At 47.6% G+C, this 51349-nt stretch carries 54 protein-coding genes and 4 pseudogenes (1 of these 58 running past the window's edge); 17 read left to right on the forward strand and 41 right to left on the reverse strand.

What is annotated here, in order from left to right; genetic code table 11:
* The 6 genes from EXW96_RS00930 to EXW96_RS00955 all read right to left on the reverse strand — a co-directional run.
* A protein-coding gene (locus tag EXW96_RS00930) for an aldehyde dehydrogenase family protein (RefSeq protein WP_174349653.1) crosses the window boundary here: on the reverse strand, positions 1 to 1262 show its 5' portion. The gene continues 199 nt to the left of window position 1, outside the view; only the first 1262 of its 1461 coding nucleotides appear in the window; it begins with the start codon at positions 1260 to 1262; its stop codon lies beyond the left edge, outside the window.
* Positions 1263 to 1342: 80 nt separating this feature from the next.
* Positions 1343 to 2287 carry a ketopantoate reductase family protein gene (locus EXW96_RS00935; RefSeq protein WP_174349622.1) on the reverse strand — a complete coding sequence of 315 codons (945 nt, stop codon included), beginning with the start codon at positions 2285 to 2287 and terminating at the stop codon, positions 1343 to 1345.
* A 56-nt stretch (positions 2288 to 2343) separates the two neighbouring features.
* Positions 2344 to 3450, reverse strand: coding sequence for a TRAP transporter substrate-binding protein (locus EXW96_RS00940; RefSeq protein WP_174349623.1), 1107 nt, complete (start codon positions 3448 to 3450; stop codon positions 2344 to 2346).
* 47 nt (positions 3451 to 3497) lie between these two features.
* Positions 3498 to 4775, reverse strand: coding sequence for a TRAP transporter large permease (locus EXW96_RS00945; RefSeq protein ID WP_174349624.1), 1278 nt, complete (start codon positions 4773 to 4775; stop codon positions 3498 to 3500).
* On the reverse strand, positions 4772 to 5335 hold the full coding sequence (locus tag EXW96_RS00950) for a TRAP transporter small permease (RefSeq protein ID WP_137671127.1): 564 nt from the start codon (positions 5333 to 5335) through the stop codon (positions 4772 to 4774). The genes EXW96_RS00945 and EXW96_RS00950 overlap by 4 nt, the downstream gene beginning before the upstream one ends.
* Before the next feature lie 98 nt (positions 5336 to 5433).
* Positions 5434 to 7245 carry a thiamine pyrophosphate-requiring protein gene (locus EXW96_RS00955; RefSeq protein ID WP_082660956.1) on the reverse strand — a complete coding sequence of 604 codons (1812 nt, stop codon included), beginning with the start codon at positions 7243 to 7245 and terminating at the stop codon, positions 5434 to 5436.
* A 244-nt stretch (positions 7246 to 7489) separates the two neighbouring features.
* On the opposite strand from EXW96_RS00955, the gene EXW96_RS00960 reads away from it, so the two are divergent.
* Together EXW96_RS00960 and EXW96_RS00965 are read left to right on the forward strand one after the other, a co-directional pair.
* The gene (locus EXW96_RS00960) at positions 7490 to 7987 is read left to right on the forward strand and encodes an IclR family transcriptional regulator (protein WP_174349654.1); all 498 of its coding nucleotides are present in this window, start codon (positions 7490 to 7492) and stop codon (positions 7985 to 7987) included.
* 7 nt (positions 7988 to 7994) lie between these two features.
* On the forward strand, positions 7995 to 8336 hold the full coding sequence (locus EXW96_RS00965) for an IclR family transcriptional regulator (protein WP_174349625.1): 342 nt from the start codon (positions 7995 to 7997) through the stop codon (positions 8334 to 8336).
* A gap of 220 nt (positions 8337 to 8556) precedes the next feature.
* On the opposite strand, the gene EXW96_RS00970 is transcribed toward EXW96_RS00965, so the two are convergent.
* From EXW96_RS00970 to EXW96_RS01000, 7 genes are all read right to left on the reverse strand, one after another.
* Positions 8557 to 9597, reverse strand: a complete 1041-nt coding sequence (locus EXW96_RS00970; protein ID WP_062410758.1) for an amidohydrolase family protein — start codon at positions 9595 to 9597, stop codon at positions 8557 to 8559.
* A 219-nt stretch (positions 9598 to 9816) separates the two neighbouring features.
* Positions 9817 to 11148 carry a (Fe-S)-binding protein gene (locus EXW96_RS00975; protein ID WP_174349626.1) on the reverse strand — a complete coding sequence of 444 codons (1332 nt, stop codon included), beginning with the start codon at positions 11146 to 11148 and terminating at the stop codon, positions 9817 to 9819.
* Positions 11145 to 12557, reverse strand: a complete 1413-nt coding sequence (gene glcD / locus EXW96_RS00980; protein ID WP_174349627.1) for a glycolate oxidase subunit GlcD — start codon at positions 12555 to 12557, stop codon at positions 11145 to 11147. Before glcD ends, EXW96_RS00975 begins: the two co-directional genes overlap by 4 nt.
* 81 nt (positions 12558 to 12638) lie before the next feature.
* Positions 12639 to 13793, reverse strand: a complete 1155-nt coding sequence (locus EXW96_RS00985; RefSeq protein WP_235594223.1) for a CdaR family transcriptional regulator — start codon at positions 13791 to 13793, stop codon at positions 12639 to 12641.
* A 109-nt stretch (positions 13794 to 13902) separates the two neighbouring features.
* On the reverse strand, positions 13903 to 14475 hold the full coding sequence (locus EXW96_RS00990; protein WP_062411149.1) for a DJ-1/PfpI family protein: 573 nt from the start codon (positions 14473 to 14475) through the stop codon (positions 13903 to 13905).
* Between the two features lie 85 nt (positions 14476 to 14560).
* Entirely contained in the window at positions 14561 to 15277 is a 717-nt protein-coding gene (locus tag EXW96_RS00995; protein WP_249929673.1) for an iron-sulfur cluster assembly protein, read from the reverse strand.
* Positions 15278 to 15641: 364 nt separating this feature from the next.
* Entirely contained in the window at positions 15642 to 16646 is a 1005-nt protein-coding gene (locus tag EXW96_RS01000; RefSeq protein WP_174349628.1) for a zinc-binding dehydrogenase, read from the reverse strand.
* 466 nt (positions 16647 to 17112) lie between these two features.
* Between EXW96_RS01000 and EXW96_RS01005 the strand changes: the two genes are divergently transcribed.
* On the forward strand, positions 17113 to 18357 hold the full coding sequence (locus EXW96_RS01005) for an IS110 family RNA-guided transposase (protein ID WP_074730232.1): 1245 nt from the start codon (positions 17113 to 17115) through the stop codon (positions 18355 to 18357).
* 205 nt (positions 18358 to 18562) lie between these two features.
* Here the strand turns inward: EXW96_RS01005 and EXW96_RS01010 are convergent, their stop codons facing one another.
* On the reverse strand, positions 18563 to 19450 hold the full coding sequence (locus EXW96_RS01010; protein WP_174349629.1) for a LysR family transcriptional regulator: 888 nt from the start codon (positions 19448 to 19450) through the stop codon (positions 18563 to 18565).
* A gap of 120 nt (positions 19451 to 19570) precedes the next feature.
* Between EXW96_RS01010 and EXW96_RS01015 the strand changes: the two genes are divergently transcribed.
* Together EXW96_RS01015 and EXW96_RS01020 are read left to right on the forward strand one after the other, a co-directional pair.
* Complete coding sequence (locus tag EXW96_RS01015; protein WP_062410753.1) at positions 19571 to 19942, forward strand: CidA/LrgA family protein; 372 nt, start codon at positions 19571 to 19573, stop codon at positions 19940 to 19942.
* On the forward strand, positions 19939 to 20619 hold the full coding sequence (locus EXW96_RS01020) for an LrgB family protein (RefSeq protein WP_062410752.1): 681 nt from the start codon (positions 19939 to 19941) through the stop codon (positions 20617 to 20619). The genes EXW96_RS01015 and EXW96_RS01020 overlap by 4 nt, the downstream gene beginning before the upstream one ends.
* A 41-nt stretch (positions 20620 to 20660) precedes the next feature.
* On the opposite strand, the gene EXW96_RS01025 is transcribed toward EXW96_RS01020, so the two are convergent.
* The 5 genes from EXW96_RS01025 to EXW96_RS01045 all read right to left on the reverse strand — a co-directional run bounded on the left by EXW96_RS01025 (position 20661) and on the right by EXW96_RS01045 (position 23854).
* Positions 20661 to 21101: an NAD-binding protein gene (locus EXW96_RS01025; RefSeq protein WP_174349630.1), complete on the reverse strand. Its 441-nt coding sequence runs from the start codon at positions 21099 to 21101 to the stop codon at positions 20661 to 20663.
* Positions 21098 to 21349 carry a hypothetical protein gene (locus EXW96_RS28175; protein ID WP_174349631.1) on the reverse strand — a complete coding sequence of 84 codons (252 nt, stop codon included), beginning with the start codon at positions 21347 to 21349 and terminating at the stop codon, positions 21098 to 21100. Before EXW96_RS28175 ends, EXW96_RS01025 begins: the two co-directional genes overlap by 4 nt.
* Before the next feature lie 352 nt (positions 21350 to 21701).
* A complete protein-coding gene (locus EXW96_RS01035; RefSeq protein WP_174349632.1) occupies positions 21702 to 21968 on the reverse strand; it encodes a hypothetical protein in 267 nt (88 codons plus the stop codon).
* A gap of 184 nt (positions 21969 to 22152) precedes the next feature.
* Positions 22153 to 23157, reverse strand: coding sequence for an ABC transporter permease (locus EXW96_RS01040; protein WP_174349633.1), 1005 nt, complete (start codon positions 23155 to 23157; stop codon positions 22153 to 22155).
* Positions 23150 to 23854, reverse strand: a complete 705-nt coding sequence (locus EXW96_RS01045) for an ABC transporter permease (protein WP_174349655.1) — start codon at positions 23852 to 23854, stop codon at positions 23150 to 23152. The genes EXW96_RS01040 and EXW96_RS01045 overlap by 8 nt, the downstream gene beginning before the upstream one ends.
* Before the next feature lie 172 nt (positions 23855 to 24026).
* On the opposite strand from EXW96_RS01045, the gene EXW96_RS01050 reads away from it, so the two are divergent.
* The gene (locus EXW96_RS01050) at positions 24027 to 25391 is read left to right on the forward strand and encodes an ISNCY family transposase (RefSeq protein ID WP_074730239.1); all 1365 of its coding nucleotides are present in this window, start codon (positions 24027 to 24029) and stop codon (positions 25389 to 25391) included.
* 79 nt (positions 25392 to 25470) lie between these two features.
* Here EXW96_RS01050 and EXW96_RS01055 read toward each other — a convergent pair whose 3' ends face one another.
* From EXW96_RS01055 to EXW96_RS01110, 14 genes and pseudogenes are all read right to left on the reverse strand, one after another.
* Positions 25471 to 25788, reverse strand: a complete 318-nt coding sequence (locus EXW96_RS01055; protein ID WP_174349634.1) for a hypothetical protein — start codon at positions 25786 to 25788, stop codon at positions 25471 to 25473.
* Positions 25789 to 26835, reverse strand: a complete 1047-nt coding sequence (locus tag EXW96_RS01060; protein ID WP_174349635.1) for a sugar ABC transporter ATP-binding protein — start codon at positions 26833 to 26835, stop codon at positions 25789 to 25791. It lies immediately after the preceding gene.
* Complete coding sequence (locus EXW96_RS01065) at positions 26783 to 27145, reverse strand: hypothetical protein (protein ID WP_174349636.1); 363 nt, start codon at positions 27143 to 27145, stop codon at positions 26783 to 26785. The genes EXW96_RS01060 and EXW96_RS01065 overlap by 53 nt, the downstream gene beginning before the upstream one ends.
* A complete protein-coding gene (locus EXW96_RS01070) occupies positions 27145 to 27288 on the reverse strand; it encodes a hypothetical protein (RefSeq protein WP_174349637.1) in 144 nt (47 codons plus the stop codon). Before EXW96_RS01070 ends, EXW96_RS01065 begins: the two co-directional genes overlap by 1 nt.
* A gap of 78 nt (positions 27289 to 27366) precedes the next feature.
* Positions 27367 to 28473 carry a sugar ABC transporter substrate-binding protein gene (locus tag EXW96_RS01075; RefSeq protein WP_174349638.1) on the reverse strand — a complete coding sequence of 369 codons (1107 nt, stop codon included), beginning with the start codon at positions 28471 to 28473 and terminating at the stop codon, positions 27367 to 27369.
* Between the two features lie 11 nt (positions 28474 to 28484).
* Positions 28485 to 29570, reverse strand: coding sequence for a sugar ABC transporter substrate-binding protein (locus EXW96_RS01080; RefSeq protein ID WP_174349639.1), 1086 nt, complete (start codon positions 29568 to 29570; stop codon positions 28485 to 28487).
* Positions 29571 to 29842: 272 nt separating this feature from the next.
* Positions 29843 to 31348 carry a transposase gene (locus EXW96_RS27080; RefSeq protein ID WP_254611158.1) on the reverse strand — a complete coding sequence of 502 codons (1506 nt, stop codon included), beginning with the start codon at positions 31346 to 31348 and terminating at the stop codon, positions 29843 to 29845.
* 510 nt (positions 31349 to 31858) lie between these two features.
* On the reverse strand, positions 31859 to 32110 hold the full coding sequence (locus tag EXW96_RS28370) for a DUF6508 domain-containing protein (protein WP_375256424.1): 252 nt from the start codon (positions 32108 to 32110) through the stop codon (positions 31859 to 31861).
* Positions 32107 to 32637, reverse strand: coding sequence for an effector binding domain-containing protein (locus tag EXW96_RS01090; RefSeq protein ID WP_212741264.1), 531 nt, complete (start codon positions 32635 to 32637; stop codon positions 32107 to 32109). The genes EXW96_RS28370 and EXW96_RS01090 overlap by 4 nt, the downstream gene beginning before the upstream one ends.
* 93 nt (positions 32638 to 32730) lie before the next feature.
* Positions 32731 to 32808 (reverse strand): annotated as a pseudogene (locus EXW96_RS28375) (hypothetical protein); the annotation flags it as partial.
* Positions 32809 to 33211: 403 nt separating this feature from the next.
* Positions 33212 to 33784, reverse strand: a complete 573-nt coding sequence (locus EXW96_RS01095; RefSeq protein WP_174349640.1) for a hypothetical protein — start codon at positions 33782 to 33784, stop codon at positions 33212 to 33214.
* 427 nt (positions 33785 to 34211) lie between these two features.
* On the reverse strand, positions 34212 to 34931 hold the full coding sequence (locus tag EXW96_RS01100; protein ID WP_256832093.1) for a CPBP family intramembrane glutamic endopeptidase: 720 nt from the start codon (positions 34929 to 34931) through the stop codon (positions 34212 to 34214).
* Between the two features lie 15 nt (positions 34932 to 34946).
* Positions 34947 to 35555 carry an alpha/beta hydrolase gene (locus tag EXW96_RS01105; RefSeq protein ID WP_174349641.1) on the reverse strand — a complete coding sequence of 203 codons (609 nt, stop codon included), beginning with the start codon at positions 35553 to 35555 and terminating at the stop codon, positions 34947 to 34949.
* A 51-nt stretch (positions 35556 to 35606) separates the two neighbouring features.
* Positions 35607 to 36024, reverse strand: a pseudogene (locus EXW96_RS01110) (ATP-binding protein); the annotation flags it as partial.
* A 78-nt stretch (positions 36025 to 36102) separates the two neighbouring features.
* Here EXW96_RS01110 and EXW96_RS01115 point away from each other — a divergent pair.
* Both EXW96_RS01115 and EXW96_RS01120 read left to right on the forward strand, forming a co-directional pair.
* Positions 36103 to 36429 carry a transposase gene (locus tag EXW96_RS01115; RefSeq protein WP_141336823.1) on the forward strand — a complete coding sequence of 109 codons (327 nt, stop codon included), beginning with the start codon at positions 36103 to 36105 and terminating at the stop codon, positions 36427 to 36429.
* 17 nt (positions 36430 to 36446) lie between these two features.
* Positions 36447 to 37352, forward strand: coding sequence for an IS3 family transposase (locus tag EXW96_RS01120; protein ID WP_258313571.1), 906 nt, complete (start codon positions 36447 to 36449; stop codon positions 37350 to 37352).
* 331 nt (positions 37353 to 37683) lie between these two features.
* Here the strand turns inward: EXW96_RS01120 and EXW96_RS27085 are convergent, their stop codons facing one another.
* Positions 37684 to 38115, reverse strand: a complete 432-nt coding sequence (locus tag EXW96_RS27085; protein WP_254611159.1) for a tyrosine-type recombinase/integrase — start codon at positions 38113 to 38115, stop codon at positions 37684 to 37686.
* 142 nt (positions 38116 to 38257) lie between these two features.
* The gene (locus EXW96_RS27090; protein ID WP_254611160.1) at positions 38258 to 38650 is read right to left on the reverse strand and encodes a tyrosine-type recombinase/integrase; all 393 of its coding nucleotides are present in this window, start codon (positions 38648 to 38650) and stop codon (positions 38258 to 38260) included.
* A 326-nt stretch (positions 38651 to 38976) separates the two neighbouring features.
* Between EXW96_RS27090 and istA the strand changes: the two are divergent.
* Positions 38977 to 39945 (forward strand): annotated as a pseudogene (istA, locus tag EXW96_RS27095) (IS21 family transposase); the annotation flags it as partial.
* 411 nt (positions 39946 to 40356) lie between these two features.
* On the opposite strand, the gene istB (EXW96_RS01135) reads toward istA, so the two are convergent.
* The 3 genes from istB (EXW96_RS01135) to EXW96_RS28380 form a co-directional block, all read right to left on the reverse strand.
* Entirely contained in the window at positions 40357 to 41109 is a 753-nt protein-coding gene (gene istB / locus EXW96_RS01135) for an IS21-like element helper ATPase IstB (RefSeq protein ID WP_137671284.1), read from the reverse strand.
* On the reverse strand, positions 41106 to 41633 hold the full coding sequence (locus tag EXW96_RS26875) for a hypothetical protein (RefSeq protein ID WP_375256427.1): 528 nt from the start codon (positions 41631 to 41633) through the stop codon (positions 41106 to 41108). Before EXW96_RS26875 ends, istB (EXW96_RS01135) begins: the two co-directional genes overlap by 4 nt.
* A 145-nt stretch (positions 41634 to 41778) precedes the next feature.
* Positions 41779 to 42159, reverse strand: coding sequence for a hypothetical protein (locus EXW96_RS28380; RefSeq protein WP_375256425.1), 381 nt, complete (start codon positions 42157 to 42159; stop codon positions 41779 to 41781).
* Positions 42160 to 42446: 287 nt separating this feature from the next.
* Here EXW96_RS28380 and istB (EXW96_RS01145) point away from each other — a divergent pair, with 287 nt between their 5' ends.
* From istB (EXW96_RS01145) to EXW96_RS01170, 6 genes are all read left to right on the forward strand, one after another.
* On the forward strand, positions 42447 to 43196 hold the full coding sequence (gene istB / locus EXW96_RS01145; protein WP_174349643.1) for an IS21-like element helper ATPase IstB: 750 nt from the start codon (positions 42447 to 42449) through the stop codon (positions 43194 to 43196).
* Complete coding sequence (locus tag EXW96_RS28735; protein WP_254611161.1) at positions 43153 to 43761, forward strand: hypothetical protein; 609 nt, start codon at positions 43153 to 43155, stop codon at positions 43759 to 43761. The genes istB (EXW96_RS01145) and EXW96_RS28735 overlap by 44 nt, the downstream gene beginning before the upstream one ends.
* Before the next feature lie 51 nt (positions 43762 to 43812).
* Complete coding sequence (locus tag EXW96_RS01155; RefSeq protein WP_174349644.1) at positions 43813 to 44358, forward strand: hypothetical protein; 546 nt, start codon at positions 43813 to 43815, stop codon at positions 44356 to 44358.
* A gap of 130 nt (positions 44359 to 44488) precedes the next feature.
* Complete coding sequence (locus EXW96_RS01160; RefSeq protein WP_174349645.1) at positions 44489 to 44803, forward strand: hypothetical protein; 315 nt, start codon at positions 44489 to 44491, stop codon at positions 44801 to 44803.
* Positions 44804 to 44854: 51 nt separating this feature from the next.
* Positions 44855 to 45709, forward strand: a complete 855-nt coding sequence (locus EXW96_RS01165; RefSeq protein ID WP_174349646.1) for a hypothetical protein — start codon at positions 44855 to 44857, stop codon at positions 45707 to 45709.
* 81 nt (positions 45710 to 45790) lie between these two features.
* Positions 45791 to 46276 carry a hypothetical protein gene (locus tag EXW96_RS01170; RefSeq protein WP_174349647.1) on the forward strand — a complete coding sequence of 162 codons (486 nt, stop codon included), beginning with the start codon at positions 45791 to 45793 and terminating at the stop codon, positions 46274 to 46276.
* 531 nt (positions 46277 to 46807) lie between these two features.
* On the opposite strand, the gene EXW96_RS28395 is transcribed toward EXW96_RS01170, so the two are convergent.
* Positions 46808 to 47035, reverse strand: a complete 228-nt coding sequence (locus EXW96_RS28395; RefSeq protein WP_174349657.1) for an IS3 family transposase — start codon at positions 47033 to 47035, stop codon at positions 46808 to 46810.
* Between the two features lie 32 nt (positions 47036 to 47067).
* Between EXW96_RS28395 and EXW96_RS27110 the strand changes: the two are divergent.
* Positions 47068 to 47660 (forward strand): annotated as a pseudogene (locus tag EXW96_RS27110) (IS3 family transposase); the annotation flags it as partial.
* Between the two features lie 125 nt (positions 47661 to 47785).
* Here EXW96_RS27110 and EXW96_RS01190 read toward each other — a convergent pair.
* Positions 47786 to 48451 carry a hypothetical protein gene (locus EXW96_RS01190; RefSeq protein ID WP_074730190.1) on the reverse strand — a complete coding sequence of 222 codons (666 nt, stop codon included), beginning with the start codon at positions 48449 to 48451 and terminating at the stop codon, positions 47786 to 47788.
* Positions 48452 to 49111: 660 nt separating this feature from the next.
* Positions 49112 to 50332 (reverse strand): IS256 family transposase, encoded by a 1221-nt coding sequence (locus EXW96_RS01195; protein WP_174349650.1) that lies wholly within the window; start codon positions 50330 to 50332, stop codon positions 49112 to 49114.
* Positions 50333 to 50807: 475 nt separating this feature from the next.
* On the opposite strand from EXW96_RS01195, the gene EXW96_RS01200 reads away from it, so the two are divergent.
* Positions 50808 to 51349 (forward strand): IS256 family transposase (locus EXW96_RS01200; RefSeq protein WP_174349651.1); only part of this gene is annotated, 542 nt, incomplete at its 3' end.

Genomic DNA, 51349 nt, shown 5'->3' on the forward strand with positions numbered 1-51349 from the left:
TTGGCCAAATCTGTCGTAAAGATCGAAGAGCTTAACCCGTATTCGGTTTCATTCGCCATAATTATGGCTTCTTCGTCCGTATTCGCTTTGATAATGGTGGCGATGGGGGCAAACAGCTCGGTTTGCGCCAGCTTGCTTGAGTTATCTACATCAATAAATACGTAAGGTGTAAGTACATTGCCTTCCCGTTTGCCTTCCAACGCCATTTTCGCTCCATCTCGTTTGGCCGCCTCAATCGCACTGACCGCTTTCTCAAGCTGACGCTCGTTAATAAGAGGGCCGATCATGGTGTTCGGGTCCCTCGGATCGCCGCACGGAAGGGCCTTCGCTCTTTCCACAAACTTTTGGACAAACTCGTCGTGCTTATCTTTATGGACAATGATACGGTTAATAATCATACAAATTTGTCCTTGATGGATGAACTTCCCAAACACCGCAGCATCCACCGCCCGGTCGACGTCCGCATCCGACAGCACCACAAACGGACTGTTACCGCCCAGTTCCAGAATAACTCGCTTCAAGTTTCTACCGGCAATCTCGCCGATGTGTCTTCCGACGGCAGTAGAACCGGTGAAACTGATCAATCCGACATGCGGATGGGTTAACAGGTCATCGCCGATTTCCGTGATATCCGTGAGAATCATATTGAATACGCCATGAGGCAGACCGGCGTGCTCGAATGCCTTGGCGATAATGGAACCGCCGGTTAAGCCAACTTGAATATCAGGCTTATGCACCACGCTGTTCCCCAACGCAATGGCCGGCGCAATGGTTCTCATCGACAAATTCATTGGGAAATTAAACGGTGAAATCGACGCAACCACTCCCAAAGGAAGCCGGCGGATATGATTGACCTTCCCCTCGATGGCAGAAGGAATCTCCCTCACCTGATCGATTGCGTCCGCATAATGTATTGCTTCCTCCAGCACCTCCAGGGCGAGATGCACTTCCACATTGGCTTTTAACAAAGTGCCTCCCGTCTCACGAACGATGATATCCACAATGGCGGCCCGGTTAGCTTTCAAATACTCTGCCGCCTTGTAAATGACCGTCTTCCTTTCATCGGCGGAAGATTTGGCCCATTTCTTTTGCGCCTGCTTCGCCATGTCAATGGCCTCATGCAGCTGCTGGGACGTCGCCAACCGAACCGTAGTCACAACCGAATGATCGTAAGGATTTACAATATCGTAAGTTTGGTCGCTTCTCCCCTCCACCCATTCGCCGTTAATAAAGCTTTTGTTTAAATTTTCGTAACGCGTCATTGGAAGTTCTTCTTTTGCGATTTCCATTTGTAAGCTCCTCTCATCATTTATTATTAAAGGCTGAAAGCTGACAGTCCCTTCTAGTGAAGGACTTCGATCCGTTTCTCATACGTGCTTTCCAGCATACGGATCAGATGGGTCAGCAGCGTATTATACGGAACGGCAATACCGTATTTCCCCGCTTTATCCACGATGGCTCCGTTGAGGAAGGCGATCTCCGTTGCCCGTTGAGCCAGCACATCCTGCAGCATGGAAGTCAGATGCTCGCCCGACATGGCCGGATCGAGAACGCCTTGGATCGCTGCGATGATATCTTCTTTTTCGATATCCACTTGTTCCGCTTTCGCTACGGTCACGATTTCGTCCAGGATGCCGTTCACGAGCTCGTCAAACCGTTCATAGCCTCCGATATCCGATGCCTTCAATCGAGTCAGCGCCGCAAGCGGATTATACACCGCATTAAATGCGACCTTCTTCCAAACGATGGACATCACGTCCGGTTCAATGGACACATGCAGGCCGGCCTCGTTCATCATGCCGCAAATCTGCTGCAGCGCTTCGGTGATTTGTCCGTGAGCGCTCATCATGACGGTTTCCCCGGAGCCGAGTGCGCGAATCACTCCCGGAGCAACCAGCTCCGTACCGAAATTGGTCACGCCGACAATCACCCGCTCGCGAGGGACATATAAAGTAACCGCTTCCAAATTACCCAATCCGTTCTGCAATGTCAGCACTTGCGTGTGTGGACCCATGATGGGCAGCGCTTGCTCGACAACAGCTTGGGTATGCATGGCTTTGGTGAAGACCATGACAAGATCTGCAACGCCTACCGTAGTAAAATCCGTCACGGCTTCTAATCTATACGTGGATGTGCCGCCTTCATGAATGACACGCAATCCGTTGGTTTGAATTGCTTCTATATGATTTCTCCAACGATCGATCAATATCACGGATTGCCCGCTGCGATGCAGCATCGAGCCAAATCGGCACCCCATCGCTCCTGCGCCTGCGACTGCGATTCTCATCCCATCACCTCTTTGACAGCTATGCCGCTTCATTGTCGGGTTCGCGGTCAAGCTGATTATTTGACACTATCCAATTCCTTGAAGAGCTCCTTCACCAAATCTTCGCCAATTTCTTTGGAGAACTTATCAATTAGCGGTCGGGTGAGCTGTTGCATTTTGGCTTTTTCTTCAGGTGACATTTCATTCACTTGCATACCGGCGGCCTTCAACTTCTCCAATGTTTCCTGGGCCATCGCTCTGTTGGTTTCCCGCTGAAATTTACCGGATTCTGCAGCGGCTTCCTGAACAATCTTTCTTTCTTCATCCGACAATTGATCCCAATATTTCTTGCTGAATATGAGGATGGTCGGAGCATACAGATGATTCGTGATAGTTAAATATTTTTGAACCTCATACAGCTTATGGGATTCGACCACCGCAAAGGAGTTTTCTTGTCCGTCAATGGCTTTGCTCTCCAAAGCGGAGAATACTTCGGAAAAGACCATCGGCGTCGGATTGGCTCCCAGCGTTTTAAACATCTCCAAATGGATGGGGTTAGGCAGCGTCCGAATCTTAATTCCCTTAAAATCTTCTACTCTCGTAATCGGGTGCTTGCTGTTGGTGATACTACGGAATCCGTTTTCCCAATAACTTAATCCAATGATTTTGTGCTGCGGCAGTAAATCCATCAATTTTTGGCCGATAGGCCCATCCATGACGGCATCCGCTTGTTTTTCATTATTAATTACGAAAGGAAAATCGAAAATACCGAATGCTTTGATCGTGCCGAATATGGGCGGGGTCGTGATTCCCGCTACCTCCTGCAGGCCGCCCTGCACGGCTTCCATCATTTTCTTATCATCACCAAGCGATGCATCATAAAATCGTTGAACCTTCATTTTCCCACCGCTTTTTTGCTCGACGAGTTCCGCGAATTTCTCCAAACCGAGCCCCTGCGGGTGGCCTTTAGGACTGACAATTCCGGCTTTCATCACGCGCGTTTTCACATTGTCGGAATCTTGGGCTTTAGCTGCTGCCGGCGTTGATGCTCCATTGGCGACATTTGCACCGCTATCTCCGTTACCGCCTTGAGTTCCCCCGCTTCCGGCATTTCCACAGCCTGTGACTACAAGTAAGCTAAGTACAGTTAATCCAATTACGAGCGGTTTTAACCATTTTTTCATAGCCTTCCCTCGTTTCATGTGGATTTGATATTGAAGCCTTCCTTCTCTCAAGTGAACCATCCTAGCGGAACGGTTACGATAGACGGAAAGAGGATCAGCAGTAACAAAATCAGCACTTCAACCAGCAAAAAAGGCCAAATTCCCTTCAATATGCCTTCCATATCCACCTTGCCGACACCGCAAGCGACGTTCAATACGGCCCCCACAGGCGGGGTTAGCAAACCGATACAGTTATTTAGAACGAAAAGGACTCCGAAATAAACCGGATCAATCCCGGCCTGTTCGATAATCGGCATGAGGATCGGGGTCAAAATCAGAATAGTGGGTGTAAGATCCATAGCCGTCCCAACAAGTAATACCAAGATATTAATCGCAATGAGCAGCAGCAATTTGTTCTCAATCAACGGTCCCAGCATATCCACCAAAAGAATGGGAATATCTGCTATCGTAATCAGCCAAGCGGAAACCATCGCGGCAGCCGCCAAAAACATGACCACGCTCGTCACTTTTGCTGAAGCCACAAAGACACGGAACAAGTGCTGGATTTTCAATTCACGGTAGATGATGAAGCCGACGAGAAAGGCATAGAAAGCCGCAACCACCGCTGCTTCCGTTGGTGTGAATATCCCCCCGCGCAATCCCCCGATAATAATCACCGGCAGGAGGAGCGCCCAAACGGCTTGTTTGGTTGTATGCCACATTTCTTTTACAGACTTGCGGGGGAAAACGGCTACCTTATCTTTACGAACGACCAGGGTCCAAGCAATGGTTAGCCCTAATGCAATCAGAAGCCCGGGGACAATACCGGCCATAAACAGCTTGGTAATCGATACACCGCTGGTCACGCCGAAAATAATCATCGGAATGCTCGGAGGGATAATCGGCGCAATAATACCGCCCGATGCAATCAAAGCGGTCGATCGATTGCGATCATACCCGGCCTTTACCATCATCGGGATCAGGATTGCGCCAAGCGCCGCCGTATCGGCCAAAGCCGACCCGGATAAACCGGCAAACAAGACGCTTCCAATGATGGCGACATAACCCAATCCTCCGCGTATATGTCCGACGAACGACAATGCAAAGTTGATAATACGAGTGGAAATCCCCCCTGCATTCATCAATTCGCCTGCGAGAATAAAGAACGGGACGGCCATTAGCGGGAAGCTGTCCGCGCCGTTAATCAAATTCTGGGCAATGATCAGGCTGTCGAACATATTCAATTGGATCATTAAAACCACACCGCTAATTAACAGCGCGAAAGCAATAGGCGTTCCAAGAGCCATAGAGCCCAAGAGTGAACCGAGGAAAATCGTCATTGTCATGGTTGGTTCCCTCCCGAAAGCGTCTGCCTCTTTTCGTATACAGGCCCGAGCATCTCTTCTTCCGATTCTTTCATGCGAACAGCTTTATCTATGGCAGATTTGCGGAGCAGTACTTTGTACATTTTGATCATAACCACAAGGGCCATACCTAAGCTCATGATGATGCCAATCGCGTATACATAGGACATCCGTATTCCTGTAGCAGGCGCATTGCTGTCCATATTGAGCAGAATCAGCTTCCAGCTTCCTTGTAAAATCAACAACAAGGCAAAGAGAATCAACACATGGCTGATGATATAGGCGATCTTTTTCATGGAAGGCGGCAGTCTTTTGACCAGCATCTCTACCCCGAGATGTTCATTATCCTTCAAGGCCCCGATCGATCCCAAGAAGATCATCCACACAAATAAGAAACGGGACATTTCCTCAGACCAGGTGATCCCCGAATCAAACACATACCGCAAAATCACATTGCCCAGTACCAGAATGCACATAAATAATAGGGAAAACGCCATCAAAATGTTCAAAGCGTTACTTAACCATTTGGATATGTTCTTCATCTGATTCCCTCCATAGGAGTAATCATATTCGTAAGATGTCCCGCCGCACCTTTTGTCCAACCATCCTCTTTGAGAATCCGAACCCTCGTGTTCAACATTCAGTGCTGCTGCTTGGATACTTGCGGCAAACGCACATCAAGCACAGCAGACCGCCCTCCTTTGACCATGTGCAGAGCGCTGACTATGGCCTCCTTTAATTCACTTGGTTTTTCAACCAATCTGGGATACGCTCCGCCGGCGGCTTCGGCCACCTTGGCCAATTCGGACGATGGATCGAAATTGACCCAGAATTGGTCCGTCTGGCGGGCTACGCCGTTGGGATGGACACCGAGCGTAGACATTCTGGGCGCGCCCCATCCATGATTGTTGTAAATAACGGTCAGAAAAGGGGTATTGTATTTCCTCGCCACCCAATGAACGGGTGTCGGATTACTGAATATATAGGAACCGTCCCCCGTAAGGCTGACGATGGTTTTATCCGGCGCAGCAAGCTTTGCGCCAATCGCCCCTCCTCCGTGCCATCCTAAAGCACTCGCACCGCTTCCCAGCAAGGTTCCGGGTGTATTGCGCGGTAAATGCTTGCTGACGGTTGCATAATTGGTAATCGTTTCGGTCAGCACAATCGTATCCTCATCTATGGCTTCACGGATACAGGCAGTAAGATACTCCGGCGTAATGATGTCGCTGTCGTCCAGCTGCTCCAGGCGCCTCCATTCTTCCCTTTGCCGGTGATGAATCAGGGTGAAATATTGGTTGCGCTCCCGGACGGCTTTTTCATCGATCAAATGATGGATTGTATTGAAATAAGCGTTCAACTGCTGAAGAGCCGCGAATGAATCGGCCTTATAAAATCTTTTGGACGGGATATACCATAAAGGTGTCTTTTCTTTTAATGGGTCAACGTCTATAAAGTAAACCGTACAGTCTTTGGCCGGTTGATTGTGCAGCGGAATCCAGGGCACATCGCTGTCGATCACAAGAACCAGATCCGCTTCGGCAAGGATTTCATTTTGCTCCGGATGATTCCACTGATAGCCTACATGAAGAGGATGATCTCCAGGGAAGTTCATATAATAAGGCGCTGATTCCAGTACCGGAACGGCTAAACGCTCGCTCAATCGGACAAGCTCCGGAACCGCCTGCTTGTTTCTTCCTAAATAAGAGGTGACGATTAGCGGTTTTTGGGCCTGCAGCAAATCGTTCGCGATCTCGGCAATCTTCTCCGGGGGAATGGCACTCGGGGACAGCGGTTCCCAGCCTTGCGTCCGGAAGGAAGACCGTTCGATCTCTTCCTCCAGCACTTCGCGCGGGGCCATGAGGTATACCGGCCCTTTTGGGTCGCTTTCCGCTATTTGCAGTGCCCGATGGACAAGCTGCTTCACATTTTTTCCGGTGCGGATTTCATTATCGTACTTCATATACTGCCGCACAATACCGCGTTGATCAAACACGTCTTGAATCCAATGAATATGTTCATTTCGGCTCCCGACAAGCTCGCCTTCTTGAGTAAACGGAGAAGCGCCGGCAAAAATAAGCACAGGCACCCTGCCTTTTGCCGCATTATGTACGGATCCGCCGAGATTTTGGGTGCCGCATTCCACATGGATAAATACCGCTTGCGGCCGTCCGCTGACTTGGGCGTAGGTATGGGCAGCGCTTAAAGCGACGAATTCGTGCGGACAAATAATAATGCGGGGGTAGTTCTTGTTTTGTAATTGGGCCTGTGCCCATTCTTCGATGAGAGCGGGGTGATCGCTTCCCAAATTGGCGAAAATACAGGAAACGCCGGCCTCATGAAGCGATTCCATTAAAGCGGAAGCCGTAGTAAATTTACTTGCTGCCTTGTTGTCCAAACCATCCTTTAGCTCATAAGTTACTGCGGATTGGTTATTCGGGGATGATGGTTCCATGGTAAACCGCCTTTCCATTATGAAATTCAATCGTGTTCCCTCTGCTCACCGCGAAAATATTTACATTTTCACCCTGTACAGGTTTTTAAAGCGATTACAAATAACGTTATTGGAATCTATAATAGTATCAGAGTGTATTTTGCGAAACTTTAATTTTCTTCTATATTAAACAAATGAAATAAAATACGTATTAAAGGAGGGCCGTGGAATAGCGTACGTACCCGGATATAAGGAGGAAATCGTGATGCGGCCTCATCAAGGCGGCAAGCGCTTTAGTTCTGTTCAAAACGCGGTGCGCCTCTTGAACGCCTTCTCCCCGGAAGAAGCCGAATTGGGCATCAGCGAACTGTCCGAGAAGCTGGGGATTGCCAAAAGCACCGTTCACCGCTTGGTAACCACATTGTCGGGTGAAGGCTTCATCGCCAAGGACCCAAATACGAATTTGTACCGACTGGGCATTTCGATTCTGGCCATCAGCAATATCGTCACTTCCACCATGCCCCTTCATCAAACGGCGCTGCCCGTTATCCGCCAACTGGGTAAAAAAACGAAAGAATCCATCCATATCGGTATTTTTCGGGATGGCGAAGTTATTTTTCTCAATCGCATTGATGGCATAAACACCCATGCTTCTCTCTCGATGATAGGAAGCCGGGTGCCGGCCCATTGTACGAGTTCAGGTCAGGTGTTTTTGGCTTATCAACCGAAGGAAACCGTGAACCTTTTGTTCAGCAAGGGGTGAGGTCGCCTTGTATCTTTTGGCTTATCAACCGAAGGAAACCGTGAACCTTTTGTTCAGCAAGGGGTTGAAGGCTTACACCCGTAAAACGATCACGGACGTAAAGCAAATGCACGCATTACTGGACAAAGTCCGGGAGCAGGGTTTCTCGGTGAGTGTAGAGGAATTGCATGAGGGCATCGCTTCAGTAGCCGCCCCGATTCGCAATTCGCGGGGACAAGTCATCGCCACCGTGAGCATTCCGGGCCCCGTCCAGCGCATATCCAAAGACGCCCTCCCGCTCTTGACAAAGCTCGTATTACAGGCAGCCAAAGAAATCTCCCTGCGCTTTCAACAGCTTAAACCGCCATGACCAGCGGCCGAAAAGTCTTATAATATTACATTTTTTTACATTTCAATAGTATGAATTACTGAAAAAGATAAGGGATACTGCCCGCGGCAGCATCCCTTATTGCAGTTTCCAGCCATATATTGTTCCCAAACCCCACATGATGCCCAAGCCAATCCACATGCCTGCCCATACTGCGGCCGTTCCCGATCAAGCCGGCATATCATCCATGAAACCAAAAGGCTTACGCGATTTTATTGGCGTCGGCGATCACCTTCGCCAGTTCGCAGTGGCGCAGTTTTTCCTTCTGGCTCTCGATGTCGATGTTGTACAAATTTGCCGCATTTTCTCCGAGGATTTTCTTCTTCACATTCAAATCGAGCGTTACGCCGGTTTCCTTCTGAATATCTTCTGGCAGCTCCATCGCGATGAACTTCTCGATCATCCAGCCCGGCTCCCATATCGCATAGTCGCTTCCGAACAGGATCCGGTCTTCGCCGATCCAGTACAGCAGCTCGCTGATGATTTCCGCAAAATAGCGGGGACGCGTATGGATGAAAGGCATGACAATCGCCAAGCCTCCGTATACGTTCTTCTCCTGCGTCGCAATCCAGCAGAAATCCTCCAGCCGCGGAAGCCCGACGTGCTCGACGATGAAATTCAAATCCTGGAACGCGCTGGCCACATCGTCGATATCGGCAACGTCGAACGCATCGCGGTTCAGCGGAATGATCGTCGGCCCTTTGTGTACGTGAATGTTCTTGATCCCGAGCTCGACGCATTTCTCCAGGTAGCGATAAGACCAGTCGTCCGTTAATTTATATCCTTTCGAGCCCTTATACCAGTCGGCCGTGTACAGCTTGACGCCGGGCCACCGGTATTTCTCATGATCCTTCTCGAGCTGCTCCAGGCCGCGCGCTCCATGGCGCGGATCGAACGTTCCGTTACAGATGAACCGGCCCGGATACTGCCGCGCAAGCGCATCGTTGATATCCGGATCGCCGAAGCCGTTCTTGTAAAACTCCTTCAAATAGACCGGCTGAAAGATGGCCATGTCGCTGTAGCCTTTGACAAACACATCATCGATCAGCGTGCCGGCATCGTATTTCAGGAATTTGTCCTTCGGCCACAAATACTCCTTCGGGGTCATTTTTTTGTGATAATCGTAAAAGCAATGGATGAACTGCTCTCCTTGAACGTTCAACTGGTTCTCTTTGCTGCCGTCCCACAATGCAATATGCCCGTCAATGATGAAAATTTCCTCTCCGTTCGGTAAGCGGTACATGGTCATTCCTCCTTGAAAGGTATCACAAGCACCGGGAAACGCTTACAACATAGATCGAAGACATCATGCCCCCAACCGTCCTCCCACTAAAACTCATGGAGCGCATGATGTTCCGTTCCCAATGCTTACTTCAAGTATAGTCATTGCCGGAACCGAATAAAATGTATATCTATATAAAAAACGATACCAAACGTCGGATCATTTCTGTAGGAAGAACCATCAGGAAACGCCTTGGCCGTTCACCGCTTCCAGCAGCAGGTCGGCCAGATGCACGGCTCTCATTCTCTCCTCCGCACCCTCCCGAATAATGCCCAGCCGCATCTGCAACAGGCAGCCCGGATTGGCCGTCACGATCGTTTGCGCACGTACTTTGTTCACCTTTTCCATTTTATAGTCCAAGATTTGCATCGACATTTCTTTCTCCGTAATATTGTAGACCCCCGCAGATCCGCAGCAATGATCGGCCTCTTCCATCTCACGATATTGAACGCCTTTAATCGAGGCCAGCAATGTCCGTGGGGCACTCGCTGTACCCATGACATTCCGCAGATGGCAGGAATCCTGATACGTAATCACTTGTTCCGGCAGCGAAAGTTCCCTTTCGGCAAATTGAAGCTCAACAAGAATTTCGGAGAAATCCCTTACTTTGCCGGCGAATGCTTTGGCTCGCTCTCTCCATTCCTCTTCATCCCTCAGCAAGTGATCGTATTCAACCAATAAGGCACCGCATCCGCCTGCATTCAGGACGATATAGTCCACGTCCAGCGATTCGAAGGCCTCGATGTTGGCCTTGGCTAACCGCTTGGCCATCTCTTTCTCTCCGCCGTGTGCGTGCAAGGCGCCGCAGCATCCCTGGCCGGAAGGAATCACAATGTCGCAGCCTGCCTTCTGAAGCAGCTTCATCGTGGCATCGTTGGTTTCCATGAACATCGTATCCATAAGACAACCTGAGAAAAAAGCGACCTTCTTCTTTGCTTGCCCTTCGGCAGGAAGATTGGCAGGACGGTTGTTCAACGCGCCGGCGCTTGCGATTGGCGGTATCGTTCGCTCAAGCTCCGCAATGTTCCCGGGCAGGATATGCAGCAATTTGCTTTTTTGAACGATGCGCTGCAGACCGCTCTTTTGATAGAACCTAAGGAAATAATGCAGGCGCTTGATCCGGTCTTTGTGCGGAAACAATTGTTTAAACACAAGCCCCAGCATCACCTTCACGTGCATTTTATGCTTTTTCTTTTGCTGAATCACATCCCGAGCTTCCTCAAGCAGATGACCGTATTTCACGCCGGACGGACAAACCGGCTCACAAGCCCGGCAGCCGAGGCAAAGATTCAACTGCTTCTCCACATCTTCGTCCGGTTCAATGACCCCGTCGACGACCCCCTTCATGAGAGCGATCCGGCCGCGCGGAGACGCCGCTTCATATTGATCGGTTTGGCCATAAGTCGGACAGGTCGGAAGGCAGAAGCCGCATCTCATGCAATTCATTAGCTCGTTGTAATCCAGCTGTTCTTTGAAGCCCTGTCGAATCTCTCTCTGCACCTGCCGGTTCATCTGGTCATCACCACTCTTTTGCGGGCGTCTTTTGCGAACATTTTGCCGGGATTCATGATTCCGTTCGGATCAAAGGCTTGTTTGACGGCTTTCATCGCCGCTACGCCTTCCTCTCCAACCTTTAACGATAAATAAGGCCGCTTCATCTCGCCAACGCCGTGCTCTCCGGTAATGGTACCTCCTAGCTCGATCGCCTTCCGGAAAATTTCTTCGAACGCTTTTTCAACGAGGTGCATCTCTTCCTTGTTTCTTCCATCCGTCAAACAGGTGGGGTGCAGGTTTCCGTCACCGGCATGACCGAAGGTACAAATCGTTACATTGTACTTTTCTGCAATCTGATTAATGGCACGCACCATTTCGCTAATTTTCGACCGAGGGACCGTCGCATCCTCCAGAATCGTCGTAGGCCTCAGCCGCGCGAGCGCAGATAACGCGGATCGCCTGGCCGTGCTTAATGCTTCGGCTTCCGCCTTCGATTGGGCGATTTTCACGGATACCGCATGCCCTTCCTTGCAAATTCGGGCGATTTGTTCCATGTCCCGTTCCACGACCTCCAACGGCCCATCCTGCTCAATGAGCAGCACCGCATTCACATCGGTCGGTAAACCGACCTTTGCGAAATCCTCAACGACTTTACACGTAGGCTGATCCAGAAATTCGAGCGTGGCCGGGATAATCCGGTTTGAAATAATCGCCGATACCGTTCTGGCCGCCGCGTCGAGATCTTCGAAAAGCGCCAGCATCGTTTTTTTCGTTTCCGGGATGGGAATGAGCTTTAGCGTGGCTTCCGTTATGACGCCCAGCGTCCCCTCGGAGCCGACAAACAGCTTTGTTAGATCGTATCCCGCCACATCCTTGGGCGATTTCCCGCCCGTTCGAATGCAATCTCCATTCGGCAGAACGATTTCCAGCCCAAGGACATAGTCCTTGGTGACACCGTATTTTAAACCCCGAAGCCCTCCCGAGCATTCATTAATGTTGCCGCCGATGGTTGAGATTTTCATCGAGCTGGGGTCCGGGGGATAAAACAACCCCCTGGCCTCCACGGCTTCAATTAATTGCTTCGTAATGACGCCCGGCTGCACCGTAACGGTTAAATTCTCTTCGTCAATTTCCAAAATCCGGTTCATATGATTGAACACAAGAACAATGCCGCCCTGGGTCGGGCATGTACCGGCGCTTAAATTGGTGCCGGAGCCTCTGGGTACAATCGGGATTCCATGCTCATTGCATATTTTTAAAACCGCCTGGATTTCTTCTTTGCTCTTGGGCATGATGACGGCGTCGGGAAGCGCCTGAAAGTTCGGCGTCGCATCATACGAATAGGACAATCTCGCTTCATTCGAGTCATGATACCGGGCGCTTCCGATAATTTCTATAAGCTGGCTTCTTATTGCTGGTGGAATCACAAGAAGTCCTCCTTTCGTTATCACCATTATAGGAAGAGCCCTTTTAAATAACCATGTGCGAAAACACAAAAATCCTTAATATCAATCCTCATTTATTGGATGATTATCTAATTTCAATAAGGAGAGCGCAATTAAAAATAACGTAATGCCTTCCGGGCATTTGGGGTTGATGCCTGTAAGCTCCTTGATCTGGTTGAGCCGGTAGTGCAGCGTATTAATGTGAATATGAAGCGCATCCGCGCTATCTTTAATGGACAATTGCTTTTTATAATAAACGCGGATTGTCTCCAGAAGCTCTTGATCCGATTGGATTTCCGATAAAATCCGGTTGATGAACTCATGCTTTGTTTTTACGCTGATCTCCTCCAACACGATATCCAGCAGCAAATCCTCGTAATAAACGATCTCATGATGCTTTTGCGCCACCTTCAGCGCCTTCTTCGCTTCGTTGTACGTATGGTTCATTTTGAAGGGTTCGATGGTCTTGCCCACGCCGACGGCCAAATTAATCCCGTAATGCTTTTTAAAATATTGATGCCATTTGGTCAATTCCCGGGAAAGCATTTTGGGCGCATTTTGATTTTTGGCATCTTTGATCAGAATGAATTTTCCGTTGCCCCAGCGAATGAAAAAATCGGTCGGATCGCGTTCAAAATTTCTTAGAAAAAAGTCGGCCATCAGCGATTGCGCTTCCCGAAGCACCTCGTCGCGGTGGTTGACATCCACTTGGAAAAGGACGCAAATGTACGGAATCTCAACGGAAACCCCCAGGATTTGGCCGCGATTGATAAACTCCTGATCCACGTCCTGGATATGAATCCACTCGTAAAAAAAGGATTCGAGCCCCCTTGTTTCCCGCTCTTCCTTCTCTTTCTGCAGGGCTTCTCTAATAATGAGCTCCGTCATTCTTCGCAGCAGCTCCGCGTAGGGTTCAACAACCGAGGGAGTACCTGTGATACCAATGACGCCAATCACCTTCTTGTTGTAGTAAATCGGCAGATTGATTCCCGGCTTCACTCCTTTTAGCCGCTTGGCATCCCTTTCGGTAATATGCAGCCTATGTCCGGACTTCATGACAAGCGTCGCACCCTCATGAAATGAACCGATCCGGTTTTTGTCCGTCGAGGCGATAATGATCCCCTGACCGTTGACAACGATCAGATGCTCGGTCATGGCCGATTCCACTTCATGGATGATTTTTTTGGCTAATTCCGGTAGTAATTGCAGACGAATCACCAAGCTTTCTAAAAGTGATAAACAGGAAAAACCAGCGCGCTCCGGTATTAAGCCGGAGCGCACTGGTTCCAAGGCATCAACTACGTGTAACCAGCTGCCCGAACACCGATTACACCGCTACTTTCTTATCCGCATTCAACAGATGGAAGAATTCTCTCATAAAGCCCGGCAGATCCGGCCATGCATGCCCCGTTACCAGGTTGCCGTCAACGACAAGCATCTTCTCGACATAATGGGCTCCCGCCGCTTCCACTTCAGGACGGCAGCAAGTGTAAGCGGTCATCGAACGGCCCTGGATATGCTCGCGCACGGTCGTCAACACCAGCTGACCGTGGCAGATGACGCCCATCGGCTTGTTTTCCTGGAGGAAGTGGGCCGTAATTTCCTGCACTTTTGGGTTCATGCGGATATATTCCGGGGCGCGTCCGCCGGGGATAATCAGCGCGTCGAAATCCGCCGGGTTAATGTCGTCGACAGAAGCATGCGAATCGATTCTATATGCGGTTAACTCGGTGAAGGTTTCCATCTGCGGAAGGAAATCGTGACAAACCGTTTGAAGCTTCTTTTTCGTAGGCGAAGCAATTGTCACATCGATTTGCTCCTCCAGACAGCGATAGTAAGGATAGAAAACTTCCAGGCAATCTACAGCATCACCAGTCAGGATAAGCACCTTTTTACTCATCTTCATCACCGATCCTTTTTGAGTTTGTTTAATATATGATCAAGAATGTTATGAACATTCCCGACAGCAATGGGAGCCGCGCTGCTTATGTCCCCTCCGTGGCCGTGGCCTCCAAATCGTAGCGGGCCTCTAACAGACCGCGGCAATAATGGCCGTTAAACTCCATGCTCAATCTTGTTCTTTTGGCGCCCAGCAGGTAATCCGCAAACCCTTCCGGCGTTAAAGCCTCTCCTTCGGGAGTGGTAAAGGCCCAAACCCCGGCGTGGTTGAGCTGCGCCTTCTTCTCTACATATCTGGATCGCATGTTCTGCCCCTCTTCTGTGAGCGGGAGCTGATGCAGCTGCTCCAAGGTCATGGCAATGATCGCTTCTTTCGACAAACCCTGAGCCAATAAATGCTTGATCAGCTTTTCCTCCCGGGCATAGAACGCTTTGATTTGAAACGTTCTCCGCAGCTCGTCAAGCTCCCCGTCGGACGCTCCAAACCGGCTGGTCGATTCGCTGAAGCGCTTCCCCTTCGAAACCCCTTGATTGATTTCATCGGAAGCACAGTGGTCGATCAAATTCACTTTGACCTCCCGGACCCATTCCAATTGGGAAATACAGGTCCGGATATCCTCCGCCATAATGAATGCGAAGTTTGGCGAGCACCAATAGGTCGGTAAACGGAATACGACCTGCACTTGATTACCGTCGATTTTCGTATGGTCGATAAACCCCAATTCCGTTAAGGGTTGATCAAGCTCCGGGTCATATACCTGATCGAGCTGCTTGTATACCTGCTGTTCCTTGGTCAGCAACATCCCATGCACCTCCTGTCAACGTTCTGCCGTAAAGAAGCGTACGCGATTTTATTGGCATCGGCGATCACCATCGCCAGTTCGCAGTGGCGCAGCTTTTCCTTATGGCTTTCGATGTCGAACCCACAAGGCAATATGCCCGTCATTGATGAAAATTTCCTCTCCGTTCGGTAAGCGGTACATGGTCATTCCTCCTTGATTTTCAAAAAGAGTGAATTCAACAAAGGGAAACGCTTACAAAAATGACTGTGATTTGAAGTATACCGTCTCGATGCGAAGAAAGAAATGGTTTTTTATATAACAACATTCCGCATAACGGGCTATATTTTTTGTATGTTCATACAAAAAAGATCGGGGCCGCCCCGATCTAATGGCCGCCGGAGCCGACATAAAACCCGATTTTGCCCAGCTGTGCCGCGCGCTCCATCCGTTCGAACGCCTGCGCATATTGCTCCAACGGCATCATTTGGTCCAGCACGGGTTTGATTTGATGGGTTTCAATAAATTGGAGCATCTCCCGATACTCTTCCCCGCTTCCCATCGTCGTCCCCAACAAATTATACTGGCCATAGAAGAAGTCGCGCAAATTGAATGGAACGACATCTCCCGTGGAAGCGCCGAACGTGACTATGGTGCCTCCCGGACGCAGCCGTTCAAGCGACTTATGAAATGTAGCCGCGCCGACGCTTTCAATGGCGACATCCACCTTTGCTCCGTCAAGCGCCGTGCCCCAATCGTCATGACTGTCGATCGCGCGGTCGGCGCCGTATTCCAGGGCTTTCCTGCATTTCTCCTTCGATCGGGAGGTTACATATACGGTAGCACCCGCCGCTTTGGCAAACTGAAGAAGAAACGTAGCGGCACCGCCGCCGATGCCCGGGATCAGCACCTTCATGCCGGGCCGGATGCGAGCCCTCGTAAACAATGCGCGATACGCTGTGAGCGCCGCCAAAGACAGCACGCCGGCTTCCTCCCAAGTTAAATAACGGGGTTTAAGGATGGCATTATCGCCAGGCACAATGACCTTTTCCGCAAAAGTGCCGTGTTTGGGAAACCCCAGAATTTCATAACCCGCGGGAGGCGCTTCGCTGTTCTCCTTCCATCCAAGACTTGGATTAATAATCACCTCGTCTCCTACTTGGACGTGCGTTACGCCTTCGCCGACGGCATCGATGACACCGGCCCCGTCCGAACCGATAATGACAGGCGGATCCGTCGGCTTATGGCGTTCGAGGACAAAAAGATCCCGGTGATTCATTCCCGCCGTTCTTAATTTGACCCTTACCTCTCCCGCCCCAGGCTTCGGCTCTTCCATCTCCTGAACGGATAAGCCGTCCAATCCGCTCTTCCCTGCATGTACAATCGCCTTCATTCTATCACTCCTCGTATAGTATGTTTAGAATCTTCTTTTTGAAGAATTTCCAGTTAATCTGCAGTGAAACTATGGTGGACGTAGCCGACCCGCACCGCAGCCCGAAGGGCAAGGAGCGGAAGTCGGGGTCCAGAGAGAAAACCGCTCTTTGACAACTTTAAAAAATACAATTAGGGTCTTGGACTTTTCGTGATGTTCCCAGACAATGAGCTTAGGGTCATTTGGGGAAATTCGTCTCACTCCTGTAGTTCGACTACATCTAAAGTCTGTTTCCCCAGCACTCGTTTGAACTTCTTACCCGCTGGCTGTCCCCTTCGGCAACCCATGCTCGAAGATAGCAGCTTCGAGGCAGCTCATGGACCGAAGGAAGTTCTCATATGCGAGGGTGACTGATCGGCGAGCGCGCTGGGGGCATCCCGAAGAGTCCAATTCCCTAAATCCCGAATCCAGAAGGGAGGGATCACCCTTGAAATTATTTGTCGGTATTGACGTCAGTTCAGAAGAACTGGAAGCGTGTTTCATGAATCCGGAAGGCGATACGCTTGAAACGCTCAAGGTAGAAAACAATCTACACGGTGCCTCGCATCTGCGCGACCGCATCGTGGCTGCTGCGGACAAGCTGCCGGCTTCCGAAATCCATATCGGCCTTGAAGCAACCTCGGTCTATAGCTGGCATCCGGCTATGTACCTGCATGAGGATGCCTCGCTTCAAGAGCGGAAAACCAAGGTGTTCACGATCAACCCGAAGCTTATCAACAAGTTCCGGGAAGCCTACGCGGATATGGACAAGACCGATCGGATCGATGCCTGGATCATCGCCGAACGCCTGCGCTTCGGCCGTCTCACGACGACCATCGTCATGCAGGAGCAGTACATCGCGCTTCAGCGCCTGACGCGCATGCGGTACCATCTGGTTCACAACCTGACACGCGAGAAGCAGTACTTCCTGCAGAATCTGTTCTACAAATGCAATGCGTTTCGTTCCGAAGTCGACAGCTCCGTTTTCGGCCACGCCATCATGGAGATGCTCTCGGAAAAGTTCAGCCTCGATGAGATTGCCGACATGGAAGTCGCCGACTTGGCCGACTATCTCAAGGAGAAGGGAAAGAACCGTTTCCCTGACCCGGAGCATGTCGCCCGCTGCATCCAGAAGGCTGCACGAGCGTCCTACCGCCTTTCAAAGGTCGTAGAGGATTCCATTGATCTGGTTCTCGGCACTTCCATACAGGCCATCCGGAGTATTCAGAGCCAACTGAAAGAGCTGGACAAGGCGATCGAACGCATTCTGGCTGGCATCCCCGGCGCTCAGTGCCTGCGCTCCATTCCGGGCATCGACCGGGTGTACGCCGCCGGCATTCTGGCGGAGATCGGCGACATCGAACGCTTTAGCGATCAGGCCGCCGTAGCTAAATATGCAGGCCTGACATGGCGTAAACATCAGTCCGGGGGCTTTGAGGCCGAAGATACCAAACGCATTCGTTCCGGCAACCGATTCCTTCGTTATTACCTTGTTGAAGCTGCCAACTCGGTGAAAAACCGCGAACCGGAATTCGGCGAGTATTACCGGAAGAAGTACGTTGAAGTGCCTAAGCATCAACACAAACGCGCCCTCGTCTTAACGGCAAGAAAACTTGTGCGTCTGGTCGATGTGCTGCTACGCAACGGCCAACTCTACACGCCTGGAAGGAAGGTGACAACTGCGAAGGATTAACGCCTCCTTTGCCAAAGTCCTTCACGGATTCCCAGTTAAAATCTGGTAATTAACTCGATTTTCGACTGGGTTTAGTTTGGTGTTGCCTTTTTCCCTGAGTCATCGCGTTTTGGGCCAAAATAATTTCCAATTTCCACGAATCAGGGACTTGACATATTACCGCTGGACTTTATGAATCTTATATTTACAAAAATAGTTGGCAAAATCAAGTAGAATCGGAAAAAATTTGTTTTGTGAAAGCGATCCATTCTCTTGCGGCCAACGATTGATATCCCTTCCGTCTCCAGGCCATCACGGGCTGCCACGGAATTTCAGGTACCAACGGGATCGCTTTTACTTTATCCGGATCCAACAAGCGGCAGATGGTGTCCGGCAGAAACGCAATGCCCAGATCGGCTCTTACCATCTCCCGAATTAAATCCCATTGGGAGCTTTCGGATACGATGCGGGGGACGAAGCCCGCCGAACGGCATGCATTCTTGATCCGATCATGCAGGGTAAAATTGCTGTTAAATAATATAAACCGTTCCTGCTCCAGTTCGGCCAGTTCGATTTGCTCCCGATCCGCTAACGGATGTGAGGGATGCATCACGACCTTGAGCCGATCATTAAAAATCGGAAACCAATCGAACACCGCCTGATTGACCGGCAGCAGCAAAATTCCTGCGTCCAGCAAGCCTTCTTCGATGCTTTCCTCGATTTTTCTTGCGCCATCCTCCACCATCTTCATCGTGATCCCCGGATAACAGTCCTGAAATTTTTTAATCACGTCCGGGAAGAAGCTCGATCCCGCCATGGGCGGCAAACCGATGCGAATGCTGCCTTTGTTCAGGAAGGTCAGGTCATTGATTTCCGTTTTTAAATTTTCGAACATCTGCAGAATCGGTCCGGAATATTTCAAGATCGCTTCGCCTACATCCGTCAATTGGATTTGTCTTCCGTTCCGGACAAAAACGTCTGCGTTCAATTCATTCTCCAGATTTTGGACCATTTTGCTTATGGTCGGTTGTGTCACATTTAGATTTTCCGCGGCTTTGGTAAAGCTGCTGCACCGCACGATTTCTGCGATGTACTGCAAGTGGCGCAGCTCCATCGGCATTCCCCCTCATACAACCATAAATAAATGGAATGAATTGAATTCTATAAATTCATTTTACATATGGAACCCCGCTTTGTATACTCACTTTAAACAACGACGGAAGGGGTGCGGTCCATGAAGTCATGGTTGCTTACAGGTGTACAGGTATTGTTTTTTGTTCTGATTGCCAAAATAGCGGACGCCATCGTACAATGGTCCGGCTTCCCGGTGCCGGGCAGTATTGTAGGGATCGTGCTGTTGTTTGCGCTTCTGAAAAGCAGGGTCATTCGCCTGGAGTGGATCGAATTGGGCTCCAGATGGCTGCTTGCCGAAATGCTGCTGTTTTTTATTCCCGCCTTCGTAGGCATCATCAATTATAAAAGCTTGCTTGCGGATCACGGTATCGCCATCGTCGGCATCATCATCCTTAGCGTGCTCGCCGTCATGTTTTGCAGCGCCCTCGTCGGTCAGCGGCTGTCCGCCCGGAAAGAGAGACAGGTCCAATGATGGGAGCGATCTTTTGGCTGTGCTGCACCGTTGCGGTTTACTGGGTGTCCAAACGCATGTATATCCTGTTTCCCAAGGTGTATTTGACTCCACTGCTGGTTACGCCGGTCGTCGTCATCGCGCTCGTTGAAGCCGCAGGCGTGCCCTTTGAAAGCTACAACAAAGGAGGCGCATGGCTCACCGGCATGATGGAGCCCGCTACTATCGCGCTCGCCGTCATCTTATACAAGCATCTCGACGTGCTCCGAAACCATGCTTATGTCATCGTCGCAAGCGTCAGCTGCGGCTCCGTCGCCGCCGTCGTAACATCGGCCGGGCTCGCCCATCTGTTCGGCTTACATGCGGAGCTCGTCTCCAGCCTTGCGCCGCACTCCGCCACGACACCCATCGCCCTTGCCGTCACCCGCATGACCGGAGGCATTCCGTCCGTCACCGCGCTTGCTACCTTGATGACCGGATTGCTCGGCATCCTCGTCGGTCCGTTGATCATCAAGTGGTTCCATGTTCAAAGTCCCGTCTCCCGCGGCATCCTCCTGGGAACCAGCGCTCACTCGGCCGGCATCCGGCAAGCGATAGAGTATAGTCCCGTCTCCGGCTCCATCGCGGTCGTGTCGATGATATTGACCGCATTCATCACGTTGTGCGTCGCGCCATGGATCATTTGGTGGCTTCGGTAAAGGACGGGGCCTATGGTCGTGAGCCCAAGGTACCCGCCAAATTAAAAATGGTTGTACAGTTTCAGCATCGCGGAAACATCCTCATCTTGATATCCCCGGTTCATCCCCATTACAAACAACTCCTTTGCCTGCGCCAGCATCAAGGCCGGGACCTTCAATTCAGCAGCCAATTGCCTGGATAAAGCCAAGTCCTTGTTCATTAAACCCACGGAAAATTGCGTACTGAAATCCTCCTCCAGCAATTTGGCCGCTTTCGCTTCGAGCAACTTGGCAAAAGCGCGAAGCTCTGCGGCAGCCGCTTCCCCGATGGCGCTTGCGATGAGCGGATAGGCGTCCTGCACCGCATTCGCATGCAATTTCAGGAACGTATCTGCGAAGCTCCAGCTTCGGGGGGAAGGAAAAGCGATCGTATCCCCAGCCGGATCGAACTGGAATAAGAAGCCTCCCCGGTAGTTGAGGAAGGCAATGATGAGCTCACTCACACCGAAGGGAATCGCCCATTGGCCGCGTAGAAGACGTCGGCTGTTTTGTAGAAATAGTATGTATATTCGTAGTCTGTTACGTAATGCCAGAAGCCCATTTCGCCGAAATTCGGCTGCTTGCCTGGAACGAATTGACGGACGAATCTGTAGCCGGGCCATCGTATTTTCACGGTAAGCCCGTAGTACGACTCCTCCCTTAACGTCACGGCGGGAGTATTGCATGGTGAAGGGGTAATTCTCCCGTTCACCCAGTCCTCCAAGAATGTCGCCATCAGCCGGGAGGGGCTCGAATACACCGTCTTTACGGGTTATTTTCGCATCCATAATTCGATAAAATTTATAATAATCCATATTGAAATTGGGGTAGAGGCCCTTATAGAAATCATAGCCCTTGTTATACTCGTTCGGGATCAAATCCTTCTTATTCAGTGGTGACTTCATGTTCGAGGCCAGGCCGAAGTAATGGTAAAAGTCATAATTATAAAGATACTGCCGCGTCTTCTTCGACTTCGGTATTAGTCCGAGGCGAAAATAAGCGCGGCTCCAGTTATAGAAGGCAAAATTCAACGTCGTATGGTAAAGCAATTCATAGTCATTGCTTTACAAAGCTTCAGCTCTAGCATCTACATACATCGTCGAGCCCCCGTCAAACCAAAGTCCGTTCAGTGAGCAGTCGTGGGGGATGGAGGAAGAGAATTCCCAATGCCAGGAGCGGACCATCTCGATCAATTCCGCAAACGGCTTCGTGACAGTCTCGTCCATTGTTTGAGAGCAATGCTGCAAATGCGCCTCCAATCGTTCCAGAACATATCCAGAAATGTGATGGATCATGGTGTAGGCAATGGTCTTGGCAAATAATGATACCATAAATATAGAGAAAACTGCGCGTATTTTATCGAAGGATAACTAGGCATTAAATGAAAAAAGGTGTACTCAAACTTCCATAATATTTTTTTGTAAATCAAAATATTTAGAATCGAAATCAGTTACAACAACTTTCAAACTCCACTAAAACAAGGGGCGCAGCCTTTCATTAGGCTCGCCCCTAAAATCATGCGTATCTGCTCTTGCTAGAACTTATCCTTCTCTTCTTAGCCAAAGAATCCCAAGACAAGATAAGGAAGATTAGAACGCCGCGTGCTACGTTTTGCCAGTAAAAATTAATGCCCGATAAATTAAGCCCATTGGATACCACGCCAAAAAACAGCACGCCGATCAATGTCCCCGGGATGTTGGCATGGCCCTGACGGTTTAGTGCACTGCCTATAAATACTGCACCTATCGCATCCAATAAGTAATATCGGCCGCTCAAGGGAACGAATGACGTTAACACGGAAGAACCGATGATACCGGCAAAGGAGCAGATCATACCGCTCAATACAAAAGCGTAAACGGTATACTTGTTTACAGGCACGCCGGAGAGTACGGCAGCCTCCTTCTGGTCTCCCAGCGCATAGAGATGACGGCCGAAGACCGTTCTGTTAAGCAGGAAATGAGCCCCAATCGCAGCAGCAATGGCGATGATGATTGAAAACTTAATATCGATTCGCCCGCCATCCTCTCCGGTAAACACAAATACGCTGCCGCGTCCCAAAAACTTGACCACTTCGCTCATTCCCGGGAAATAGACGGGTTCCCCGCCTCGGGTAAAAATTTTCTCTATGCTTTCACCGATGAATAACGTTCCCAAGGTGACCAGAAAAGGCGACAATCTTACTCTGACAATCAACAAGCTGTTAAACAAGCCTACCAGGACTCCTGCAGCTAACGCGATCGTTATGGCAGGCAGCCAACCAAAGCCCGCTTTCAGCAGCATGACAGCAACCATCGCTCCGATATCAAATGAAACGGCAATCGACAAATCAATCCCCCCGGAAGCAATCACAAAGCATAAGCCTACGGCAACTAAAGCAAGCACGGCAGACTGGCTTAAAATATTGGAAAGATTGCTGAAGGATAGAAACGACGGAGAAATGATTGAAAATGTGACGATGACCGCAAGTAAAGCCACTAGTGTGCTATACCGCATAAAATCTCTGTCTGCCGTCCTAGACATGCGGCTTCACCCTCCTTTGCTGTGTTGTGGTAATCGCAACAGCCACAAGTATTAATGCGCCTTTAATCGCAAATACCCAGTACGTGGGAACATTGATTAATGTAAATCCGTTGGACAACATCCCCACAAACAGCGCGCTAAGAACCGCGCCTGTCATATTAGGCACAGATAATTTGCTGAAGACAGCGCTCATTAACCCGGCCAGCAGGATATCCAGCAGCATGATATCTCCAATACCGGTTACGGTACCCGATAAGCGGGCCACAATAATTAAGCTGGCGATGAACGCCGTGATGGAGGCTATAATATAAGTTAAAGCCAATGTCAGATTGACATGGACACCAGCCGCTCTGGCAGCTTCCGGATTTCCTCCGACGGCGTATACCCAGTTGCCGAACACGGTATGATTGAACAGTACATACGCCATCGCCCCTACGATCAGAAATATCCATACCGGCACCGGTATGTGCAGGAAGGCGCCGTTCGCTATCAAATTCAACGTCGGTTCGGATATGCTGATCACTTTATTATTCGTAATAAGCAGCTGCACGCCTTGTAATATATACATAACCGAAAGAGTGCCCAGCAGCGGGATAAATTTCAGTTTGACTATCGCAAACGCATTGATAACCCCTACAACCACACTGGATAAAAGCGCTGCTCCGGCGGCTGCCCATAACGAATACCCGTGACTAATTAGTTTCCCCTGAAAAAGTCAGGGTGTTTTGAGCATAATTAAAAGGAATTCAGCACCTCAAAATGGAAATTGTTATTGTCGAGATAACAAAGTTCCACACCCCGAGGGAAGAATTCCTTTGCTATAGGAGTTCAACAGAAGCCCTCGGGAATCCTTCCAAGAGGTGAAGAAAATGTTGAAACTTCGAGACGAGCAATTGACCATCTGGGATGCCATTCTCCCGGAATCTGTTAGAAAGTTGCCGGTCGAGCTTGCAATCATAGATCAATTACTGGACGACGACCGTTTTCTTCAACCGTTTACTGAGTTGCACCCGAAAGGCAAGAAAAGCGGCCGTCCTACGCTTGCAATTGAAAAGTACATCCGTCTTATGGTCCTGAAGCATAAATACAATTTGGGCTACGAGTCACTCGTGAAGGAAGTCGGTGACAGCATCACATGGCGAATGTTCTGCCGGTTTGCCATCGACGAACCGATGCCCGACCCGTCTACGCTCATCTATGCCCGCAAACGCTACGGCGACAAGATCGTCGAAGACATCAATGCCGCACTCGTAAAGCAGTGTGAGGAAAAAGCCGTTCTGAAAACCCGCAAATTGCGCACGGATACGACGGTTGTGGAATCCGATATCCATCACCCGACAGACGCTACGCTGTTGCAAGATGGCGTAAAAGTCATCACTCGAACGATTCAGAAAATCCGGAAAGTCGCCTCCCACACTGTTCAAGGCTTTGAAGATCGTACGGCAGAAATCAAGGAAAAGATTCTGTCCATCGCGAAAGTTCTACGTCGCCGCACCCGTGAATCTTGGGAAGAAGTTGACCGGATCACTGGGAGCGTAATCGAAGTAGCCGAGAACGTTGTGAACAAGGCGCAAACCGTTATCGAGAAACTGCAAGACAAGGGCAAAGCTGCTCTTCGACAAAGTAAAACCAAACTGACCGAGGCGGTCACGCTAACCGGCAAGTTGTTGGAACAAGCCAAACAGGTCGTTTCCGGCAATCGAATCATCGCAGATCGGATCGTCAGTTTCTTTGACCCGGAAGCAAGACCGATTAAGAAAGGTAAGCTGGCCAAAGGAACTGAGTTCGGCTACAAGGTGCGAATCGACGAGACGGAAAGCGGCTTTGTGACCGGCTACGCTGTCTACGAGGGGAACCCCTCGGATGATGAACTGCTCGTTCCCGCTGTACAGGCGCATATCAAGCAATTCGGCAAAGCGCCGCAAGCTGTAGCGACCGACCGCGGTTTCTCAAGCAAGAAGAACGAAACGGCCATTACCGAACTTGGTGTGAAGCGAGCTAGCTTGCCGCGAAAGGGCAAAAAAGGCATTGCCCGATCCGAGTACGAAAACGAATTATGGTTCAAAGACTTGCAGCGTTACCGTGCAGCTGGAGAAGCGAAGATTAGTCTTCTCAAGCGGAAGTACGGTTTGAACCGCAGCAGGTATCGGGGCTTTGTCGGCTCAAAATGCTGGGTCGGCTTCGGGATTCTGACCCACAACCTGCAAAGAGCGGCAAAAATGCTCCAAAACTAACATGGAAACCGATCATTAGGGAAAGTTCCCCCTCACAACCCAGCCAGCAACCCGAAACTATTTTTGAAAATCGACTTTTTCAGGAGCAACTAATTAACGCTGCTGTAATGGCAGCATTGAGAGCGAGATTATTCCCCAGTGATAAATCAATGCCCCCTCGAATGACATGGTTGCCGCCGCCGATAATAACGGCTGTCATACCGCAGGCAATAATCCCCAAAGCGCTGGATTGAAGCAAAATATTCAGCACATTCTTCAACGTCAAAAAAGCAGGGGAGCGAACGGAAAAATACAAGGCCACAAGAACAAAGGTAAAATAACCGCTATACCTAAATACAAAAGAAGAAATTGAAGAAATCGTACTCGTACCGCTACTCCTTCGGATTACCGGAATCATTCAGGTTCCTCCTCCCATCAAGCTGAGCATCAACTCATCCGATGTCACGTCACTTCCATCCAGCTCACGAATGATTTCTCCGCGGTACATGACCAGAATTCTGTTGCTCAGGCCTATCAGTTCCTGCAAATCCTGAGTGACCAAAAGCACGCCGGCCCCTTGCTTGACCAAGCTGCTGATCAACGAGTAAATCTCCACCTTGGCGCCTACATCTACCGCAGCCGTAGGCTGGTTCATAATGTACAATTTAGCCCCGCTGCTCAGCCATTTGGACAGCACGACCTTCTGCTGATTGCCGCCGCTTAAATAATTCACGGATGCTTCCTGATTCGGCGTGCGAATTTCCAGCCGCTCGATGAGCTCGGCAGCTTTCCGAAACTCCTGTTTTAATCGAATGACGCCCGCTTTACTTATTTTTTTGAGACTTGCGAGTGTGATATTTTCTCGAACCGACATATTTTGCACAATCCCCTGTCTGCGCCGATCTTCAGGCAAATACCCGATGCCTGCAGATACCGCCCGCTCCGGATTGATGCCGGCCATGTGGCGGCCTTCAATTTCAATATGGCCGCCCACCAGGCCGACGCCATCGAATAGAGCCTGTCCGAGGCTGGAATGCCCCGATCCCATTAATCCCGTGACGCCGACAACTTCACCGCTGCGGACTTGCAAATCGATATTGCGAAATTGTGTTTCGTGAGTTAAGCCTTTCACATTCAACAAGGTATGGCCCGAGACCAAGTGTTTCTCGGGAAACTGCTCCTCTAAACGCCGACCCACCATCATATAAACAATATCCTCGATAGACAGTCCCTTCGTATCCACCGTATTGATTTTGGCTCCATTTCGAAAAACCGTGATCCGGTCGCAAATTTGAACAATTTCACCCAAATAGTGCGAGATATAAATAATCCCGATGCCTCTTTCCTTCAGATCGCGGATCATTTCAAACAATCGATCGGCCTCGCGTTTCGCCAGCACCGCTGTAGGCTCGTCAAACACAATAATTTTCGGTTGATGAAGCAGGGCACGGCAAACCTGAATCAACTGCTGCTCGCCTACCGTCAGTTCGCCGATCAGCCGATGGCCAGCAATCGATACCCACCTTCTCTTTCAGATGAGCTTCGGCCTCTTTCTCAAGCGATCGCCGTTTTATCCATTTTATTGGCGTGACGGAAGGCTCGATACCCAGAAATAAAGATTCCGCCACCGTGAGATAAGGGACAATATACCGCTCTTGATGAATAAAGTGGATGCCCAGCCTCTCTACCAGCTTCGGCGTCAGCCGCTCCAACGGTTGCCCTTGAAACCAGATCTCTCCGCTGTCTTGACTGTAAATCCCGGCCAATATTTTCATCAATGTGGACTTCCCGCTCCGTTCTCTCCAACAAGGCCATGAATTTCACCATGACGAAGCTCAAAATCAACATGCTGGAGCGCTTTAACTCCAGGAAACTCTTTTTGAATGCCCAGCATCTGTAAGATGTATGCTTCACTCATAGACCTGTTTCTCGCTCCTTTACGCATGGGAATCATTCAAAGGACAGCAAATTCCCCTGCCCTTTGGAATAAGGCTGGTTACTTAGGCTCCAGCTTCTTTCTCGCCTCTGCCACATTCTCTTTGGTAACTATGAAAGCATCCAGATATACCGTTTTCGGTACAGCCTGTCCCGCCAAAAAACGGGCCGCCGTATCAACAGCCGCTTGACCGACCTTGTATGGCTCCTGCGCCGCAATGGCTGTAAAAGAGCTGCTCGGGTCAGCGACCAGATCCAGTGCAGCCGGTTCCCCATCTGCGCCATACACCTTGATGTCCTTACGGCCTGCCGCATCGATGGCCTGTGCAGCGCCAATTCCCGGAATGTCCCAGCATGCCCAGACCGCCCTCAGATCGCCCTTCTGCGGATACTTGAGCAGCAGATCCTGAATCTTCTTGCGGGCATCTTCAATGGTTCCAGGGATAACGTCCTGTAATTCAGGTTCAATAAACTGGACCTTCGGATAATCTTGAGCGACATATTTCAACAGATCGTAGCGGATCCGGCAAGCCTGCACCCCATAAAAACCGTTAAAAACAGCCACTTTTCCTTCTCCGCCGATGTCTTCGAATAATTGACGGGCCAAGGCTTCACCCATATAATAATTATCCGACATATGGTTTGTGTTACTATATTCACTCGGATGGTCAATCGTAAACAAAGGGATTTTGGCATCCTTTACCTTTTTCAGCACATTAGTGAACACTTTCGTATCTCCAAGGTGCTTGATAATCGCATCCGGCTTTTGCGTAATCAAATTTTCGATATCAGCAATGGTTTTCTGGTCATTACGTTCCCCGTCTACCGCAATGGGGGTTCCCCCAAGCTCCTTAACACGGTCAATCTGCCCCTGAAAAGCTTGTCTGTCGTTGTTGTCCTGCGTTCCTATAACCGATATGCCAATGGTTTTGCCTTCCAGCGACGGCACAGGCAGACCATCCACAACGCCCTTTAAGCCGGAGTCCTTAATCTGGATTTCATCTGCGGGCTTCTGCGAATCATCGCTATGGGCGGCTTGGTCCTGTTCGGTAGGGTTGGATGGATCAGATGTCGAGTTGCCGACGGTTGAATCATTTACCGTGCACGCGGAACCAAACAAAATCAAGAAAATCAACGAAAATATAACCAGTGTCTTCTTGTTTTTCATGTTAACACCACCTATTTGAACAGAATCTTCTTGGCTTGTTCAGCGTTTTCTTTCGTAACCAGAAGCGGTTCCACATATACCGACTTAGGCACCTGCAGTCCGGCCAAATAGCGCGCTGCGGAATCGACGGCGGACTGTCCGATCTTATAAGGCTCCTGAGCTACATCAGCCGCAAAGGAAGTATTAGGATCGGCAAGCAGATCGATGGCAGCCGGATCTCCATCTACGCCATAAACCTTGATATCCTTGCGGCCCGCCGCATCTACCGCCTGGGAAGCGCCAATGCTCGGGATGTCCCAGCCGGCCCAAATGGCCTTCAGCCCGCTCTTTTCAGGATATTTGACAAGAAGATCCTGAACTTTCTTACGGGCATCCTCTATCGTGCCAGGGATAACATCCTGCAATTCCGGTTCTATAAACTCAATCTTCGGGTAATCTCTGGCGACATATTTCAACATATCATAACGAATGGCTACAACCCGAACCCCGTAGAATCCGTTAAACACAGCAACTTTTCCTTCGCCGCCCATATTTTCAAAAATAGTACGCGCCAACACTTCGCCGATATAATAATTATCCGACAGATGGTTGGTAATGCTGTACTCGCTGGGATGGTCAACCGTAAATAAAGGGATTTTCGCATCCACGACCTTTTTTAGCGTCGGGGCAAATACTTTCGTATCCCCGAGCTGCTTGATTATCGCATCGGGCTTCTGGATAATCAGATTTTCAATATCCGCAATCGCTTTCTGATCGTTGCGTTCCCCATCTACTGCAATCGGGGTTCCCCCAAGCTCCTTAACACGGTCAATTTGACCCTGGTAAGCTTGCCGATCGAAGTTATGGTCCGTTCCAACAACGGCAATACCGATCTTTTTCCCTTCAAGCGACGGCACGGGCAGCCCATCTACAACGCCCTTTAAGCCTGAATCCTTGAATGAGGTCGTTTGCGCATCCTTCGCAGTATTTTCCTGGTCGTTTTGGCCCGATGGCTTAGATGTCTCGGTACCGGCGGCCGAATTATCTACCGAGCACGCGGAACTCAGCAAAATCATTAAAATCAATGAAAATATAACCAGTATCTTCTTGCTTTTCATGTGAATCCACCGCTTTCTTCTTTATAATTCATACTATTAATATAGATTTAGTGCGTTTAAAGGCGCGGCTTACCCTACTTCATCCTTGCATCACATCCCTTACTGCGTAATGAAAAGAAAAGAGCCATCCTTTGCTCGCCAAAATCGTAATGGCTCCCAATGAATAGCTCCAGTTCTCCGGTCGCTGGCAATTCGAAACGTTATCAATCTACTGCTCACCCAATTATTTTCAAATATTCCAATTTATTTATTATGTGAATTATTTACATGACCTATGCAGTTCGTGGTAAGACCTGGTAAAGTTCTGGTCTGGGTGTAACCCAAAGAAGCATTAAATAATGCTCTGGCCAAAACAATTCAATTAGTCTTGCAAATTGCCGCACTTGTATGTCACAATCAATAGAGATTCGCTGAATGCCCTTGTGGTTTTTCACGCGAACCTGACAACGAGTGTGGAAGAGGCCACGAACCATTTCGCCGTGGGTGTAGCCTTCATCACTCGTTTTTTCTTTGTTCAGTTCGAAAAGCGCAACGGCTAATAATGTCTCAGCGGCGAACAATAGCTCGAAATGAGCATGGTGATGCGCTTCGGATTGGGCATGGCACTTTTCAAAAGCCAGTTCCTGCTTGGCTGCACGAAAGAACACTTCGATCCGCCAGCGTTTTACGTAGGTCTGCAATGCTTGCTCCGGCGCATCAAAGCGGTTACTGATGAGCAAGTACGCGCCTCTGTAAGTGGCAGGGGACTCTTCCTCTTCTGTCTGGACGGGATTCGAATCGGGTTGTTCATCTTCCTTTAATCGCATGGCGACAACAGCGGCGATCGGTACAAATCGTTGTTTGGTCACTTGCTTTCCTTTTCGATTTATAGTGGTGTAAGGGCGCTTCATGTAAATACCCGGAATGGAAATGGAACTCAATCCGGATGTCGCTTGACGAGTCAAGTCCTTGAACACTTCGCGGATGAGCATGACCGGAGTCAGCGGCACGAAGCGTTCTCGACGGGTACCGGGTTCAATGACTTTACGGAATAAAGCGGTGTTTCGCTTGGCCTTGGTTACCCAATCAAAGTTGTTTTCTTCTAGGAATACGAAAAATTTCTTGCACAGATACCACCGGTCCATCGCCACCCACAGTCGGCATGTGACGGATTCACGCAGCATCAAAAGCATCTGTCTGGCCAGATCCAGCTTCGTAAGACCCTCACCCTTCGTTTCCGGCTTATGCCACACGCGGTAAAACAACGGATATTCCAATCCGCTTTTTAGGACAGCTTGCAGGACCACAAGATTCATCGCCCATGCATACGTTTTTGTGGAATGGTCGTAGAGCCAGCTGAGAAACGGAAGTTGTTTGGCGTAGGGATGCGCACTATGCGTATCATCGAGATTGACCACATCCCCATCGGAGAGTCGGGTCAGGGTATCTTGCTGCAATCGCTCGACACGCTTTTTTCCAAAGGTCATCCAGGCAAAGCTAGTCGTGAAGAAGCGGCTCAACGTATACTGAGTGAGCTTCCAGGGCTGGAACATGACTTTCAGCAAGGCATCCTTGTCGGCTAACTGTGCCATTTGAACAACGGATGAACAATTGGAAACGAGACCGACGACATAAAGGAAGCAAAGGAGCCAAGACGGTGTTCCACTACGCTTCATCATGCCGGATTGGGAGAGCAGCAGAGAGAAGTCAAAACGATCCCACAAAGTTTTTAGGACGGGGGCTCCCGCGCATTCACTATGATTGAGCTCAGTAAATCTCGGTTTTTGTAACGCTGACATTGGCAAACCACCTATAATCTAGAAGATATACCCTGCAAATAGAGGTATCCTTCGCGATTATGGGGGTGTTTCCAAAATGTCAAGTGGTTTTTCGTCCTAATTTTGAGAAATTAGTGACATTTGTGCAGCAAAAACCACCGTTTACCAGTTAATGACACGAACTGCATAGATCCTGTTATTATTATTATAACTAGTAACTTCTTTAAAACAACAAGCGATTTTCACAAAAATGATGGTTATGCAACCTGAATCCTCATTTTGTTGTCTATTTAGAATTTAAACTACTCAACCTTAACAATTGTAGAGCAAATATCCCTTTATATTTCAAAGAATGTCAATATCAAAATTTTCTGACCTCCAACAAAATATTAAATCATGTTGTCTTCCTTTGTAACCCCTTGCGGCTCGTCATTTCACCAAGGCGATTGTTTCAACAATTGATAATCAAAAATCCGCTCCCAGTTTTCCTCTTTAGTCATTTTTAGTTCGCCGCGATAAAAGGCATCCCACTCATCCTCCAGTGGTAATCCTTAAGCATTTCTTCCCAAATAAATTCAGGGTTGCGTTATCAATCATCAATGCATACGTTCCGGCATTAAATCGATCTGCTCTGATGATCGTAGTGAAAAGCTTTCTAATCGTATCCAAATCAGCTTCATCGATAACTGTCTGGGGATTACAGAATGAACACAATGGATCTGGTTGAAAGTTTGAACCGACATCGCTTCGAAGGCTTATAACTAGCCGCAAAGGTCGCTTCACATGGCGAATAATTCCGATTTTACTGGCAAAATATAATCAATAACTACCTTTTCACCATGACTTAGTGGAATGGAATATCGTTCTTTTGTATATATCTCACACCAATAAAACTGTTCAAAATCAATTTCTTGATCAGTTTTTTCAATGGCTTCTGTAATCAACAAGAAGGCCGAGTCAACAATTTCTGCGATGTTATTTCCCTCAATTTGGATACAAGCCACCGTTCCGCTTGGAATATGTTTTTTGTACAGCTCATGGGGAACCGGTGTATTTACCCTCATAAAATCTCCTAATATTAATTCGAAAGCATTTGTATCTTGAAAATTAAACATCATTCCGATACCATCATTTTCATCAATATCCTCACAATAAGTAAATTCAGATAAATTTTTTAAATAGTCAATCTTATCGCTTTCAAAAAATGATTTCCATGCGTTTCCAGCCTCAAAAAATGAAGTGTTATAATGAACTCCAACCATTAGACGTTCGTCGAATTCCTTATACACGATTTTCTTTAATTTTGCCATGATTCTTTCGCCTCCTATAAATCTCATTTCAAGATAATTCATTGGGTGATACTCATTGAGTTTTGAATTGATTAGTTTTGCTTCCGAAGGTGTGATCCCATGATGTTCTTTGAATGCTCGCGAAAAAACAGAGTGCGAATGAAAACCATACTTAAACGCTATATCAATAATAGAATCCTCACCTTTTTTAAATCAAACCCTGCTAGTGTTAATCTACGTTTTCTTACATATTCTGAAATGGTAACTCCTGAAACAAAAACAAATATTCTTTGGAATAAAGCGACGGGTGCAGACACAATTTTTGTAATTTCTTCATAATCAATTTCATCCCCACTTAGAACTACCTTTTCAAGGTAGTTAATGACCTCATCAAATACTTTACTACTATTCTCCAAAACTACTTAACGGTAAACTTGCTATGTTGCCGCGGGTATCTTCTACCTAGTGCCTGCAATAGAAATATGGAGCGAATGCCAAAGTTATAATTGAATTTGATATTGCCATTTTCAGGTGATGAGGTTAAAAAATAGATTGTCCCTTGTGTTATTCCATTCCTCCCATACCTTTAAGTGCTCTAAAATAAGCCAACCGCGGGCTGGATTTTCATTTTTAATACTTTCAACATGAATAAGTCATCATACGGCGAAGTATTCAGAAAGTTTTCATCAATCGATATAAAAATATAACCTTTGCTGGCTAGCAATTCACCTAAATAAGCATATCCAGGATGTGAGTAGTCTGTGGCTAGATGATTACCATGAACAACGATGACTAAGGGGAACGTTCCTTTTCCATCGGGATACCATACTGTCCCGTTAAGCGGCATTTGATCCGACCCGAATCCAAATGTTTTAGTGCGGATTGAGGACCAATTTTCCACAAATGACGAGCCATCCACTGGCTTCGTAATCAGTGAATTTTCAGCATTGAATTCCTTTCGATAGCTGTTGGCACTTCCGTACGTTAATGTCTTGACTTGATAAGAGCCCGGTACAGACGGATTAGCCAATGGAAGAGAATACTGTTCCGTTGTTTTCATAGTCTTCAGTCTATATAATATTGGCAATTCGCTATCACCACTATTAAATAACCAATAACCACCAAAAAGAATACAGGCTAATGATAAAGATGACAGCACTAATGTCATTATCTTTGATAACTTACTTGACTGACGATATTGACCTTTCAACAGGCGACAAATCATCATCCCAATGAAATAGAAGGAAACAACAATTGATATAGAGACAATAAACATTAATTCCCAAGGACCTATAAAACATATGAACACCAAGAAAAAGCAAGTGAGCGCGATCCAAATATAAAGAGAAGGTATGTTTCTTTGTCCAATGAATTAGCAGTGTGATTAACCCAGATAATAGGATCATAGTAAGCAGAAAAACAACAATGCCAATCATATAATCTACTATTCCACGGGTTCCTATCATATAACATGAAAACTGTCATCATCGCAGCACCAACTATTTACAATTGGAATGTGTTCAATGTTTATGTCGTGAAATATAAGTTCTTCCATTGTTGCTTGAACCTCCTAAATTCTGCAAAAACCTGCGCATTTAATTGAACAATATAGGGAGAAGAATCAATTGATTGATGACGTGCGTGGAGATATGTCCGAGCATTGCATATGCTAATCCATGTTTCCAATATAAATAGCCAAACCCGAGCCCCGGCAAAAAATTAAGCAGCAAAGTACGGATTACAGACAATGGACTTAAACCCAACATTTGTGCAGTCGCAGGAAGATGTCCTGCTGCAAATATGAGTGCGGCGATGACAATACCGGCAATGTAAATTCCATTGCTATTCACAGATTTCGTAATTTTGCTGGCAATCCATATAATAAGCGACATAAGTCCGAATCTTAGAAGCACTTCTTCGATGATGCCACCGTATAATACACTGCCAAGAAAATTAAGCCAGGAAAATTCAAATTTCTCATCCAGTCCCAACGCTTCAGCAAATATAAACTTTTCCGAAATAGCGATAAATCCGGCAGACAATAGTCCGATGACCACTGCTGCGGCAATGCTTTTTCTGTTATAAAAAAACGATTTGTTCAAGCCTACTTTTGGAGAAGTCCAAGATCCTACTATAGTGGCAATACTCGCCATAATTGCTGTTTGCAGCATAGCCACTATAATAATGACTTGCTTTGACCCCAGTTGGACAGCAATCTGGCTTTCCATTTCAGGCGTTAAAGACATTACTTGCTGTGTTCCTAAAACAGCGCCAGCCACCAGCCCTAAAACCAATACAGCTACCACCCTTTTCACAGTTAACACCTCCGACTATTCAATTGATATGGTTTGAACCCAATGTTTAATCTCGTTAACAAGTTCAGATGATATCGGTTCATTCTTCAGTTTTTTATATATTTTATTTAATGTTAATATAGAGTAAGCATGATCTTGTTTTTTCAACATATGGTTCATATCATCAATCACTACGGTATGGACATTTTCTAAATCTAAGTTTTTCAAATTACAAAAAGGCTCTATTGGAGATTGAGCATCCTTGCTTCCGTTAATCGCCAGAACCTTACATTTTAAAGATGACAGCAAGTTTAAAATATCTTTATCGTTCAGAGATAGATGCTCTCTTAACCACTTGGCTTGAACGGTTCTTCCGCTAATCCTTACAGTAGATTCTTTGGTTTGCATTACTTTATCAAATAGCTTCTTCTGCTTGAGCTGCTGTTTTTCGCGCGACACAAGCTTGCGCAGGAGCACTCCAGAAAATCCGGATTTGCTAGCGATTTCTGATAATAATGCTTCATTTTGAAATGTCATGACACTTTTCAATGATGTACCGGCGCCACACAATAAAATGATTCCGTCTACCTGTTTTCGACTGGCAGATAGAGTTGCGATAATCGTACCCTCACTATGTCCCAGCAAAGTGTAACCGTCAAGACCTTTTGAACAATTTTCGCTAATTAATTTTGAACACTAAGCGTTCTGAAAAATCGTCTGCCGATACTTCAAGCGATAGCTGTCTCCGTTCAGCTGAATCACCTCGCTTTTGTGCAGGATTCGGTCAAGGATCGCCGTTGTAATGGCCTGATCTCCCAAGAGTTCGCCCCAATCTTCGGGGCCTTTGTTGGAAGTTAAAATAATCGATGTTTGACCATAAAGCTTGTTTATGAACTGAAAGAACATGTTCGCTTCATTTTGGTCCATGGCCATAAACATTAAATCATCGAGGATCACTAGATCACTGTGTAACAAGCGTTTCACCTTATACTGAGATGACCGTGAAATCAGTTGGGGTTTTCAGCAGATGAATCAGTGTATCCATCGTCACAAAGCTGACTTTACGGCCATTCTTTAAGGCTTCGATGCCCAAGCCGATGGCCAGGTGGGTCCTCTAAAGCCCCATATTTACCTTTGAGTCTTTTCTCCTTATCCACTACAATATGAATTAACAAAAGTGGAGGGATCAAAGATGCAGCGCAAGAGTTACAGCATTGAATTTAAACAACAGCTCATCCAAGAAGCCTTAGAAGCAGGCAATGCCAGCCAAGTTGCAAGACGACATGGAATAGACGGGAAAATGCTCGCTCGTTGGATTCGTCAATCGAAGCATGCAAACTGGAAAAACGCATCACCAGAATCCAAAAAAGTTGCAGCCTACACTCCATCATCCAAAGAGTTTCAAGCGTTAGAGCAGGAAAACGACAAATTGAAAAAGCTGTTGGGCGAGAAGGATTTGGAGATTGCGATTCTTCGTGATCTCGTAAAAAAGGTGAACCCCGCCTATCGGACAAAATAGAGATCGCCGACAAATGGATTGCGCGGGGTTATAAAGCTGCAGTGGTGCTGCGAATCGTCGGCGTCAGTGAAGCGACGTACTATTACCGGAAGAAACACTTCAAGCAAGAGCGAGTGTATAACGGCGGACGGCCGATTCCCGGCTTTTCCTTGGATCATAAGCGGCGTCCCGTCAGCGATGAGCAGATCAAGGAATGGCTGATGGAGCTTATTGCCGGGGAAGAAGCGACTTACGGTTACCGTAAATTAACCGTATGCCTGAAACGACAGTATGGGCTGATCATTAACAAGAAAAAAGTATACCGGCTGTGTCAGGAACTGGGCATCCTGCAGCCACAACGCCGGAAGCGAATCCAATATCCCCGAAAGCTGGCGAACAACCGTGAGATTTGCGCTTCGAATCAGCTTTGGGAGATGGACGTGAAATACGGCTATATTGCAGCAGAGCAGCGTTTCTTTTTCTTGCTCAGCCTGATTGACGTCTACGACCGATCGATTATCGACTACCACATGGGCCTCTCTTGTGAAGGGAAGCATGCTGCGCAAATCCTGCAGAGAGCGTTATGGAAACGGCGGCTCTTTGAGAAAGATCAGCTGCCCGTGGTTCGTACCGATAACGGCCCGCAATTTATCAGCCATGCTTTTGAAGAAGCATGCCTGGAGTATTGTGTAGAACATGAACGTATTCCTCCGAAAACGCCGAATAAAAATGCGCATATCGAAGCATTTCATGCCATTTTAGAACAAGAGTGTCTCTCCAGGCATGAATTTGAGAGTTATCAGGATGCATACCGTATCGTATCTGACTATCTCTTGTTTTATAATCAGCGGCGGATCCATGGAAGTTTGTATGATCTATCCCCGCAGGAATTTCATCAAGCTATGCATCAGCAAGCCGTAAAACCGCTTGTGATTAAGGTATGATGGATAAAGCCCTTTACATGGAGGGGCGGGCATGATAGGCTTGTTAGCCTCGCGATGCATGTGTTATCCGCATCGCCCTATCGCGAAAAATCATGCCCGCTGGAGGCTCCATGTCAAGGGCGACAACGAGCGACAACGACGTAAATCAATGAGAAATTACGCAATCGTGTGAATAAGGGTGTAAGACTCTAAAGTTACGGGTTTAAACCGGGTCTTTCCGTTATGGAAAACTTACCATAAGGGAAATTATCGAAAGAATTTGGTTATGGAAAGATCCTCGAAAGAATCCGTACTAGACCTGCGGTCGTTACCGAGAAACTTTCCATAACGATCAAGGACGGCAAAGGTTCTGCAACCACTGCATCATGTCAATGTTTTCTTCCCAAGCGGGAGTGTCAGGACTCGTCACTTGGGGATATGCTGATTCCAAGGCCTTTCTTTTAAGCTCCGTATCGAATTTCAAATAGATCTCCGTTGTTGTCACACTCACGTGCCCCAGCAAATCACGAATGTAAATCAGGTTAACACCAGATTCCAACAGATGAAGAGCCTTAGAATGCCTGAGCATGTGCGGGTGCAATTGTTCCGGAAAAACCTTGCAGCGTTTTGCCTGTTTCATGTACTTGCCGAGGATGTAGGTAATGCCGGGTCTTGTAAACGCCTGGTATCTGCTGTTGTAAAACAGAGGGCTTTGTTGGCGCCCCATATCAAGCAGGTGGTTTTCGGTCATGTAACCTTCCAGAAGATTTCGGGTTTTGGCCATAATTGGAATGTTCCTTTTCTTGTTGCCTTTGCCGGTCAAGGTAATCATTGCGGGATGAAACAGTCACACATCACAAACCTTCAGATCAATCAATTCCTGCACCCTTGCCCCAGCGTCGTACAAGACGACCATCAAGGCCAAGTTACGACGTCCCTTCTTTTGTCGATGTATCGGGCTGTTCAAATAAACAGGCTAACTGATCCAGCGTAAGATGGCTCTCGAACAAGATTTCCGGATTCTCCGCTTGAGCAAATCGGAAGAAGCTGTGAATCGCGGCTAATCGCTGGTTCCGGGTGCTAATACTCACTTGTCTGGAAGTTTCGAGCCATTGTAAAAAATCCTTAATGCTCGGTGCGGTTAAGGTTGCAAATGAAATTCTCTCCGGCCTTACCTGCTGTTTATCTTGCATGAATAGGAGAAATTGTTTGAAGGTGTCACGGTAAGATGCGATCGTATGGGGGCTGACGTTCCGTTGCCCGGGAAGAAAATCGGTCAGAAATAGCGTCAGTGTCCGTGCAAAATCAGTTTGCTTCAACCCACTTCACCTCCGGGATGACGTATGCGCAGGTATTTTCGACCTTGCTTGTCCGACATGGGAAGGATTCGTTCTTTATTGAATTTTGTGTAGCGAATGGACAAGTGTAACCGGTAAAATAAAATCAACAGAAAACGACAAATAAGAATGAACACTCTTTACCCCCCATACTCGACCTCGTATCATTTTGGCAGATAAAACATCAATGGTGAGGAAGAGTATGAGACGTTTAGAGAGGTGGCATATGTACTTCTCCATTCAACGGATGAAGCAAGAAGGATTAAAGATTACCCAAATTGCCAGAAGATTGGAGCTATCCAGAAATGATGAATCCCGATCAGTTCAGTGAGTATCTGGAACAGCTAGAGAGCAGGAAAAAGAAGCTGGATGGTTATGAAAAAACCATTGTAGAGTGGTTGCGGGAGTACCCCGATCTCTCTGCTGCACAAGTACAAGATTGGCTTAAAGAACGGTATCAGGTGGGAAATATCTCTGAAGGTACGGTAAGGAATTATGTGCGAGAGCTTCGGAGCAAGCATGGCATTCCGAAAACGATGCAGATCAGGCAGTACGAAGCGGTAGAAGATCCTCCTATGGGCCACCAAACTCAGGTAGACTTTGGAGAGACGAAGCTTCGCAACCCGCAAGGAAATCTGGTTCGACTTTGGTTCATCGCCTTTGTGTTGTCTCATTCGAGATATAAATATGTTCAGTGGCAGGACCGCCCGTTCACCACGAAGGACGTCATTCAGATGCACGAAGATGCGTTTTCCTTCTTCGGTGGATTTCCGAAGGAACTTGTCTATGATCAGGACCATTTGCTTTTGACCAGTGAAAATCATGGAGATCTCCTGCTCACTCATGAATTTGCGGGGTATGTGAAGGAGCGAGGTTTCCAAATCCGGATGTGCCGGAAGCAAGATCCTGAAAGTAAGGGCCGGATTGAAAATGTCGTGAAGTATGTAAAAAGAAATTTCGCACGTCATCGCCTGTTCAGCCACGTAGATAAATTGAACGAAGACTGTGTTGCCTGGCTTCATCGCACAGGAAATGCCTCGATGCATTATACAACGAAAAAAATACCGGCCGAAGTGTTTGCTCTTGAAAGGGAGCACCTCCGCCCGGTCCACACAAAAATAAACCCGTTACCATCAAGTATAACAAGGACCGTTCGGAAGGACAACACCATTTGGTATGAAGGAAACCGCTACTCCGTCCCTTTGGGAACCTATGACGGTACAGATAAACGAGTGGGCATTCAGGTAACCGAAGCTAGCCAATTGAAAATTTACGACGTGGAGACTGGCCAGGTTCTGGCGGAACATCCGCTTGGGTCCGGCAGTGGAAAACTGATTCAAAACACGAACCACAAACGGGATCGAACCAAGGGAATAGCCGCTTACATCCAGACGGTAGCCGAAGCATTCCCTGTTCCAGAGACGGCCGTGCCCTTTCTCCATGAGATCTACAAACGAAAGCCAAGGTATATCCGTGACCAACTGCAGCTCATTGGGCGGGCATTGGAAGGGGCGGATTCCAAAGCGATGGAGAAGGCACTTCATTACTGCGTGAAGCATCGGTTATACCGGGCGACGGATTTTGCAGATGCCGTAGAACACTACAAGCGGCCACAGCAGCTGTATTTCGTCAAGCAAAAATCCCCAAAAAAATCGTGCATTTTTCCCCATCATCGTCGTGGGGAATTTTTACCGTTCTTTCATGAGCGCATGCTTCATCCGGTAGCTCTCGCCTTCGAATACGAGCAGGTGCCCGTGGTGCGCCAAACGGTCAATCATCGCCGCGGCCATCTGGTCATCGGTGAAGACGGTCCCCCATTTGGAGAACTCCAGATTGGTCGTAATAACCAGACTGCGGCTCTCGTAGCTGTCGGCAATGACACGGAAGAGCAGCTGCGCGCCGTCCTTGTCAACGGGGATATACCCCCACTCATCAAGAATGAGAAGCTGGCAGCGCTGGATCTCGCTCATTAGGCGTTCGAGCGTGCCGCCGCGCTTCGCTTCAGCCAAACGCATCACCAGCTCTGCGACCGTGTAAAACTTCACTGTCATCCCGAGCTCACAGGCACGCAGCCCAGCCGCAATGGCCAGGTGCGTCTTGCCGGTGCCGACGGGGCCGTACAACACCAGATTTCGCCGTCCTTCAATAAACGTGCCTTCTGTCAGATCGCTCCATTGCAGTGAGCTCGGCAGCTTGACGCCATGGCGCTCGTAACCCTCCAGTGTCTTGTAGACCGGAAATCCGGCGCGGCTGAGTAGCCTAGTGCGGCGGCTACGCTCCCGGCTTTCCATCTCCTCAGATAGTACGCGGTGCAAGAACTCTTCCTGTTTGGGCGTCGCCTCCGTTTCGCACAGCTGGACAGCACGCTGGCTGAGCACAAGCTTCTTGCAGAAGGCCGAGATCTCCGCGCGCAGCGCCTCCCGTTCCCGAATCGCGCTCATGGCTTCACCCCGCCGACAGGCTCCAGCATCCGGTCGTAGACGCTCAGATCGACACTTGGACTTTCTTCCGGCTCAAACGAGGCCAGCCTGGCGGCAAGCACGATGCTGTTCGCACTGGTGAGCCGTCCGAGCTTGGTCGCTTCCTCCATGGCCTGCAGGGCGGTGTCGAATCCATAGCGCCCGGAGAGCTGCTCCATTGTCGCCAGCGTCTCTTTCAGTTCTGTGCGTTCCAGCTTGTCCAGTTCTTCGCGCAGCAGATCCGGAATCGCTTTGCGCAGCTGGCTGTTGCGCCAGGCGCCGGGATTCTGCAATAGGCGGCTGAGCGTGGTCCGCACGTCCACACTGTCTGTCCGCTGTTTGCCAAACAGACGGAGATGGATCGTAATCGGCTCACCGCTTGGCAGGAGCGGTTCCACGGTGTGGGCCCCGATTCGCACGGTGACTTCGCGCCCGGCCCACTCTGGTGACGAGGAATAGAAGTGCTTGCCGTCAATCGAGAATTTACCGTAGCCGTCCGTCTTCACGCGGGCATAGCGACAGGCGGCGAACGGATGGCGCGGAAGATAGAGCAGCGCATTCTTATCATCTTCAAAGAGCAGGTGAATCGGGACGCCTTTCTTGTAATGTTCACGCTGCCAATCGGCTTCGCAGCGGCCGAGCAATTCCTCGTTAAAGGCCTGCATGTCCGTCACGGTGGGCAGCGGCACGAAAAAGTTGCGCCGAAAGTAGCCGACCTTGTTCTCGACATTGCCTTTCTCGTGGCCAGCGTACGGATTGCAGAACGTGACCTCGAAACCATAGTGGGCGTTGCGCCGTGTGCCGCTGCTTGTAGCGATTCTTACGATCTTCTTCGAGCCAGCTTTGGATGAGTGGCTTGTACGGATCCAGCTTGGAAGGCTGCGCCACTGCCGCCTTCGGTTTTCGATTCTCTAACGTCTCCGACTTCATGACCTTCCTCACCGTCTTTCGGTCCATCTGCAGCCGCTCGGCGATCGCGCTCGGCCCAAGCCCCTTGCTTTGCATGTTCTTGATCGTTTCAATCTGACTCATCTTCAGCATCTCCCCGTCTCCGCCCCCTCATCGTCTACGAACAGGGTAACGGAGTTGCTAGATTCGGTCCATTTCCGCACGATTAAAGTGGGGAATTTTGCACGATTTTTTTGGGGAAATCCGTTTGATCATTTTGGGTATTTTTATCTTACCGTACACACGCAGCAGACATCCGTTTCCCAGCCCCCTATCAAACCGCTTATGGACACCGATACGAAGAAGCGGCAGGTAAAGCCTCAAGTTCGGGATTTTTCCGCCTACAAGGCAATTCTTTCAGGAGGACAGCGATGAGTGAAGCAACGTTTGAGCTTAGACAGGCCTTACGCAATCTAAACTTAACCGAGGCCGCGCAAGTCATTGAACAGACCCTGATGGACGCAGAATCCAAGGAGTGGACATGTCGTCAGTTTCTCGGGCAGCTTCTACGGCACGAACTGAACCGCCGCGAGGAGAAACAACTTGCCAAGCGATACCGATGGGCACTTTTGCCGGAGATCAAAACGTTGGAGGAGTTCCGACTCGAAGAACAGCAGTCGCTTAGCAAACGGCAACTCAGCCAACTGCGAGAATTACTCTGGTTGGAACAAAACTACAACCTCATCTTCCTTGGTCCACCAGGCGTCGGGAAGACACATCTTGCGATTGGCCTTGCCGTGGAGGCCCTAAAGAAGGGTTATAAGGTTAGCTTTGTGACCATGGACGCACTGGTTCAACTGCTAAAAACGGAGGCCATTTCAAGGGCCTCCCAATACAAAATGAAGCGGATTTACCGATCTGACCTTGTGATCATGGATGATCTTATGTTTATGGCAATGGATCGGATCGAAGCAAACTTATTCTTTCAATTCGTCAACAAGCTCTACGGCCAAACCTCCATCATCCTTACGTCGAACAAGGGGCCCGAGGAATGGGCAGAGCTGCTTGGTGATCCAGCAATTACAACGGCGATCCTAGACCGCATCCTACACAAGAGTGAAATTATTCAACTGCAAGGTGACAGTTATCGTCTTAAACATCGGCAAACGATTTTCAGCTAAAAGTGTTCAATCTTATTTATCGAAAAATGTTCAAATGGACTTGACGGTTACAACAAGGTGCCTTTGTTCAGGTCAATATCCTGGAGCGTCAGTTGCAACGCCTCGGAAATTCGTAGGCCGCATCCGTAAAGCATGCGCAGTAAAAGGGGCAAAACGAGTTGCCGAATTTACTAATGTCCCAGAGTGTTTCGATCCATTTGATTTTTTGCCGGGCATATTAAAAGCAGTTGAAGAAATGAGAAAAATAGAAAGAAAAGAAGACTTAATCAAAGGTAATATTCCGCAATTGCGTTTTTTAGATGATTTAGAAAAGGATTTAGAAAACCTCGGCTACCCGGTTCCTGTACAGTTTGACTGGTGGCCGCTCTATTTGCAACTTTATGAGGATAAACGTGTACCTGATGATATGACTTTTTATAGTTTTGAGAGTTATCTTAACAAAATATCTTCATACTTAAATGATGTAATTTCTTTTGTTAATGAACAGTATGAAAACATCGGCAGAATTGAATTAATGAAAAGAATTGGGATAATAAGAGAAATGGGACCCGATAAAAATGTCTGATTCCAGTAACGGGAAACGATAGTTAAAAATAAAGGGTTCCACATATTAGTCATGTATAATATGTGGAACCCTTTATTTTATTTAATTTTCTTAAGCCTAGGTCTTGATAATTTTCAGTCTAATGGTTTATTTTCTTTTTACACTACGAACGATCACCGTAATGAGCCGCACCGCGGCAAGCTAGCGAAGCCACGCACGTATCGTCAGAAAGCGCCTAACGCTTATCTGGAAGTCGCAAAGCAGCGTCGGATCGGATTCGGTAAGCTCCGCAAGGCCATTGGCAGACAACTGAAGTTCATCGCACGGGATATTCGAATCGTTGAGCAACTCGCTCATATCACGCCCCTCACGGCACTGAACAAACGGCAGTACAAGAATTTGCTGGTGGTGCATGAGCTATATCGACAACAGCAAGAAATGTATACGAACCGAACGCACCAGGTTGATGATCGGATCGTCAGCATCCACCAGCCGCATGTGCGTCCACGAAGGAAAACGCAAGTATGGTCTCGAAAGAATCCGGGCACGCCTTTTCTTTTTCTCTATTTTCGTTACTTGCTTCAAGTTGTGTTTGGGAGGGCATTTCTCGCCGGTTAAGGGATCGTTCAGCAAACCCTAATTACTTAGGTTTACTGAATCAACAAAACGAGCAATCAATTATGTTATCATTATTATATTGGTATAAGATTTTATCCATGAAGAATGAAAAAAGAAGGGGGGAATTCAGATGACTGGTTGGATTAATCTCGGTAGTCTCTTATTTGGCCTTATTGCTTGGATACTTCCTATTATTAATCTCATTCGAATTGAAAAATTTGATCATAGGAATTGGATCGTCTATTTCATTATCAGCACCAGTTCTTGTACTATTTCGTTACTTATGCAAATATACCATTATTATTTTATGGTTAGAAATGAAGATTTTTCTGCTCTTATAGATACAAATGGTGTTGTAGCTTTCGCCGCATCAGTTTTATTTATTGTTACCATCATTTTAAATGTAATCACTCTGACTTTATATCGCCGTAGAACAAAGAAATAGGATGCTTTATCGGTCAATTTTAAAGACTCATCAGGAACAAACATAGGTTCCGTGAATGCATATAATTGGAATGCTAATGACATAATGCATGGATCCATTTTTTCTCCCAACACTTCTTTTTTTGGCGGTGGATACAAAGCTTTTTACTACTGGAGTTCTGCTCAAAATATGAACTTTGACCATATAAGTGGGGCGGTTATTACGGTTGAATGTGAGGGGTTCTATTCAACCTTCCCCGGAAGCCAAAACACCGTTACAGGTAGCTTTGCTCCTGCGTCTACTTTTACTGCTAGCACTAATACAACCATGAATAATCCTAGCAAAGTAGAAGTAATTGCGAAAGGTCTGCAAATGAAAGATTTAGTAATTGCGGGAGTAGGAAATGCAATATTGAAAGTAAACAGCAACGGTCAAGTCAAAGATTACTTTATAAACGATAAAGAACTTAATAAATGGATAAACAGAATTGCAGTCAACCGAAGCTTAAATGGTAATTCTGAAACGGTTACTGATCAACGCCAGTTTGTTGAAAATGCGGCAAAGCAAGTATTAAAAAATGAAATCGTTCTAGAGTATGCAAAAGCAAATCAGATTAGTATTACAGACGATGAAGTGACTAATTATTTTAATGATTTAAAACAATCTATTATGAGTCATAAAGAAGGAATCAATCTTGTCGAGGAAGTAACTAAGGGAATGGGATTAAAAAGTTATGATGAATTGTTTGAATATGATCGTGACTTGTATACTCAGAATGTCATTTGGTCCAAGTTACTGCCAAAATACATTTCTGAAAACCCTAAATTAAAAGATGAAGACGAATTGTCATACCAAAATCGATTGGTTGGTCTATACCAACAGGATATAGTAAAATATATGGGTAATATTGAGTTCAACTGGGAGTAGAATAAGCACAAGGGCGAGATCGGATAACCAAACCGATCTCGTTCAATTTAACGACTCTAATAAAAAATGGAGGGTATTGTATTGATAACAAGGGTGTTAATCCTGTTTCTTATTACATTCACTATTATAGGTTGCAGCACAAATAACTCAAGCACGGGGAATAAAATATCGTTTGATCAAGAAAAGTCAATGGTAAATTATGTTCGACATGGAAAAACAAAATTGTTGACTATTGACTATTTTTTAATAAACGAATCAAATAATAAGATAGGTCCTTTTACAATGAAAATGAATATAACCAACCCAAAGTTGTTGGATTTTATTAATGAGGATAAGGAAGAATTTCCTATACTCTATGGAGAGAAGGTAACACTTGATAAAAGTGAAAGTCATGGATATGGAGCTGGAACATTTGAAATCAAAAACGAAATACCTCTAAACGACCTTAGAGAAATTATTGAAGATAACAGGAGCATAGAAATCCAATTAATCAACGAGTCAGGAGATATTATCATTTCTGATTGGATTCAAAAATTAAATATAGTAGGGATAACTGAAGGTGGGTAATAACTTCGTATCTATAATGTACACGAAAAAAGATGGATATGGAATTCACGATCCTTTGCTCTACAGGAGCTTTATGGGTGGTATTACCCTTGGAAAAGGTATGCCCTCATAGGTTTCTTTCTAGAGCAGTAACCGGCACTGTTGCTTTTTTACCTGGGAAGAAGTCAGCCCAAAAGAATTGAAGTGCAACTCAATAAGAGATGAACCGCCCCGAGCCATTCGGATATATATAGACCGTTGAAAAATATGATTTTATTGGACTTCTTGTAGTGGTGGCGAATACGAAAAGATGATACCGTTCATGATACCCATATCCTCGAAAATCAGATCGGTTTAACCCCGTAACTTTAGAGTCTTATACCCTTATTCTAGCGAATGCGTAGTTTTTTATTGATTTTACGTCGTAGCCGCCCTTGACACGGAGCCTCTGCGGGCATGATTTCTCGCGATAGGGCGATGTAGGAACCAAGGCATCGCGAGGCTAGTAGCCTATCATGCCCGCCCCTCCATGTAAAGGGCTTTATTCTTCAGCTACACCTTAATCACGAGCGGTTTTACGGTTTGTTGAAGAACAGCCTGAAAAAATTCCTCTGGGGATAGATCATATAAACTGCCATGTATTCGTCGCTGATTGTAAAACAAGAGGTAATTGGAAACGACATGGTAAGCATCTTGGTAACTCTCAAACTCTTGTCTGGAAAGACAGTCTTGTGGATCGGCTACACTAAGTTGGACAGAAAAAATAAGGGCATGTAGAATAAACCTATCATCCTAAGGAGCGGATCTCTACAATGCCAAAACACCAACGACGTACCTTTACCTCAGAATTTAAAAAACAAATGGTGGAACTCTATGAAAACGGGAAATCCAGAGCAGCGATTGTGGAGGAATATGACCTCACTGCCTCCGCTTTAGACCGCTGGATCAAGCAAGCTCAGACAACGGGCTCCTTCAAGGAGAAGGACAATCGCTCATCAGAAGAAAAAGAACTGATCGCTTTACGAAAAGAGAACCAGCGTCTGAAAATGGAGGTGGACATTTTAAAGCAAGCCGCGCTGATCATGGGACGAATGTAGCTATCATCCAGAACAACCTTGATAAATACTCGGTATCAGCAATGTGCGACGTCCTGCAAATCGCAAGAAGTACGTTTTACTATGAAACGAAAGAACAACCGAACGAAGACAATGTAACTGAAACAATTGTGGATATTTTCCATAAGAATCGAAAAGCTTACGGTACACGAAAGATCAAAGTCAAACTCCAGGATCGCGGATTCGTCGTCTCCAGACGTAGAATGGGTCGAATCATGAAAGAGCAAGGACTCGTTTCTACCTACACCGTGGCTCAATATAGGCCCCGCAAAACCGCTTGTAATGAAGCCATGACAATCCAATTCACATTCTAGTGGATTAAGAGAAAAGACTCAAAGGTAATTTCGGGGCTTTAGAGTAACCACGAAGGGCTTAAGGGCATGCCTGTTCAGCCTTTTCTCCAATCGGTTGGCGTTCACTTTTTTAACCGCAACCCGTTCAGTAGACCGACGAATTGCTTTTTGGACGCCGCCTCTTTATCATGCTTTGAAAATTCCAGTACGTAAATAATTTTGTCTTGTATCGGTATGACGGCGAAATAGACGTCATGAGTGCCGGTCAGGCCGGAGGCGGCAGTACCGTTGTCAGCGTCGAGCGTATATAGCTTGCCGCTTCCGATGGGAGTATCGATCGCTTCTTCATTTGTAATTTCGCTATGGTTGGGCTTATAAAATTTGAAGTCAAAATCGTCAGCATACGGGTACGTGACAACGCTCCCGAGATTGACTCCGTTCTCGTCGGTGAGGGATGCGCCAAAGCGGTCCTCGGTATTCAGGTTCCATCCCTTCGGCAGGGTCAATTCCAGATTGGAGACGTCGTATTCAGAGTCCGTACTCGGTTGACTGAAATTCGATTGGTTCCCAGAATCCCGCCCGTTGCCGAAAATGGATGAAGAATTTGTGACAGTATTGGTATCAGAAGCCTGCCCAATGCCGACGTCGGCAGTCTGGTTAGCAGAAACGGACAAAGTAACCGGGCTACTCTGTGCGGCGGGAGCCACCTGGTTACCGGAACAACCAGCAAGAACGACCAACAGCGGAACAGTCAGTAGCAGCATTTGTGTTTTCGTGGATCGTGCCATTTTCGCCTCCGACAATATCTGTTTTTGAACTCAGAACCGTATGCAGCCATGGTTGATATACAATTAAATAATACCACATATCGGAACTCCTGCCTGTTAGCGGAGCGAAGGGCTTGCAGCGGCAGCCCTTTCGGTTTTGAACTCGTTCCTCGAGGGAGCTCAACCAACCCCATCAACGCATTGGAACAATTTTTGTTTCACTAAACTACCCGTTTAGTCCTTAGATGGCTCTGAAGATTAACAACATAGCTCTACTTAATTAACAAGTGGCTCTCGATAGGTAACACACACAATGGCTCTCTTCCGTCGAAATATTAAATTGAACTCATCCTAACGAATTCAACATGTCTACACACCCGACGTCCAAATCCAGGTCCAAAACGACGGAAACCTCAATTTTGTCTTTGAGCACTTTATTTTTGAAGTCGCTGCCGTCTGCCGTGAAAGTCATAAATCGCGCAAAGTGTTGAAAATAAAGGATTTCTACGTATCGATTCGTTGCATTCCTATTACGCACTCCACATGTGTAGAGGTGACAGTACCAACAAAGAAGGAATGGCATTTGCTCACTGTTGGGGAGGAAAAATTGCCACCCGGGTCTGTCAATAATTTTGTGTAAACTCATGTATAAAGGAATCTGCCTTAGGGGAGATTGGCCCCTTACGGCAAGTGCTGCCCGATTCGATCCGGAAAGAAAACGGATAGCTGCAGCAGCATCTGTCCCCAATTTTGGACACGCCCCGTCCATTTACGGGTGACATCCATGGTTACAAGATAAAGCATCTTCAGAAGAGCCTCGTCGCTGGGGAAAATGCTCTTTCCCTTCGTTACCTTGCGAAGCTGACGATGATAGCTCTCAATCATATTGGTGGTGTAGATGAGCTTGCGCAGTTCGGGAGGGTACTTGAAGAAGGTAGCCAGCTCGTCCCAATTGCTGCGCCACGAACGGATGATGAGCGGATATTTAGCGCCCCATGTTTCCTCGAAACGATCCAGCTCCACAAGCGCCATCTCCTCCGTCGCCGCTTTGTAGATCGGCTTCAGATCAGCTGTTACCTTCTTCAGATCCTTATAGGACACGTAGCGAGTCGAGTTGCGGATTTGGTGAATGATACACTTTTGAATCTCCGTCTTCGGATAGCAGGCGGCAATGGCCTGAGAGAAACCGGTAAGATTATCGACACAGGTGATGAGAATATCCTGTACGCCGCGATTCTTTAGGTCGTTTAGGACGCTGAGCCAGAACTTGGCCGATTCGTTCTCGCCGATCCACATGCCCAGCACATCCTTGTTACCATCCAGATCGATGCCGATGACCATGTAGGCGGCCTTGTTCACAATAGCGCCGTCTTGCTTGACCTTAAAGTGAATGGCGTCAAGGAAGACGACGGCATACACGCTTTGCAGCGGACGGTTCTGCCACTCCTTGATGAGCGGAACGATTTTGTTCGTGACGTTCGAGATCATCGTCGGCGAAACGTCGATACCGTACAGATTCTGCAGGTGATCTTGGATTTCCCGCGTGCTCACGCCTTTGGCGTATAAGGCGATAATCTGATCTTCGATGCCGGTGACGTTGGATTGGTGCTTCTTTACCACGAGCGGCTCGAACTCGCCCAGACGATCCCTGGGCACGGCAATCTCCTGATCGCCGTATTCGCTTGTGATCTTCTTCTTGCTCTTTCCGTTGCGGCTGTTGGTCGTCTGTTTGTTCTTCACGTCATGCTTCTCATAGCCCAGATGCGTTTCCATCTCGGCCTCCAGCATCTCTTGCAGCGTCTCGGCAAATAAGTCTTTCAAAGCATTCTGCGCGTCCTGTGCGGTCACCAGCTTGTTCTCCTTAATGAAGGCCCTAAGCTGCTCTTTACTCCATAATCCCATGTGTGCTCCCCAACCTTTCTATTACTTTCATTTTATCAGGTTTGAGAGTTTACACATTTTATTTTACAGACTCTGCCACCCCTTACTATTTCCTAACTGATAAAATTAGTTCATTCTTAAACAACTGCTCAGATGTAGTGATTAAACTAATATCAGATAAATCTCCTATGTCAATTATTAAGGGTTCTTCAATATCTTTGTTCAAAATAACAATCCTAAATTCATTTTGGTATTCAAGGCTTTTATCTTTCCAAAAGAAAACATCTGTATTTTCCTCAGCAAAGGATTTCAATCTAATCGAATGGTTTATGTTAAAGTCATCGTACAGAACTGGTTGATAAACATACCTATATTCATTCTTATCAAATGTATTAATTACCCTATCTAGAAAAGCAGGGACTGTAAAATATTTTGTGTAAACTCTCAAACCTAAAACTATTACAATGGAGACAACGAAAGGTTGGGAGAACACATCATGAAATTACTACCAAAAGATCAACTCCGCCAGTTCATCAAAGAGAACAACTTGAAGACCGTCGAAGACGTGCAGAAAACGCTGAAGGATCTTTTTGCGGAGACACTCCAGGAAATGTTGGAAGCCGAACTGGAAACAGAACTCGGCTACGCCAAACACGATGTAAAGCATAAGGAGACTCACAACAGCCGCAATGGACATAGTAAGAAAACCGTAACGTCAGAGTATGGCGAGATCGAGATTGAAATCCCGCGTGATCGGCTGGGCGAATTTGAACCGATGGTGGTTAAGAAGCATCAAAGACAGGTCACCGGCATCGAGGATCAGATCGTATCGATGTATGCCAAAGGAATGAGTACGAGAGATATTCAGGAGCACCTGAATCAGTTGTACGGCATTGACGTATCGCCGGCGCTCATTTCGAACGTCACGGCGAAAATCATGCCGCTTATCAAGGAATGGCAGCATCGCCCTCTGCAAACGGTCTATTCCGTCGTCTTCATGGATGCCATTCACTTCAAAGTCAAGCAGGACGGGCAAAT

Origin of the sequence: Paenibacillus sp. JMULE4 (genome assembly GCF_013337105.1) — a bacterium.
Taxonomy (GTDB): Bacteria; Bacillota; Bacilli; order Paenibacillales; family NBRC-103111; genus Paenibacillus_G; species Paenibacillus_G naphthalenovorans.

Bases quoted from the DNA above. Each gene is read 5' to 3' on its own strand.
- EXW96_RS00940 (WP_174349623.1), bottom strand. From the start codon at position 3,450: ATGAAAAAATGGTTAAAACCGCTCGTAATTGGATTAACTGTACTTAGC.
- EXW96_RS00995 (WP_249929673.1), bottom strand. From the start codon at position 15,277: ATGTTGCTGACCAAGGAACAGCAGGTATACAAGCAGCTCGATCAGGTA.
- EXW96_RS00960 (WP_174349654.1), top strand. From the start codon at position 7,490: ATGCGGCCTCATCAAGGCGGCAAGCGCTTTAGTTCTGTTCAAAACGCG.
- EXW96_RS00945 (WP_174349624.1), bottom strand. From the start codon at position 4,775: ATGACAATGACGATTTTCCTCGGTTCACTCTTGGGCTCTATGGCTCTT.
- EXW96_RS01190 (WP_074730190.1), bottom strand. From the start codon at position 48,451: ATGGCACGATCCACGAAAACACAAATGCTGCTACTGACTGTTCCGCTG.
- EXW96_RS01080 (WP_174349639.1), bottom strand. From the start codon at position 29,570: ATGAAAAGCAAGAAGATACTGGTTATATTTTCATTGATTTTAATGATT.
- EXW96_RS27085 (WP_254611159.1), bottom strand. From the start codon at position 38,115: ATGGCCAAAACCCGAAATCTTCTGGAAGGTTACATGACCGAAAACCAC.
- EXW96_RS01070 (WP_174349637.1), bottom strand. From the start codon at position 27,288: ATGAGTGAAGCATACATCTTACAGATGCTGGGCATTCAAAAAGAGTTT.
- EXW96_RS01015 (WP_062410753.1), top strand. From the start codon at position 19,571: ATGAAGTCATGGTTGCTTACAGGTGTACAGGTATTGTTTTTTGTTCTG.
- EXW96_RS00950 (WP_137671127.1), bottom strand. From the start codon at position 5,335: ATGAAGAACATATCCAAATGGTTAAGTAACGCTTTGAACATTTTGATG.
- EXW96_RS01160 (WP_174349645.1), top strand. From the start codon at position 44,489: ATGACTGGTTGGATTAATCTCGGTAGTCTCTTATTTGGCCTTATTGCT.
- EXW96_RS01020 (WP_062410752.1), top strand. From the start codon at position 19,939: ATGATGGGAGCGATCTTTTGGCTGTGCTGCACCGTTGCGGTTTACTGG.
- EXW96_RS01115 (WP_141336823.1), top strand. From the start codon at position 36,103: ATGCAGCGCAAGAGTTACAGCATTGAATTTAAACAACAGCTCATCCAA.
- EXW96_RS01195 (WP_174349650.1), bottom strand. From the start codon at position 50,332: ATGGGATTATGGAGTAAAGAGCAGCTTAGGGCCTTCATTAAGGAGAAC.
- istB (WP_137671284.1), bottom strand. From the start codon at position 41,109: ATGAGCGCGATTCGGGAACGGGAGGCGCTGCGCGCGGAGATCTCGGCC.
- EXW96_RS01065 (WP_174349636.1), bottom strand. From the start codon at position 27,145: ATGAAAATATTGGCCGGGATTTACAGTCAAGACAGCGGAGAGATCTGG.
- EXW96_RS01035 (WP_174349632.1), bottom strand. From the start codon at position 21,968: ATGGTATCATTATTTGCCAAGACCATTGCCTACACCATGATCCATCAC.
- EXW96_RS00975 (WP_174349626.1), bottom strand. From the start codon at position 11,148: ATGAACCGGCAGGTGCAGAGAGAGATTCGACAGGGCTTCAAAGAACAG.
- EXW96_RS00990 (WP_062411149.1), bottom strand. From the start codon at position 14,475: ATGAGTAAAAAGGTGCTTATCCTGACTGGTGATGCTGTAGATTGCCTG.
- EXW96_RS00935 (WP_174349622.1), bottom strand. From the start codon at position 2,287: ATGAGAATCGCAGTCGCAGGCGCAGGAGCGATGGGGTGCCGATTTGGC.
- EXW96_RS01000 (WP_174349628.1), bottom strand. From the start codon at position 16,646: ATGAAGGCGATTGTACATGCAGGGAAGAGCGGATTGGACGGCTTATCC.
- EXW96_RS00970 (WP_062410758.1), bottom strand. From the start codon at position 9,597: ATGTACCGCTTACCGAACGGAGAGGAAATTTTCATCATTGACGGGCAT.
- EXW96_RS01155 (WP_174349644.1), top strand. From the start codon at position 43,813: ATGTATAATATGTGGAACCCTTTATTTTATTTAATTTTCTTAAGCCTA.
- EXW96_RS28380 (WP_375256425.1), bottom strand. From the start codon at position 42,159: ATGAGTCAGATTGAAACGATCAAGAACATGCAAAGCAAGGGGCTTGGG.
- EXW96_RS01010 (WP_174349629.1), bottom strand. From the start codon at position 19,450: ATGGAGCTGCGCCACTTGCAGTACATCGCAGAAATCGTGCGGTGCAGC.
- EXW96_RS01090 (WP_212741264.1), bottom strand. From the start codon at position 32,637: ATGGCAAAATTAAAGAAAATCGTGTATAAGGAATTCGACGAACGTCTA.
- EXW96_RS01050 (WP_074730239.1), top strand. From the start codon at position 24,027: ATGTTGAAACTTCGAGACGAGCAATTGACCATCTGGGATGCCATTCTC.
- EXW96_RS00955 (WP_082660956.1), bottom strand. From the start codon at position 7,245: ATGGAACCATCATCCCCGAATAACCAATCCGCAGTAACTTATGAGCTA.
- EXW96_RS01055 (WP_174349634.1), bottom strand. From the start codon at position 25,788: ATGATTCCGGTAATCCGAAGGAGTAGCGGTACGAGTACGATTTCTTCA.
- EXW96_RS01095 (WP_174349640.1), bottom strand. From the start codon at position 33,784: ATGACATTAGTGCTGTCATCTTTATCATTAGCCTGTATTCTTTTTGGT.
- EXW96_RS01075 (WP_174349638.1), bottom strand. From the start codon at position 28,473: ATGAAAAACAAGAAGACACTGGTTATATTTTCGTTGATTTTCTTGATT.
- istB (WP_174349643.1), top strand. From the start codon at position 42,447: ATGAGTGAAGCAACGTTTGAGCTTAGACAGGCCTTACGCAATCTAAAC.
- EXW96_RS27080 (WP_254611158.1), bottom strand. From the start codon at position 31,348: ATGTCAGCGTTACAAAAACCGAGATTTACTGAGCTCAATCATAGTGAA.
- EXW96_RS01040 (WP_174349633.1), bottom strand. From the start codon at position 23,157: ATGTCTAGGACGGCAGACAGAGATTTTATGCGGTATAGCACACTAGTG.